Raw genomic sequence first — 55,264 nt, 5'->3', positions numbered from 1 at the left:
CCGACAGCAGCAGCGCGGCGAAGGACAGCGTGTAGGCGTTGATGAACCATTGCAGGTCCGACAGTGACGCTCCCAGTTCGGTTTTGATCACCGGGAGGGCGTTCGTCACGACGAGGTTGTCCAGCGTGACCATGAACATCGGAATGCCGACGGCGGCGATCACCGCGCCGAGCGGCTTGTTCTTCGCCCCGGAGTTCGGTGGCGTCACGGCGACTCGCGCGCCGCCGGATTCGAGTGTCTGCGTCATGCCAAACCCTTAGTTGTTATTGACTGATAACTTCCTCGCTTATCGTTATGCATCGACTGATAACATGTCAAGAGGCATTCGAACGAGGAGGCAGTGACGCCCATGACGAGAACCCGGATGACCGCGTCCGAGCGCAGCGCCCAGGTGCTCGAAGCCGCGATCCATGCCTTTGCCGAAACCGGCTATGCCGCAACGAAAACCGATGAGATCGCCCGACTGGCGGGAGTGTCGCAGCCCTATGTGATCCGCCTGTTCGGAACCAAGCAGCAGCTGTTCATCGCCTGCCTGCTGGAGGTGTGTACGCGCATCGAGCAGGTGTTCCGTGACGCCGAGATCGCCCCCGGCGCCGACACCTCGGAGGCATTGCGCACCCTCGGCCACGGCTTCGATGTCTTCCTGGCCGAACGCGAACTCCCCCTCGTACTGCTGCACGGCGCCGCCGCGAGCGCGGATCCGGCGATCGGCGACCACATGCGGGAGCGATTCGGGCGCATCTATCGCCTGATCGGCGAACTCACCGGCGCCGACACACTGGAATCGCGCCGCTTCGTCGCCACCGGCATGCTGCTCACCATCATGACCGCGATGCAGGTCGCGGGCAGCGATGCGATCACGCTCCCCTGGGCCACCGAAATCCTCACCGACCTGCGCAGTGCCACCACCCCCTCGTGCTGAGGCCGGTCAGCGCGCGAGCAGCGCGGACCAGTTCTGCGCATCGGCCCAGTCCGTGAACGAATGCCAGGCGACGTCGGGGTACGCACGACGCAGGCCGCTGACATCGACGTCGAGGCCGACGGTGGCGAAGTAGTCGAACATGGCGGCCAGATCCTCGGAATGGCCGCGAACGTAGTCGAGCGGAACTTCGTGGTGCGCGATCGGACGGCCGAGGGCGACAGCCAGGGCGGCGGCGAGCCGGTCCGGGGTGAGTTCGTCGGCGGCGATGTCGATGCGGCGGCCCGCGAACTCGGCGCGGCGATCGAGGGCGAGCGCGGCGAAGGCGCCGATGTCCTCGGCACAGATCAGCGTGAGCGGGCGATCGGCGGGCATCGGCCAGGCGAAGGTGCCGTCACGGAGGCCGTCGAGGGTCCAGCCGGTGGCGTAGTTGTCCATGAAGGCGGCGGGCGCGATGACGGTCCACGGGACGCCGCTCGCCCGCAGATGCTCTTCGATCGCGAATTTGCTGTCGTAGTGCGGGATTCCGGTGGCGCGGTCGGCATGCGCGGCGGAGGTGAAGACGATGTGGCCGACATGTGCGGCACCGGCGGCATCGATGAGGGTGACGCCGTGGCGGGTTTCGGCGGCGGTGTCGGTGCCGAACGGCGTGGTTACGGCGAAAAGGGAGTCGACACCGGCCAGGGCGACGCCGAGGGAGCCACGGTCGTCGAAGTCGGCGTAGTGGATCTCGGCGCCGAGATCGCGCAACGCCACCGCGGCGGGGCTGTCGGGAAATCGGGTGAGCGCGCGGACGCGGTGACCCAGGGTGAGCAGGGCGCGAGCGGTGGCGCCGCCCTGTGCGCCGGTGGCACCGGCCACGGCGATGGTGAGCATGATGTTTCCTCCGGTATGATTTGCTGTGTGGCACATTAACTGTGTCATGCAGCAATCTATCCGTTTTAACTGCGTCGCGCAGCTGATAAGGAGTGTGATCCGGATTACAGAGCAGAGTCGACGTGCCCGCTACGCGGAGTTGTCGCGCGTCTCACGGCAATACATGGCCTCGTATGTCCTGTTCAATCAGGCAGTCGCCGACCATCTGGGCCTCCACCCCACCGATCTGCAATGCCTGAGCCTGCTCACCGCAGAGCCGCAGCCACTCACCGTCAAACAGATCGCCGATCTGACCGGACTCACCACCGGCTCCGCCACCCGATTGGTCGATCGACTCGAACGCGACGGCTATGTGATGCGCGAACCCGATGCCGAGGATCGCCGCCGGGTGCTGGTCTCCCCCGTGCCCGAGCGCGTCGCCCGCGTCACCGCCGTCTGGGACGACCTCGGCGAGGGCTGGGAGGCGCTACTCGACACCCATACCGAGGACGAGCTTGCGGTGATCACCGATCACATGCGCAAGGCCGAGCAGCTCAGCCACACCCAGATCGACTATCTCCGGGCCCGCACCGCACCGGCGTGAGAACTACCTCGCGTGCTGGACGCGGGCGCTCGCGTAGAGGCAGATAGCCGCTGCCGCGGCCAGATTCAGGCTTTCGGCACGGCCGTGGATGGGGATGCGGATGCGGTGATCGGCGCGGGCGGCGACGGCGGGGTCGAGGCCGTGGGCCTCGTTGCCGAAGAGCCAGGCGACCGGTCCGCGCAGGATCTCGTCGGCGGCGTCGAGGTCGACTTCGCCGTTGGCGGCGGTCGCGAGGATCGTCACGCCCGCGGCGGAGATCGCGTCGAGAGTCGCGGTGATGTCGCGGCTGCGGGCCACAGGGACGTGGAAGAGGCTGCCCGCGCTGGCGCGCACGCATTTGCCGTTGTGCGGGTCGACGGTCTCGCCCGCCAGCACCACCCCGTCGGCGCCGACCGCATCGGCGACCCGGATCAGGGTCCCCGCGTTGCCGGGTTCGGCGATCTCCACCGGGACGGCGAGCATCCGTGGGCGACCATCGAGAATCTCACCGAGCGGCACGTCGATGAGTTCGCACACCGCGACCAGGCCGGGCGCCGTGACGGTTTCACCGAGATGTTCGGCGGCGCGATCGCTGACCAAGGTGGTACGGACGCCGTCGGCGGTGGCACCGGCGATCAGCGCGTTCTCACGACCGGCGGCCGCGAGCGAATAGAAGATCTCCCGGACGCGGCCGGTCTCCAGAGCGGCGGACACCGCGTTGGCCCCCTCGGCGAGGAACAGGCCGGACTTGCGGCGCTGGGCCGCGCGCTGGAGCTTGACAGCGGAAACGACCCGCGGATTGCGCTCGGAGAGCGCGTCCACGGGCCGTTCCGACAGATCGCTGTGTGTTGTCAAGCTCAGGCAGCGGTGGCCGGGGCGTTGACGTCGGCCGGCAGCGCGGCCTTGGCGACAGCCACCAGGCCGGCGAAGGCCTCGGCGTCCGAGACCGCGAGCTCGGCGAGGATCTTGCGGTCCACCTCGACACCAGCGGCCTTGAGGCCCTGGATGAAGCGGTTGTAGGTGATGTCGTTCAGACGCGCGGCGGCGTTGATACGAGCAATCCACAGCTTGCGGAAGTCACCCTTGCGCGCCTTGCGGTCACGGTAGGCGTAGGTCAGCGAGTGGAGCTGCTGTTCCTTGGCCTTGCGGTACAGGCGCGAACGCTGGCCCCGGTAGCCCTTGGAGGCCTCGAGGATGGAACGGCGCTTCTTCTGAGCGTTGACGGCCCTTTTGACGCGTGCCACTGTGATAGTCCTTGATCATCTGGGGGCGCGGCGGCGCCCGAATTCGGTAGTTGTCGGCGTCCGGTTATCCCGGCCGCGGAATCGTCGGGTTGCGACGGTCGAGCTGACCGGAAAGGTCAGGCGAGACCGAGCAGCCGCTTCACGCGGGGGACGTCGACGGAAGCGACGGACTCCGTGCCTTCCAGACGACGAGTCCGGCGAGAGGACTTGTGCTCCAGGAGGTGGCGACGGTTCGCCTGCTCGCGAAGCAGCTTGCCCCGGCCGGTCACCTTGAATCGCTTCTTGGCGCCGCTGTGGGTCTTGTTCTTCGGCATGGATTCCTCTATCTAGTCGTTGAAATCGTTTTACTGCGGGTCGGCCGGCGCAGCCTGCTCGGCAGGCGCGGCCTGCTCGACCGGTGCGGCCGGTTCGACCGGCGCGGCCGGGTCTGCACTCGCGGGACCGGTCGGCAGCGGCTGACGTGTCGCCGCCGGCGCCGAAGAGTCCTGCTGGGCCTTCACCCGCGTCTTCGCACCCTTGTGGGGAGCGAGGACCATGGTCATGTTGCGGCCGTCCTGCTTGGCCGAGGTCTCGACGAACCCGAGATCGGCCACATCGGAGCCCAGACGCTGGAGCAACCGGAAGCCGAGTTCGGGACGCGACTGCTCACGACCGCGGAACATGATCGTGACCTTGACCTTGGACCCGGCTTCGAGGAAGCGAACCACGTTGCGCTTCTTGGTCTCGTAGTCGTGGTCGTCGATCTTCGGACGGAGCTTCTGCTCCTTGATCACGGTCTGGACCTGGTTCTTACGGGACTCGCGCGCCTTCTGCGCGGTCTCGTACTTGAACTTGCCGTAGTCCATGATCTTGCAGACCGGCGGACGGGCATCGGGTGCTACCTCGACGAGGTCGAGGTCGGCTTCGAGCGCGACGCGTAGTGCATCTTCAACACGCACGATCCCAACCTGTTCGCCGCCGGGTCCGATGAGACGAACCTCGGGAACACGGATGCGATCGTTGATGCGGGTCTCAGTGCTGATGGGGCCTCCTAGGTCAAGCGGTGTCGTCTTAACGACCGCACGCAATAACTGCAACCCCTGATTCAACACGAAAGCCCCGCTGCGGTATTTCTCCGCGACGGGGCCCGATGTCGACCGATCGCCCACAGCCGATGCCCTGACGAGCTCGGTTGTCGACCCCCGCGCGCCAGGCACACAGGAAACCCACCACAATGAGCGGGTGACCGGGACCGTTTATCCGAACGATGGATCGCCGGTAACGGTGGGAGTCGGGCTCCACTTATCTGCCCCACGGATGCATGACACATCCAGGGGCGGTCGTCAGCGGAAAGTCTAGCATGGCGTTGGGCTATCACCGAATCGGCCGGGCGCGAGCAACCGCGATCGGGCTCGCTATAGCCTGATCAGCATGACTGACGAGCTCGATCCTCCTGTGCGCGACCTGGCCGACATCCCCGCTGTCGAGGTGATCAGCCGGGCCGCCGTGATGCTGATGAGTTCGGCCGCGGAGAAGCTGGGCCTGGCAGGCGAGAACCCGGATTCGGGCGCGGGCGTCGACCTCGACGAGGCGCGCCGGGTGATCACCGCACTGGCCGGACTGGTCACGGCCTCGGTGGAGTACCTCGGCCCGCACGCCGGCCCGATCCGCGAGGGTTTGCAAGCGCTTCAGCGCGCGTTCCGCGAGGCATCCTCGGTACCGGACGCGCCGGGGACGGGACCGGGCGAGAAGTACACCGGCCCGGTGCACTGAGTTCTGCGCAACGAAAAGATCCGCCGGCGCAGTGCGTCGGCGGATCTTTTTCTGTGCTGCGAGCGAACGTCGCGACTCAGACCACGGGGGTCGGAGTGGGACCGCCGGGGGTGACCGAGACGGCCGAGCCGGAGGAGATCATGTTGGCGAGTGCGGTGAGCAGCGCCGCGCTTCCGGTATCCATTACAGGCGTTCCTTTCGAATCCAGGTCAGACGGTCGGCTTGGTGGGCTCGTAAGCCAACGATGACCCGCCGGCGAGGAAACCGAGAATCTGGGCGATGAGCGCCGTGGTGGCTTCATCCATGAGGACGTTCCTTTCGAACTACACGACGATCGAGCCGTCGACAAACCGCTACTACCCGGCATTCCGGGGACGGTGAGGCGAATGTTACCCACGGCTGTTTCACTTCGTGGCGCTTTCGGAAAGTCCCTGCCGGAACGTCTCGAAAAGGACGGTAGCCCGGCTCAGCGCAGCGCGGCCGCCTTTCGCGCCAACCGCTTGGCCGCGGTCGTCTCCGCCGGTGCCTTCTTCGCCGGGGCGGCTTTCTTCGCCGCCTTCTTCGCAGCGGGCTTCTTCGGCGCCGGCGCTGCCAGCACTTCCTTCAGGAACTGACCGGTGTAGCTGTCCGACACCCCGGCGATATCCTCCGGCGTGCCGGTGGCGACCACCGTACCGCCGCCGGAACCGCCCTCGGGGCCCATGTCGATGACCCAGTCGGCGGTCTTGATGACGTCGAGGTTGTGTTCGATGACGATCACCGTGTTGCCCTTGTCGACCAGTCCGTTGATCACCTTGAGCAGTTTGCGGATGTCCTCGAAGTGCAGGCCGGTGGTCGGCTCGTCGAGGATGTAGACCGTCCGGCCCATGGACCGTTTCTGCAGCTCGGCGGCCAGCTTCACGCGCTGCGCCTCACCGCCGGACAGGGTCGGCGCGCTCTGGCCCAGCCGCACGTAACCCAGGCCGACCTCGACGAGGGTCTTGAGATAGCGGTGGATCGAGGTGATCGCCTCGAAGAAGTCGGCCGCCTCGTCGATCGGCATGTCGAGGACTTCGGCGATGGTCTTGCCCTTGTAGTGCACCTCGAGGGTTTCCCGGTTGTACCGAGCGCCGTGGCAGACCTCGCACGGGACGTACACATCGGGCAGGAAGTTCATCTCGATCTTGAGCGTGCCGTCGCCCGAGCAGGCTTCGCAGCGCCCGCCCTTGACATTGAACGAGAACCGCCCGGGCTGGTAGCCGCGCACCTTGGCCTCGGTGGTGGAGGCGAACAAGGTGCGGATCTTGTCGAAGACGCCGGTGTAGGTGGCCGGGTTCGAGCGCGGGGTGCGCCCGATCGGCGACTGATCGACCTGCACCAGCTTGTCGAGGTTGTCGAGGCCGTTGATCCTGGTGTGCCGGCCCGGCACCTGGCGGGCACCGTTGAGCTTGTTCGCGAGAACGGTGGCCAGGATGTCGTTGACCAGGGTCGACTTGCCCGAACCGGAGACACCGGTGACCGCGGTGAGTACACCCAGCGGGAACGCCACGTCGACATTGCGCAAATTGTGTTCGGTGGCGCCCACGACGGTGAGCTTGCGCTTCTTGTCGATCGCGCGCCGCACCAGCGGCAGCTCGATCTGCTCGCGGCCGGAAAGATAAGCGCCGGTGAGCGATTCGGGCTCGGTCAGCAGCTCCTCATAGGGACCGCTGTGCACCACGCGACCACCGTGCTCGCCCGCGAGGGGGCCGATGTCGACCACCCAGTCCGAGGCGCGGATGGTGTCCTCGTCGTGCTCGACGACGATCAGCGTGTTGCCCAGCTTCTTCAACCGCAGCAGCGTCTCGATGAGCCTGCGGTTGTCGCGCTGGTGCAGACCGATCGAGGGCTCGTCGAGAACATAGAGGACACCGACCAGACCGGAACCGATCTGGGTGGCCAGCCGGATGCGCTGGGCCTCACCGCCGGACAGGGTCGCGGCCGCCCGCGACAGCGTCAGGTACTCCAGGCCGACGTCGAGCAGGAAGCCGAGCCTGGCCTGGATCTCCTTGAGCACCTGTCCGGCGATCGCGGTCTCGCGCTCCCCCAGCGTGAGCGCGTTCAGGAAGTGCGCGCAGTCGCCGATGGACAGTTCACTGACCTCGGCGATCGACTTGTCGGTGCCGTCCGAGGCCAGGGTGACGGCCAGGATCTCCGGGCGCAGCCGGGAACCGTTGCAGACCGGGCACGCCACATCGCGCATGTACCCGTCGTAGTGCTCTTTCATCTGCTCGGACTCGGTGTTCTCCATGCGCCGCTGCAGGAACGGCATCACGCCTTCGAAATCGGCGTAATAGGAACGCTTGCGCCCGTAGCGGTTGGTGTAGGACACGTGCACCTGGTCGGAGCTGCCTTCCAGCACCGCCTTGCGTGCCTTCGCGGGCAGATCGCGCCACGGAGTGTCCATCGAGAAGCCGACCGCCTCGGCCAGCCCGGAGAGCAACCGGTTGAAGTACTCGGCGGTCTGCCCGCGCGACCACGGGGCGATCGCGCCGTCGGCCAGGCTCAGGTCGGGGTCGGGCACCACCAGTTCCGGATCGACTTCCTTGCGGATGCCGAGGCCGGTGCAGTCGGGGCAGGCGCCGTAGGGCGAGTTGAAGGAGAACGAACGGGGCTCGAGGTCCTCGATGTCGAGGGGGTGGCCGTTGGGGCAGGCCAGACGTTCGGAGAAGCGGCGCTCCCGGTCGTGGGCGTGCTCGTCGCGGTCGACGAAATCGAGCACCACGATGCCGTCGGCCAGGCGCAGCGCGGTCTCGATCGAGTCGGTGAGGCGCTGCTTGGAGGCGGCCTTGACCGAGAGGCGGTCGACGACCACCTCGACGTCGTGCTTCTCCTGCTTCTTCAGCTTCGGCGGATCGGTGAGCGGGTACACCACGCCGTCGACCCGCACGCGCGAGTAACCCTGGGTCTTGAGCTGGTCGAACAGGTCGACGAACTCGCCCTTGCGGGTGCGCACCACAGGCGCCAGCACCTGGAACTTGAGGCCGTCGTCCATCGCGAGCACCTGGTCGACGATCTGCTGCGGGCTCTGCTTTTCGATCAGCTCGTGGCAGACCGGGCAGTGCGGCGTGCCCGCGCGGGCGTAGAGCAGGCGCAGGTAGTCGTAGACCTCGGTGATGGTGCCGACCGTGGACCGCGGGTTGCGGTTGGTCGACTTCTGGTCGATCGACACCGCGGGCGAGAGCCCCTCGATGAAGTCGACATCCGGCTTGTCCATCTGCCCGAGGAACTGACGCGCGTAGGCCGACAGCGATTCGACGTAGCGACGCTGTCCCTCGGCGAAGATCGTGTCGAACGCCAGGCTCGACTTCCCGGAACCGGACAGACCGGTGAACACGATCAGGCTGTCGCGCGGCAAATCCAGGTCTACACCTTTCAGGTTGTGTTCCCGAGCTCCGCGCACAGTGAGGCGTTCCGCCACCTGGTGAATCCCTTCTCCATCGTCATCCGCCGACCGGACATATTCCCCCGTCGCCAATGCTAGGCCGGGGGTCCGACAGATTTGGCTGGAGCGCTGGTGCGCTCGCGTTCGCGGCCCCGCGGTCCCGTCGATCAGGCGCCGTCGCTTGCTCCTACGTCGCCTACGCAACGGCACCTGATCGACGGGACGGCCGCGAACCGCCGCTGCGCGGCGGGACCCTCCTCGAGGTCGGGTCGTTGTCGTCGAGTTTCGGCTCTACACCCACGATTTCAGCAATGCGGATTATGTTTGACGACAGGGGGATCGCTCGACATGATGAAGGAGCCGGCGTGCTCGAGGTGTTCCTGGTCGACGACCACGAGATCGTGCGGCGAGGGTTGATCGACCTGCTGGAAGGTGATCCAGAACTCACTGTGATCGGTCAGGCGGGCGGTGTCGCCGAGGCGATGGTGCGCATCCGCGAGGCCCGCCCCGATGTCGCGGTCCTCGACGTGCGGTTACCCGACGGCAACGGCATCGAGCTGTGCCGCAACCTGCTGGCCGAATTCGACGACCTGCACTGCCTGATCCTGACCTCGTTCTCCGACGAGCACGCCATGCTCGACGCCATCCTGGCCGGCGCCAGCGGGTATGTGGTGAAGAACATCGACGGGATGAAACTGGCCGACGCGATCAAGCAGGTGGGCGCGGGCCACTCGCTGCTCGATACCCGCGCCGCCGACGCCCTGCGCGCCCGGCTGCGCCGCAGCGCCGAACCCTCCGGGCCGCTGGCCGGGCTCACCGACCAGGAACGCCGGCTACTCGAACTGCTCGGTGAGGGTCTGACCAACCGGCAGATCGCCGCGCGCATGTTCCTCGCGGAGAAGACGGTCAAGAACTACGTCTCGCGACTGCTGGCGAAACTGGGTGTCGAACGCCGCACCCAGGCGGCCGTCCTGGCGACGAAACTCCGCGAGCCGTGACGGTTCAGGACGGGACGACGATGGTGAGGTTCCCGTCGTAGCGGCGGTAGAGCAGGTTGCCGCGGCCGGTGTGGCTGTCGGTGAAGAACAGGTAGGGCAGCCCGGCGGCGCACAGCGCGTCGGAGGCCTCGTCCTCGGCGAAGACGGGAGCCGCGTCCTGCACCACCCGGACCGGCATCGCGCTAGCGGTCAACGGCAGCTCGGCCGAGGAGTCCGCCGCGGCGGTGAGCCGCTGCCTGGCCAGCGCGACGCCGTGCGGGTCGGCCCACGTGACGATGGCGTCCTCACCGGTATCGGCGTCGGTGAACAGGTAGGCGTCGTAGTCCATCGCGTCCAGCACGGTGCTGGCTTCCAGCGGCGTTCCGGTCATCAGGGCACAGTCCTTGCGACGGATGATCGGCCGCGTCTCGGTGATCTGGGCCAGCGGCCGACGGGCCGGGTCGGGCCACGCGCCGCGCGCTTCCTTGCCCGCGCGGCGGGCGAGCTGACGGTCGAGCCGTTCGGCGGCGAAGGTGACCGCGAAACCGCCGGGGCCGGTGACCTGGACACGGGTGAAGGTGTCGTTGGTACGGATATTGGCCTGCACCAGGGTCGGCTCGTCGTACCCCTGCGGCGCGGTGACGCGCACCCTGGCCGGACTGTCGAGATGATGCCTGCGCATCACGCGGGTGATGGCCCGAACAGCACGGGTGACGTCCTGGGCCGGCACTTCGCCACGCGTGGTCACGGCGAGCTCCGGGTCCGCGGCGGTCGTCCAGTGCTGGGTGCTCGACAACGAATTCATCATGTGCCCCACTTCTCGATCCCAATTCCCGGTGCCCAATGCCACCACTACCGCCGGTGCGAGTGAAGGGCCGAAAGTCCCCTCATTGCGGACTAGACTTTGCTTCGACTCACTCGAGGAGCTGCGAAGACGGGGTACTGCGATGGCGAACGACGGTCGGGGCGGCCGCTATTCGGCTGACCAGACGGTGTCGCGGCAGATGTTGCGCAGCCTGCTCGGCGAGGTCGCCGATCGGGTCGAAGTGATGATCGGTTCACGCGATCGGATGGACGGCCTCGTCGAGGCCATGCTCACCGTCACCGCGGGTCTGGACCTGGACGAAACCCTGCGCACCATCGTGCGGACCGCGATGAGCCTGGTCGACGCCCGCTACGGCGCGCTGGCGGTCCGCGGCCACGATCAGCAGGTCGCGCAGTTCATCGACGAGGGCATGCCGGATCAGATCCGCGACCGGATCGCGCGATTACCCGCGGGCCACGGCGTACTCGGCGCGGTGTTCGCGCACAAGGCGCCGCTGCGGCTGGCCGATCTCACCCAGCACGAATCCTCGATCGGGTTTCCGGCGGGACATCCGCCGATGCACACGTTCCTCGGTGTGCCCGTACGCATTCGGGACGAGGTGTTCGGCAGTCTCTATCTGACCGAGAAGTCCGATGGTCAGCCGTTCACCGAGGAAGACGAAGTCCTGGTACTGGCGCTGGCGGCCGCCGCGGGCATCGCGGTCGACAACGCGCGACTCTACGAGCAGGCACGCACCAGGCAGGCGTGGATCGAGGCGACGCGCGATATCGCGACGGAATTCCTGGCCGGTACCGAATCCGATCGGGTGCTCGGTCATGTGGTCGATCACGCGCGCGGGCTCACCGGATCGCATCAGGCGTTTCTCGCCTCGGTGCCGGTGCCCGACGAATTGCCCGGCGAGATCAGCGAATTGGTGGTCACCCAGTGGACCGGCCCCGATGCGGGCCAGGACTGGCAGACCATCCCGATCGCGGGGACGGTGGTGGGCGACGCCTTCAGCAGACGCACACCGCTGCGCTTCGACGACGTGTCGCAGGTGACACTGGGCGTCGAGTTCCCCGTGGCCGAATTGCCCGGCGCCGGACCGGCTCTCGTGCTGCCGCTGTGCACCCCCGATGCCACCCTCGGCGTCCTGGTGACGTTCCGGCCGCCGGGTTTCGCGCCGTATTCCGACGAGATGCTCGAGCTGACGGCGGCCTTCTGCGATCAGGCCGCGCTGGCGGTGCGGCTGGCCGACGCGCAGCAGCGGATGCGCGAACTCGACCTCGTCGCCGACCGCGACCGGATCGCGCGCGACCTGCACGACCATGTGATCCAGCGCCTGTTCGCGATCGGCCTCACCGTGCAGGCGACCCTGCCCAAGGCAGTGGTTCCCGAAGTGCGGCAACGGCTTTCGACGGTGATCATGGATCTGCAAGAGGTGGTGCAGGAGATCCGCACCTCCATCTTCGATCTGCACGCCAGCGGCTCCGGTCACAGCGAAGGGCTGCAGCAGCGCCTCGAGGTGGCGATCCGGCGCCAGACCTCCGATATCGCCCTGCGCGCGACGATCCAGGTGTCGGGCCCGCTGTCGGTCCTCGATCCGCAGCTGGCCGACCACGCCGAGGCAGTGGTGCGCGAGGCGGTGAGCAACGCGGTGCGCCATTCCGGCGCCGACACCGTCGCCATCGTGATCGAGGTGGCCGACGATCTGGTGATCACGGTGTCCGACAACGGCTGGGGTATCCCGAACCACGTCATCCGCAGCGGGCTGCGCAATCTCGAGCAGCGCGCGCAGGAGGCGGGCGGGTACTTCGAGGTCGGTCCGGCGAAACGCCCCGACGCCGACGGCAACCACCCCGAGATGCCGGGTACACAGCTGCGCTGGGCGGTGCCCCTGCCCCAGGACGCGCCGACGACCGGCGGATTCGCCCTCGCCGCCGGACCCGAGACGGGCGAGGATTGAGTCAGGCCGCGGCCAAGACCACGGCGGCGTTGTTGCCGCCCATTCCCATCGACAGTTTCAGCGTCGCGCCGTCGAGCAGCGGGGTCGGGCCGTTGAGCAGTCGCGGGTGCGCGGGCGCCACAGCCGGCGCCGACGCGACGATGCCGCGCTCGTAGGACAGAGAGATCGCGGCGACTTCGACCGCCGCGCAGGCGCCTTGACAGTGCCCGGTGAGCGGTTTGAGCGCGGCGATGGCGGGCCGGTCGTCGAAGACGGTGCGCAGCACGTCGCGTTCGGCGGCATCGCACTGCCTGGTCCCGGTGCCGTGCGCGTTGTAGTACGCCACGTCGCCGGCGTCGATCCCCGCGTCGGCCAGAGCGCGCCGGACGCAGGCGATGATCTGGGCGTGGCTGGGATCGACCGAGACGACATGGAAGGCGTCGTTGGTCATCGCGCCGCCGAGCAGCCGCGCATAGGGCCGCTCGACCGCGTCGGTGAGCAGCAGTGCCACCGACGCCTCGGCCATCGTGAAACCGAGGGTGCCCTCCTGAAAGGGCCTGCAGGCGGTGAACGGGTCGGCATCGGCGATCGCGGCACCCAGACCGACGAAATGTTCGAGCATGTCCGGGGTGGCCGACAGGTCGGTGGTGATGCACAACACATCGTCGACCAGACCCGCGTCACGCCACATCTTCGCCGTCAGCAGCGCGACAGTGCCCGAACTGCACGCCGCCGACACGTTCATCGCGGGCCCGTGGAAACCGAACTCCTGCATCACCACCGAAATGGGTGTCGACGGCAGCATCCGCAGATAGTCGCGTGAGCGCCGGTGGCCCTCGTCACGACGGTAGAAATCGCGCCAATCGGCGACATCGCCCAGGGTGAACGCGTGCACGAGGCCGACGGTGCGCCCCTCCCGGCGCCACCCGCGTTCCTGCGCGTCGGCGATCGCCTCGGCGGCCGCGGCGAACACGGCACGCCCGAACAGACCGGTTCCGTAGGCTGCGTCACCACCGTCGGGAATCAGCCCGACCCAGGCATGCTGATCACGTCCGGGCCCGTAACCGGGGTACAAACGGGCTGCCGGTTTGCACCCCAACAATCCCTGCCACAGCGATTCCCGACCCCACCCGTAACCGGAGACAACACCCATGCCGGCGATCGACATAGAATCGAGGCGGTGGGTCATGCCGCCCGTGAGCACATCCAGTGTCACATCGCTCCTCGCGGATCTTCATGAAGGATCACCAGACTAGTCCGGTATGCCGTTCGCAGACCAGGCCGAGATCGGGGGTTTCGCAGTGGGAGAAGGAAGGACCGACGCGGCGAGCGCCGAGCAGCTCGCGCAGCGCTACCGGTCGCTGGTCGAACACACTCCCGATGCCATCTGTGTGCACGAGTCGGGGACGATCGTCTACGTCAATCCGGCGATGGTTCGCCTGCTCGGCGCCCGTTCGGTGGACGACCTGCTCGGCTTGTCGATCACCGACTTCGTCCATCCCGATTCCGTCGCGGCCATGCTCGAACGGATCGATCAGCTCACCGCCGAGGGATCGGCCTCGCCGCCCACCGACATGGATCTCGTCCGGGTGGACGGGCGCACGGTGCCGGTGCAGACCGTGTCGGTGCTCACGGTGTGGCAGGAGAAGCTCGCGTTCCAGGTGGTCGTGCACGATCTCACCGCCCAACGCGCGGCGGAGGCGTCGGCGCGGCAGGCGGAGGCGTATTTCACCACCGTGGTGTCGCAGCTGGAAGAAGGCGTGCTCGTCGTCGATCGGCGCGGTCGCCTCGAATCGATCAACCCCGCAGGCAAACGCATACTCGGCATCGCCGCGGAGGCCGAGCCGGTACTCGGACTGCACATCGACGAACTGCCCATGAAAATGCTCGACCGCGACGGCCGACCACTCGCGCCCGACCAGCATCCGATGGCGCGCACCCTCGCGACGGGAGAGGCGGTGACCCAGTTCATTTTCGGAGTCGAGCGCACCGACGGGCAGCTGGTATGGCTGTCGTGCAACTGCCGATTACTCAATCCGGACAGCCCGGAGTCGGCGGGGGTGTCCTCGTTCGCCGACATCACCGCATTCCGGGCCAGCAAGCGCCAGCTCGAGTACCAGGCCACCCATGACGCGCTGACCGGGCTCGCGAATCGTTCCCTGATCCTGTCGCAGCTGTCCACGGCGCTGGCCGACGACGGCGGCACGCTGATCACCACGGTGCTGTTCATCGACCTCGACGGCTTCAAAGCGATCAACGACACCCTCGGGCACGCCATCGGCGACACGGTGTTGCAGATCGTCGCCCAGCGGTTGCAACAGGCGCTGCGCACCGAAGACCTGGTCGGGCGGCTGGGGGGCGACGAATTCCTGGTGTTGCTGGCCGGTCATCCGCAGCGCGCCGACCTGCCCGCACTGGTGGAGCGCCTGCGCGTGAAGATGGCGGAACCGATCATCGCCAGCGGTCACCGTCTCGAGGTGAGCGCCTCGGTCGGCATCACCGAACTCGGCCCGCACGAACGGCGCACGCCCGAAGCCGTGCTGCACGACGCCGACCTGGCGATGTACCGCGACAAGCCGGCGGCCCATCGTGAGCTCGGTCTCGGTCAGAATCGACGCTCGAACAACACCCACGCCTCCTGACAGACTGGTCGGCGTGATCGTCGAACACGCGCTGTTACCCGTTCGCCCCGGCGCCGCCGCCGCTTTCGAAGCGGCCTTCGCGCAGGCGTATCCGATCATCGCGGGAATGCCCGGTTTCGGTGGGTTGTCGTTGTCGCGCTGTGTCGAGCGGCCCGACTGCTTCCTGTTGCTGGTGCGCTGGGAGCAGCTGGCCGACCACACAGTGGGATTCCGTGAGTCACCGGAATATCAGCGCTGGCGTGCGCTGTTGCACCACTTCTACGAGCCTTTCCCGGTGGTCGAACACTTCACGCCGATCCTCGGCGACGAAGTGTTCCCGGTCGCGGCGGCCCTGCCCGCGGACACGTAGACTCGACAACTCTGTTCTCAACGCGGTGACAAAGGAGTCCTGTTTTGCCCGACCGCCTCGCCGACGCCTCCCCGGCCGCGCACAACCGCGAGATCGAACAGGAGCAGCAGTACCTCTCGGTGCTCTACGACCGGCTCGACGGCATGCGCGACTACGCGCAGAACCGGCTCAAGACTGTGCTCCTCGAATCCGGTGGCACACCGCAGGCGCGCAGTGAGCGCGAGTCCTTCACCCAGCTCTACAACGAGGACCTGTCCAAATACGACGCCGCCGAGCACGGTCTGTGCTTCGGCCGGATCGATCTGGAAGGCACCGAGGACGCGGCGCGCTACATCGGCAGGCTCGGCATCCTCGACGAGGACAACGACTACGAGCCGCTGCTGCTCGACTGGCGCGCTCCGCTGGCCCGACCGTTCTACCTGGCCACCACCGCCAATCCCGAGAACGTCACCCGGCGCAGGCACATTCGCTCGCGCAACCGCGCGGTGACCGCGATCAACGACGAGTACCTCGATCTCGATGCCGCCGAGCGCGACGGTGTGGTCGGCACCGACGACGGCGTCGGTGGTGAGAGCGCGCTGCTGTCGGCGCTCAACGCCGCCCGCACCGGGCACATGAACGACATCGTCGAGACGATCCAGAGCGAGCAGGACGCGATCATCCGCTCCGAGCACAAGAGCGTGCTCGTGGTGCAGGGTGGGCCGGGCACCGGCAAGACCGCCGTCGCGCTGCATCGCGCGGCCTTCCTGCTCTACACCTATCGGCAGCAGCTGGCCAAGAGCGGCGTGCTGATCATCGGCCCGAACGCCACCTTCCTCGACTACATCGGCCAGGTGCTGCCCTCGCTCGGCGAGACCGGCGTGCTGCTGTCGACCATCGGCGACCTGTACCCGGGGGTGAAGGCGGTGCGCGAGGATTCGCTGCGCGCCGGGGAGATCAAGGGTTCCCTCGACATGCTCGAGGTGCTCAAGCAGGCGGTGCGCGACCGTCAGGAAGTGCCGTCGGAGCCGGTGCGCCTGGCGTTCGACGGCTACCCGGTGACGCTGGACCGCAAGATCGCGACCAGGGCGCGTGGGCGGGCCCGCTCCTCGCGACGCCCGCACAACCTGGCCAGGCCGATCTTCGCGTCGTCGGTGATCGACGCGCTCACCGATCAGCTCGCCGCCACGATGGGCGCCGACCTGTCCGGCGGCACGAGCCTGCTCAGCTCCGCCGACCTCAGCGAGATCGGCGACGAGATGCGCGCCGACCCGCACGTGCAGGCCGCGATCAGCGCGCTGTGGCCGGTGCTCTCGCCCCAGGAAGTGCTCGCCGACCTGCTCGCCGACCCGGCGCGTCTCGACCGCGCCGCCAAGACGTTGAGCCCCGAGGACCGCGCCGAGCTGGTGCGCTCCGACGACGGCACCTTCGGCGCGGCCGACGCCCCGCTGCTCGACGAGCTGGCCGAGCTGCTCGGGGTCGACGACACCGAGGAACGCGAACGCTCGCGTCGCCGGTGGCGAGCCCAGATCGAGGAGGCCCAGGACGCCCTCGACATCCTCACCGGTTCCGCCCCGCAGGACATCGAGGACGAACTCGATCCCGAGATCCTGATGGCCTACGACCTGATCGACGCCTCCCAGCTGGCCCAGCGCCAGGAATTCGGCAACCGCCAGACCACCGCCGAACGCGCCGCGGGCGACCGGACCTGGACCTACGGGCACGTGATCGTCGACGAGGCACAGGAGCTTTCGGAAATGGCGTGGCGCATGGTGATGCGGCGCATCCCGAATCGCTGGATCACCGTCGTCGGCGACGTGGCCCAGACCGGTGATCCGGCCGGCGCGTCGTCCTGGCAGCGGGTGCTGGAACCGTATGTGGCACAGCGCTGGAAGCTCACCGAGCTCACGGTGAACTACCGCACTCCCGCCGAGATCATGGCGGTCGCGGCCGATGTGCTCGCCGAGATCGACCCGGGTACCAAGGTGCCGCGTTCGGTGCGCGAGACCGGCAATCCCCCACGCGCCTACCGGGTGTTGCCCGCCGACATCGCGGGCGAGGTGGCGCGGTTGCTCGAGGTCGAGCACGGTCCGGGTACCTCCGCGGTCCTCGCTCCCGCGGCCCTGGTACCCGAATTATCCTCGCTGGCAGGTGAATCCGTTCAGGTCCTCACCGTGCACGACGCGAAGGGCCTCGAGTTCGACCGGGTGTACCTGGTGGAGCCACAGGCCATCCTGGACGAGTCCCCCCGCGGACTCAACGACCTGTACGTCGCGCTGACCCGCGCGACCCAGCGACTGGCCGTGGTGCACACCGAAGACCTCCCCGAGGTGCTGTCCGCGCTCGAACCGGCCTGAGACACAACGAAGGCCCCTGACCGCAGTCGGTCAGGGGCCTTCCTCGTCGAACTAGCGGACGGTGTGCACGATCAGCACGTCCGAACGGGACTTGCGGGCCACGTCCGAGGGGACGGAGCCGAGCAGGCGACCGGTGAGGGTGTTGAGGCCTCGGTTGCCGACGACGAGCAGGTCGGCGTCCACTTCGTTGACGAGGTCGAGCAGCGAATCGACCGGCTCGCCGACGATCGCGCGGTCGACGATGTTCTTCGCACCGGCGGCCAGCGCCTTCTCCCGGGCGACATGCAGGATCTCGTTGGTCGGGGCCGAGCCACGGACCTGGTAGGCCTCGTCCTTGAGCACATCGGCGGCAGCGGCGACGTCGCGGTCGTCGGTCGGGAAGTAGGCGCAGGCCAGCACGAGAGTTGCCTCAGCGTCCCCGGCGAGCGCCGCGGCCTTCTCCACCGCCACGTACGACGAATCCGAGCCATCAGTACCGACGACAATGGTCCGGTAGGCGGTCATCTCTCCTCCAACTTGGTCGGTGCCAGCACCGAACCACTCGGGAATCGAGCGTCAGCGCGGCAATTGGCTCGACCCTAACGCCAAATCAGGCCGATTTATCAGAAATCGCAACAGATCACACCGGGAGTGTTGGCGCCCCTGCCCGATGTCACGGTGGCCTTCGCAACAATCGAGAAGATTCACCTGCGGCAACAAGACCGCAGTTCGAAGAAATTGTGGCCTATCACAACACGATCAACGACGTAGTGCGGCTGGGACTTTGATCACATCAACCGGAGAAACTGGGGAACCCGCAGGCCGCGCTTCCGGTGCCGGTATTCGCCGCCACGGTCACCGTGGCGGGGGTGATCCACCAGCTGTTGAGATAGCTGTCGACTTTCGCCGTCAACTGGTGCGAGCCGGCGGCGGCGGGACGCCACGAGGTCTTGGTCTCGCCGATCGCCGGGATCGCGACCGTGTCGATCACATCACCGTTGTCGTAGAAGGTCACCGGTGCGCCGGCGTGGCCCGAGCTGTAGCCGACGACGTTGACCGCGACCACCGTGTAGGAACAGCCGACCTTCGGATCGGCACTCGATACGCTGACCCGCTGGCCATCCGAGATATCCGCGTGCGCGCCCGGCGCGAGCAGAGCCGTGGCGGCCAGCGCGGTCGCGAGGGCGGCGCCGAGACGGGCGGTCCGATCGAATGATGTTGTCACTGTTGATGTCCTGACTTCTCCACGCAGCAACGGCCGCTGCGAATGCGGTGACACTATCGACGAACACCGCTGTTCCAAGGTGGAACGCCAATATTTCAGACCCCCTACTTCTCGGGTCTGGACGCACCCGGTCAGCGCGCCGTGGGGACAGCGCTCACCGCCTGTGCGCTGCGCGCGTATTCCGTCGGCGACATCCCGATCTCGGCGGTGAATTCACGGCTGAAATGCGCCTGGTCGAAATAGCCGAGCTGGGCCGCGAGTACCGCGAGATCAGGGCGGCCGTGCGCGAGCAGATCGGCGGCGTCCTGCAATCTGAACCGGCACAGCACCCACTTCGGGCCTGCCCCGACATAGCGGCGGAACAGGCGTTGCAGGGTGCGGATCGGAACGGCGAAACGATCGGTGACCTGGTCGACCCTGGTCAGCTCCGGATCGTTCGCCATGGCGGTGACGATGCGGGTCACCAGCGCGTAGTGCGGATCGTCGGTGCGACCACGGCCCGCGAAGAACTCCTCGACGATGTCGCGGCGGCGCTCGTCGGACTGTTCGGCCAGCACTCGGTCGGCCAGGCCCGCGGCCTCGGGCAACACCGCGCACAGCGGGGCCGAATCATCGCGCAGCGCGCCGACATCCATGCCGGTGAAGGCACCGAATCCGCCGGGGGCGAACCGGATGCCGAAGGTCTCGCCTTCCCCGGCGAGCTCGCGCACGTACTTCGTCGTGCACACCCCGGTGACGAAGCCGCCGGTGCGGATGGTGCTGCGTTCGAAGGTGACGTTCACACACGGGAACGACAGCACCTGCGCCGAATAGCTGGGCCGGCCGCGCAGATCCCACCGCACCACCCAGTACCGGTCCGCGAACTCGGCCAGCGCGGGCCCGACCCCCAGCCGGTTCAGCGACCGGTGTCTCGCCTGCTCCTCCGGGTGCAGGATTCCTTTCACATCACCGGGATCCGGCGCCGCCGTCATCATCGGCCGATCTGTCGCGTTCTTACAAGACGGGCCGTCGGCCGCGGAGCAGGATCGTAGTCATGACCAATCCCGTTGCGCCCATTCCGGAGGGCTACCACTCCATCACCTGTTTCCTGGCCGTGCCGGACGGAAACGCGGCCATCGACTTCTACACCGCGGTCTTCGAGGCGAAGGTGCTCAGCCGCGCCGATCTGCCCGACGGCCAGCCCGCGCACGCCGAACTGCTCATCGGGGATTCCACCCTGCAGCTCGGAATGCCCATCCCCGACAACAATGTTCGCGCCCCCGAGGACTGGGTGCACACCTCGGTGGTGCACTACTGCCCCGACGTGGACGCGGTGATCGCCCGCGCGCTCTCCCACGGTGCCCGCAGCGCCGAGGAACCGCAGACCTTCGTCACCGGAGATCGCTTCGGCGTGGTGATCGACCCCTTCGGCCACCGCTGGGCGGTGATCACCCGCGTCGAGGACGTCTCGAAGGAGGAGGCCGACCGCCGCGTCGCCGCGTGGATGGCCGAGCAGGCGTAGCGCCTCGCCGGGCCGGGTCCGCAGCGGCCTCGCCTCCGAGCAGCACCCGCGCGATCGGTCGCGCGACTCGGGGGCGGGGTCGCCCGGGGACCGTGGCGCCGGCATGGTCAAGAAATCCCCGCGGCGTCCATCCCGCGCAGCTCCTTCTTCAGGTCGGCGATCTCGTCACGCAACCGGCCCGCCAGCTCGAACTGCAATTCGCGGGCCGCGTTCATCATCTGCGCGGTGAGTTCGGTGACCAGGGCGGCCAATTCGGCACGTGGCATCGACTTCACATCGCGTTCGGCGTAGATACCCGAGCTGGCCCGGCCCGGTTCGCCCTGGGCGCGCCTGCCGCGGCTGACATTGCGGCCCGATCCGCCGACGGCCACCTCGTCCTCGGCCTCGGTGTACACCTGATCCAGGATGTCGGCGATCTTCTTGCGCAGCGGCTGCGGGTCGAGGCCGTTCTCGGTGTTGTAGGCGATCTGCTTGGCACGGCGACGGTCGGTCTCCTCGATGGCGTGCTGCATCGAGTCGGTGATCTTGTCCGCGTACATGTGCACTTCGCCGGACACGTTGCGCGCCGCGCGGCCGATGGTCTGGATGAGGCTGGTGCTCGACCGCAGAAAGCCTTCCTTGTCGGCGTCGAGGATCGCGACCAGCGACACCTCGGGCAGGTCGAGGCCCTCACGCAGCAGGTTGATGCCGACGAGCACGTCGTATTCGCCCAGGCGTAGCTGCCGGAGCAGTTCGACGCGCCGCAGCGTGTCGATCTCGGAGTGCAGGTAGCGGACCTTCACACCGAGGCCGAGCAGGTAGTCGGTGAGGTCTTCGGACATCTTCTTGGTGAGTGTGGTGACCAGAACCCGCTCGTTGCGCTCCGAACGCTCACGGATCTCGTGCACCAGGTCGTCGATCTGCCCCTTGGTGGGCTTGACCACGACCTTCGGATCGACCAGGCCGGTCGGGCGGATGACCTGCTCGACCACCTCACCGCCGACCTGACCCAGCTCGTAGTTGCCCGGTGTCGCCGACAGATACACCGCCTGGCCGATTCGACCGGCGAACTCCTCCCAGGTCAGCGGCCGGTTGTCGACCGCCGACGGCAACCGGAAACCGAAATCGACGAGGTTGCGCTTACGCGACATGTCACCTTCGAACATGCCGCCGATCTGCGGCACCGTGACGTGCGATTCGTCGATCACGAGCAGGAAGTCGTCGGGGAAGTAGTCGAGCAGCGTCGCAGGCGCCGAACCCGCCGGGCGCCCGTCGATGTGGCGCGAGTAGTTCTCGATGCCCGAGCAGAAGCCGACCTGACGGATCATCTCCAGGTCGTATTCGGTGCGCATCCGCAACCGCTGAGCCTCGAGCAATTTGCCCTGACGTTCCAATTCCTCGAGCCGCGCGGCCAATTCGGCCTCGATGTCGCCGACCGCGCGCTCCATCCGCTCCGGACCGGCCACGTAGTGGGTGGCCGGGAAGATGCGCGCCGAATCGACCTGGCGCACCACGTCACCGGTGAGCGGGTGCAGGTAGTAGAGCGCCTCGATCTCGTCACCGAAGAACTCGATGCGGATCGCCAGCTCCTCATAGGACGGGATGATCTCCACGGTGTCGCCGCGCACCCGGAAGGAACCCCGGGTGAACGACATGTCGTTGCGGGTGTATTGCACGTCGACGAGCAGCCGCAGCAACGCGTCGCGGTCGATCTCGCCGCCGACCTCGAGCTGCACCGACCGGTCCAGATACGACTGCGGGGTGCCCAGACCGTAGATGCACGACACCGAGGCGACCACCACGACATCGCGACGCGAGAGCAGACTCGAGGTCGCCGAGTGCCGCAGCCGCTCGACGTCGTCGTTGATCGAGCTGTCCTTCTCGATGTAGGTATCGGTCTGGGCGATGTACGCCTCGGGTTGGTAGTAGTCGTAGTACGAGACGAAGTACTCGACCGCGTTGTTGGGCAGCATCTCGCGCAGCTCGTTGGCCAGCTGCGCGGCCAGGGTCTTGTTCGGTGCCATCACCAGCGTGGGGCGCTGCAACTTCTCGATCAGCCAGGCGGTGGTCGCCGATTTACCGGTACCGGTGGCGCCGAGCAGGACGACGTCCTTCTCCCCCGCGTTCACCCGGCGCTCGAGCTCGGCGATGGCCGCGGGCTGGTCGCCGGCGGGCGAGTACTCGCTGACCACCTCGAATCGAGCGCCCGAGCGCTCGATCGTGCCGACGGGGCGGTGTTCGGAATGGGCGATCGGGTGACCCCGCTCTTCGTACCCTTCCGTCGGGATCTCGGTTGCGAATGCCATGGATCCAGCTTAGGCGCGACCACTGACACGTTTGCGCTCCAAGCGAGCCGCCGCCCGTCCGCCACACCCCGCGCCGCGCCGAGTGCTGCCGGTCGGGTCGTGGTCGTTCTGGTGAACTTCTGCTCATCGATGCCGTCGCGGCACTGCGCGACTGTGACGACAGCCACCGGCAAGCAAACCGTCGGCGACCCCCATTTCGCCTGGTCGGGGCGACCGCCCACGAATGCGGCGAATGACCGGCACTTCGCGTGATGTCCGAAAAGTCCCTTGCGCCAAGGATATTCGACGATCGAGGCGCCGAATCGACCACGCCACAACTCCCGATGCGGGCGTACCCTGAGTTGATCATCGGACGTGGTGAAGGACAAGGCCATGAGCGTTCTACTTCCCCTGCTCGTCGCGGCTCCCGCGGTAACCGGATTCGCCGGCTATTTCGCCAGAGAGATACGCGGCCCGCTAACACCGACCACCGTCTCCACGACCGTCGCCCCCTCTGCCAGACCCCGGGTCGAATACTTCGACCTGGCCGAGCTGACCAGCACCGACGCCAAGGGCTACATCCGCCCGGTCGACCGGTACGAAGTGCAGCCGTGGGGCATCTACCTGGCCCGCATCCTCGACCGGCCGCACGGTCGCTACGAGGAGTCGTGGATGCTGCCCGGCCAGGCCATTCGCGCCACCATCAGCCACGACCGGCCCGGCCATCACCGCAGCCACGACTATGTGCTCGACATCATCGAGTGCGTCCAGGTCGGGCCGAAACGGTGGCGGGCCACCGACTACTTCCTCGACATCGCGGTGCGGCGCGGCCGGTCCTCGACGCTGTCCGGGTCCAGCGAACTGCTCGCCGCGCACGCCGCGGGCCATGTCGGCACCGAGCACGCCGACCGGGCGTTCGAGCGTGCCGCGCACGCGCTCGACGGGCTGGCGGCCAACGACCACGATGTCGAGCAATGGTTGCGGTCGCAGGAGATCACCCTGACCTGGATGTGACCGGCGACCGGGCGCGGGTCGGCACGCGCCGGTAGATTCTGCGCTCATGACGCAGGCATCCACCGTGCACGTGCATCCACCCAAGGTCGAGTACTTCGACGTCGCGGCCGGAACGAACACCGATCCCAAAGGTTTCGTCCGGCCGGTGGAGATCTATCGGGTGGAACCGTGGGGCCTGTACATGGGTCGCCACTCCGATCACGCGCACTTCCACTACCTGGAATCGTGGGTGCTGCCGGAGCTGTCGCTGCGGGCGTCGAAGCTGCACTACAACCCCGGCGTCGAGCAGTGGCAGGACATCTATGTCGATGTGGGCGCGTTCACCAGGGAGTCGCCGACGCTGTGGCGCTCGGTCGACCACTACCTCGACGTACTGGTCCGCACTCGGCGTGATGTCCGGCTCGTCGACGTCGACGAGCTGCTGGCCGCGCACACCGACGGCCTGCTGGACGCCGCGCAGTGTCAGGCGGCGATCGAACACGCCACCGCGGCGATCGACGGGATCGCCGCGCACGGCTATTCACTCGAGGAGTGGCTGAGCACCTTCGGGATGACGCTGACCTGGCGCCGAAACGACGAACCGCCCGGACCTCGGTAGGCGGGTCCGGGCGGTGCGGGGAGTCGGTATCAGCCGGCCGACAGGCTCGGGAACAGATCCGCGAGGCCACCGCCGCACGACGCGCTTCCGGTGCTGCCCGCCGCACCCACGGTGACGGTGATCGAGTCGCTGATCAGCAGCTGACGCGCTTCGAGCTTGTGCTGGCCCGCCGTGGTCGGCTTCCAGGTGATGCTCACGGTGCCCGAGAGCAGCGACGGCGACACCGGGCTGCCCGGAATATCCACGCCGTTGTCGGTGAACTTCACCGAGGTCAGCCGGTCGACCTCGACGCTGGCGGTCAACTTGTAGCTGCAACCGACCTTGTGGTCGGTTCCGGCCACGCCGAGATTGCCGACCCAGGCCGAGGCCTGCGGAGCGGCCAGCACGAGGCTGGCGGCGACGGCGCCGAGTGCGGTGATGCCGAAGCCCGCACGGCCGAACTGACGGTGATGTGTTGTCATACGCGCTACAACTTCCCTGTGAATCGAGTCACCCTGTAGTGACTTCGCACAATTTACACAGCGCGCGACAGCGTGCGGACAGTTTCCGAAACATTGACGTTTAACAGATTGGTACGCGGTTCACGCGCGAGCGGTGGCCCACTCGGTGACCACCGGATAGACCGCGTCGAACCACGGTTCCTTCACCACGTAGTAGGCGTCACCCGCCGCGTCGCCGGTCAGATCCGCCGCCGCGAGCTCGGCTCCGCGCTTGACCGCCAGGTACTCCGACCGCGCGCTCTCGTTCGCGCGCAACCAGTCACGCAGATCGAGCGCGAACCGCTGGCCGAGCGAATCCCGCACGCGCAGATGGATATTGGCCGGCCTTCCCGGATCGGCGTTGCCGTGCAGACGCTTTCCCCACCGGGCGAGGTCGGTCCCCTCGGGATCGCCATGACTCGGTTTCGGATTGTCGTGCGTCACCTGGGGAGCGAGCGGGAACCCGGCGGACGTCAAGGCATCCGTCAGCGATTCGGCTGTGGCCATGTCGGCCACCGTCACCTGGATGTCGATGATGTCCTTGGCGGGGAGTCCGTGCACCGCGGTGGATCCGACGTGATCGATGCGCACCGCCGACGCACCGCAGGCCAGGTGCAGCCGGGCGATGATCCTGCGCGCCTGCATATCCCATTCCGGGTCGGTGACGAGAACATAGCCGGCTCGCGCCCGGGCGCCCTCGCGCTGATTGCGCTCGAACGGCACCAGCCGCCGCGTCCACAGGTCACGGACCTGCGCCTCGACCACCTCCGGCGCACCGTTGTTGTCGAGCCACACATCGGCGACCGCGCGGCGCTGGTCGTCGGTGGCCTGGGCCGCGATCCTGACCCGAGCGTCGGCTTCGGCCACGCCGCGATGTTCGACCAGCCTGCGCAGCCTGGTCTCCTCCTCGGCCCCCACCACCACGACGAGCTGCATCAGCGGCGCGAGCCCGTTCTCGACCAGGAGCGGAATATCCTGCACCACAACGGCATCGGTGGCCGCCTCGCCGATCAGATCCGCGGTGCGGGCGCCGACCAGCGGATGGGTGATGGCGTTGAGCTTGCCCCGCGACACATCGTCGGCGAAGGCGACCGCGGCCAGCGCGGGCCGGTCCAGGCTGCCGTCGGGGCTCAGAATGCCCTCACCGAACTCCTCGACCAACGCGGCCAGACCCGGCGTCCCGGGGGCGACGACCTCGCGGGCGATCGCATCGGAGTCGATGAGCACCGCCCCGAGTTCGACCAGCGTCCGCGCCACTGTGGATTTACCCGCTCCCATGCCTCCGGTGAGGCCGATCCGCAACATGGGCCCAGTCTCGCATCCCCGCCGCCGCGCCGTGGCACCTGCTCCGACACGCCCATGCCCGGAGCGGCGGAAGATCCCGGGCCGGGCGCGTCGCGTGGATTAATCTTCCGCGCAGGCGAGAAGGCCGCACGACTACCGGAGGATGATCATGAGTACCAGGAACCACCGGGCGGCTCGCCACCGCCTCGGTATGCCGGGCGGTGTGCACTGCATCGAATTCCCGGCTGTCGCAGCGACTCTCGCCGAGTACCGGCGCTCCTGGTTCAGTACCCTGCTCTCCCCCGCCAGACACAGCTTCGCCGCGATGCGCAAACGCCCGAGCATGGCCACCGGATACTGGTCGCCCGCCGCCGCGAGCTGACAGTGGGCCCGGCGCGATGCCGAGCCCACCCCCAGCTCAGACGCCGACGAGACCGCTCGGCGCGCGCCGCGCCCCCGGCTGCTGCGCCGGCATCGCATTCGGCGGCACCGGGTACGGCACACCCTGTCCGAGAGTGCCCGCCGCGATATTCGGACCGCACTGCGCGATCGCCGCGTCGGCCTTGGGGCGGGGGTCGGGCAGCACCGGTTTCGCGGCATCAGGCGCCGCGGCAAAGTCGAACGTGGACGTCATATCGCCGGTGACGCTGCGTCGCCACGCGGTCAGATTCGGCACATCGACACCGAATCTGGTTTCCAGCAACCGCAATTGAGACGTGTGGTCGAAGGTCTGCGAGGCGACCAACCCACCGCGGCTGTACGGCGAGATCACCATGCACGGCACCCGGTAACCCAGTCCGATCGGGCCGGTGATCCCGCCCGCGGCGGGCACCCGATCCAGTGGCACCGTCAGGAATTCGCCCGCGGTGCCGGGCGGCGGGGTCGGCGGCGTGACGTGGTCGAAGAAGCCGCCGTTCTCGTCGTAGCTGATGATCAGCGCCGTCTTCTCCCACACCGCCGGATTCGAGGTGAGGATATCGAGGAGCTGCACTATGCCGAGCGCACCGAAAGCCGCGGGCAGCGCGGGGTGTTCGCAGTGCAGCAGCGACGGCACCACCCAGGACACCGCGGGCAACGTGTTGTTGGCGACGTCGGCCTGGAAGTCGTTCGGGTAGGTCGGTGCGATACCGCGTCGTGCCAGTTCGGAATTCGGGTCGGCGGCCTGGGTGAAGCAGCCCATCATGCCGTCCAGGATCATCGACGAGGCCGGGCCGACATCGCGATTGCTGTAGATCTTCCACGGCACCCCGCCCTCGGACAGGTTCTCCGGGTAGGTACGCCAGCTGTAGACGTTCTTCGGAAGCAGGGTCGGCGTCTCCACCAGCGGACCGCCCGCCAGACCGTCGGGGTCGATGCTCGCGCTCATCCAGTACAGCCGATTGGGGTCGGTGGGGCCGAGCACCGAGCAGTGGTAGTTGTCGCACAGCGTGAACGCCTGCGCGAGCTCGGTGTGGATCGGAATGTCTTCCGGCAGGTAGTAACCCATCGCCGCGGGCGCGTTCGCCGGCCCGACCGAGGCCACCGACATCGGCATCCAGCCGTCGTTGCGGCCGTTGTTGAATGCCTTGTGCATGCCCGGCCAGGTGTGGTCGGGGTCGTTGATGCACTCCCCGTCCAGTGTGGCGCCGCGGGTGGTGTCGAGCCGGAACGGTTCGACGAAACCGTCTGCGGTGGGCCCGATTCCGGGCGACCACCCGTACTGACGCCACGACGCGGAGGATTCACCGAACCCACGCACCCCCGACAGGGTGCCGAAATAGTGGTCGAAGGACCGGTTTTCCTGCATGAGCAAGACGAAGTGCTCGATATCGCCGAGCCCGCCCATCCCCACCGGATCGGCGGCGAAAGCTCGGTCGATAATCGGATTCGCCCAGGTGGCAAGCGTTCCCACCGCACCGGCGGCCATCGCTTTCGCGAGGAACTGTCGCCGGTTGAGGCCGGCGAAGGGACCAGAACTCATCGGAGTGGAGCACCTTTCCCGTAGGGGATGGAGCAATCGCGCACACGCTACACCCACCGGAAAAGGCCGAAGGCCCCGGTCCGTATGGACCGGGGCCTTCGGTAGTGCAAGGAGTGATTCAGCCGTTACCGGTGAATCAGGCGTTGCCGCTGAGCTTCTCCCGCAGAGCCGCGAGCTGGGCATCGCTGGCCAGCGAGCCGCCCGTGGACTCGGCCGGACCGGAGGTGGACGCAGCCGCGCTGCCACCGGTCTCGGAGGAGTAGTTGCCCGCGACGGGACCACCAGCGGCGGCCTCGGCGGCAGCGTCGGCTGCCATCTTCTCCATCTGGGCAGTGTGCATCTTGTGGCGACGCTCGGCCTCGGCGTAGCGGCCTTCCCACTCTTCACGCTGCTTGTCGAACCCGTCGAGCCACTCGTTGGTGTCGGGGTCGAAGCCTTCGGGGAAGATGTAGTTGCCCGCATCGTCGTAGCTGTCGGCCATGCCGTACTTCGACGGGTCGAACTCGGCGTTGTAGTCCTCGTTCGCCTGCTTCAGCGACAGCGAGATACGACGACGCTCGAGGTCGATGTCGATGACCTTGACCATGGCGTCGTCGCCGACGGCCACAACCTGGTCCGGGACCTCGACGTGGCGCTCGGCCAGCTCGGAGATGTGGACCAGGCCCTCGATGCCCTCTTCGACGCGCACGAAGGCACCGAAGGGAACCAGCTTGGTGACCTTGCCGGGCACGATCTGGCCGATGGCGTGGGTCCGGGCGAACTGACGCCACGGGTCTTCCTGAGTCGCCTTGAGCGACAGGGAGACGCGCTCGCGGTCCAGGTCGACGTCGAGAACCTCGACGGTGACCTCGTTGCCGACCTCGACAACCTCGGACGGGTGGTCGATGTGCTTCCAGGACAGCTCGGAGACGTGCACCAGGCCGTCGACGCCACCCAGGTCCACGAAGGCACCGAAGTTGACGATGGAGGACACGACGCCCTTGCGGACCTGGCCCTTCTGGAGCTGGTGCAGGAATTCGCTGCGGACCTCGGACTGGGTCTGCTCGAGCCAGGCGCGACGCGACAGAACCACGTTGTTGCGGTTCTTGTCGAGCTCGATGATCTTGGCCTCGATCTCCTTGCCGACGTACGGCTGGAGGTCGCGGACACGACGCATCTCGACGAGCGAGGCGGGCAGGAAGCCGCGGAGACCGATGTCGAGGATCAGGCCGCCCTTGACGACCTCGATGACGGTGCCCTTGACGGCCTCGTCCTTCTCCTTGAGCTCCTCGATCGTGCCCCACGCGCGCTCGTACTGCGCCCGCTTCTTCGACAGGATCAGGCGGCCTTCCTTGTCCTCCTTCGTGAGGACCAGGGCCTCGACCGCGTCGCCCACGGAAACGACCTCGTTCGGGTCGACGTCGTGCTTGATGGAGAGCTCGCGGGAGGGGATGACGCCTTCGGTCTTGTAACCGATGTCCAGCAGGACCTCGTCACGATCGACCTTGACGATGGTGCCTTCGACGATGTCACCATCGTTGAAGTACTTGATCGTTGCGTCGATGGCGGCCAGGAAATCCTCGGCGGAGCCAATGTCGTTAATGGCTACCTGCGGCGAGGTGACGGTGGTGGGCATATGTGGGTTTGCTCCGGACGGATTGTGGTCGGTTGCGGACATTGGATCTTTCGGTACGCTGCGAGATCACCGCGACGACGCGACGAAGGGATACCGGTAAAGTATCGCACGGACCGTCGCACTTGCCGCTGATCAAATTCAGCGTCCCTCTACAGCGTGCATCAGCCTACGCGACCCGCGCCGAGCCGGGCAAACCACCCCCCGCACCACGCCGATACCCTGTTGGCCGTGTCCGACGACGAACGCCACGCGCAGGCCAACGCGCTGCTGGGTACCTCAGCAACCACCCGAACCAAGATCGATTCGCGCGACAGCGAGCGCGCGAATCGCCGCTGGTGGGACGCCGACGCCGAGCAGTACCACCAGACCCACGCCGACTTCCTCGGCGTCGACTCCCCGGGCGGCGAGTTCGTGTGGTGCCCGGAGGGCCTGCACGAGGGCGACATGGGTTTCCTCGGCGACGTGACCGGCAAGACGATCTTGGAGATCGGCTGCGGGTCGGCGCCGTGCTCGCGGTGGCTGGCCGGGCACGGCGCGTTCCCGGTCGGGCTCGATGTGTCGAAGGGGATGCTGGAGCGTGGCGTGGCCGCGATGGATCAGGGCGGACCGCGCGTACCCCTGGTTCAGGCGGGCGCCGAGGCGCTGCCCTTTACCGACGCGTCGTTCGATCTGGCCTGCTCGGCGTTCGGCGGGGTGCCGTTCGTCGCCGATTCGGCGCTGGTGATGCGCGAGGTGGCTCGGGTGTTGCGCCCGGGCGGGCGCTGGGTGTTCTCGGTGAACCATCCGATGCGCTGGATCTTCCCCGACGATCCGGGCGAAGCGGGTCTGACCGCCACGATCCCGTATTTCGACCGCACTCCTTATGTAGAGGTGGACGGCGACGGTGTGCCGACCTATGTCGAGCACCACCGCACGATCGGTGACCGGGTCCGCGAGATCGTCGGCGCCGGTCTGCACCTGGTGGACATCGTGGAACCGGATTGGCCGGAATGGCTCGACCGCGAATGGGGTCAGTGGTCGCCGCTGCGCGGGCAGATCTTCCCCGGGACCGCCATCTTCATCGCCGAGAAGCCCTAGAACTCGGGCAGCGCGGCGAACGAGGGGTCCACGCGCACGTTCGGCACGGTGTCGGCGACCCAGCGGCGCGCCCTGGTGAGCGCGTGATCGGGGAATTCGACATCGAAGCGGACGTCATCGGACAGCAGATAGGGCAACCGGCCGCGCAGACCGGGCGCGTACGGGTGGGGCGGGCACATCTCGTCGCGCCGAACCTGCCGGCCGATCAAGGTCTCGCGCGCACCGGGCACCCCGGTCTCGGGGCAGATCACCTGGAACACCGCCGAGCACCGGTCCTTGGGCACCACGATCGACGCCGCGAAAACCAGCTCACCGTGCGGGCCCGGCAGTTGGGTCTTCTCCACCCGCAGCAGGGCGGGCAACTGGTCCACCCACACCACGAAGGCCTCGATCAGGCAGCCGGTCCGGGCGTGGTGCTCGGCCAGCCGCCTGCGCAGCCGTTTCAGGTCGTGCAGGCGGGCGGGCAGGTCGGGCGTGCCGTCGACATAGGTCAACGCGACGACGTCACGAGTGGCCGGATTCCCCCAGGTCGTGTCGTCCAACTGTTGCATTCCAGGAATGTCGAACGAGATGGGCACCGGATCAATTTACCGGCGGATTCGAGTTCGGTTGTCCCCGTGGGGCGCCCGGCGCGTCGATCAGGCCGAAATCCGCTCGTCGACCACGTCGACGAGCCAGGCTTCGTGACTGATCACCATCGCGCGGCTGCGCGGGGTGGCGAGCACGGTCGCCAACGCGGCGCGGAACGCCTCGGCGGCCGCCCGATCGTCGAAATCGAGGTCGATGAGGACGCGGGGTGGTGTGCCCTCGACGCGGCCGACGCGGTAGGCGCGAACGCCGTTGTCGGCGCGGAAACGCTCGAACTGATCGAACGCGGCCTTCCAGTCGTCGTAGTCGCGAACGGTGTTGTCGATGTGCAGGGTGACGGTCATGGTGACCTCCGTGGTCGTGCTGGATGGGTAGCTCAATGGTCGGCCCGTTCCGGGCACCGGAACATCCCTGATCCTGGGGGTTTTCCGCCGTAGACTGGGTGCGTGCCGAGCACCTTGGCAGACCGGATCGGCCGTCTGTGCCGCGCCGGGCACTCCGCCAAACGATTGCGTGAACTCGTCCTGGTCGAGATCCGCGCGAGGATCCCGTTCACCGGCCATGTCTTCGCGCTCACCGATCCCGTCACCGCGGTCGCGACGGCGCCGCTCGCCGACGTCCCCGGCCTCGATCTCGCGCTGTTGCCCGACTTGATCCGCGCCCGGTATCTCACTGCGCTCAATCGCTGGGACACCGTGCGCGGCACCGGCGCCCACTCTTTGCTGGGCGCCACCGACGGCGACCCGGAACGCTCCCTGCTCTGGCGCACCGCCCAGCACGATCTCGGCGTCACCGACTCCGCCACCGTCACCTTCGCCGACCGCTACGGCTGCTGGGGCTTCCTCGAACTGCTCCGCTACAGCGAACCCCCGTTCACCACAGCAGAACTCGGTGAGCTGAGCACGCTGACAGCACCGGTCACCGCAGGCCTGCGCCGTACCGTCGGCGCCACCTTCGTCGAATCCGACGCCCAGCTCGCTTCACTGGGCCCCGCGGTCGTCCTGCTCGACGACACCCTGCGGGTGCGTTCCCAAACGGCAGCCGCCGCGGATTCCCTCCTGCGCCTGCTCCCCCCGGACGAACCGATTCCCCCCGTCCCCGCCTCGGTCTACAACGCGGCCGCCGCCCTGCTCGCCACCGAGGCCGCCGTCCCGCTCGGCCCCGCCGTCTCCCGCATCCACCTGGGTGGCAACCGCTGGCTCACCGTCAAAGCCGACCGCATCGGCCCCGACATCGCCGTGGCCCTGGAACCGAGCACCGCCACCGAACGCCTCGACCTGTTCGCCCGAGCCCACGCCCTCTCCACCCGCGAATCCCAGGTCCTGACGCTGCTGGCCACCGGCCTGGACTCCCACGAACTGGCCGCGGAACTGTTCCTCTCCGAACACACCGTCAACGACCACGTCAAAGCCGTCCTCGCCAAATCCGACACCCGAACCCGCCAACGCCTCCTCACCCGCGTTCTCGGAGTCGGCTGAGCCAGTCGGGCAGAGCTCAAGTCCGACGTTGGTGGGCATGCGGATCGTGCTCGGCCGACTCCCGCAGTCGCCACATCGGCACGCGGACGGCATCCCACCGCTGCGACGGAACCTTGCGCAGGTCTGTGTGTTGCAGCATCAGTCGCAAATGCCGATCCGCCGCGTTGGCGCCCGCACCACGATCGACCACCACGCCCCACACCGAGCCGTCCGGACGCCGATCGATCGCGTCGGTGTGGTGGCCGGCCATCGGAGATCCGAAGGCGAGGTCCGTCGCCCCCCGGCGAATCATGTAGCGGTGCAGTCGATTCAGCACAGGGTCAGCCTCGCCGACCGCCGCCGCCGGTTCGGCAGCAGCGGCGAGCGCGCTACCGATGCGGCGCGACTGCCAGACGCGGCTGTCACCCACGACGAACAGGTGCGCACGGGCGCGGGTTATCGCCACGTTCCACAGGTTCGGTTGCCGGTCGAGCCATTCGATCGATCGGCGGGGCATTTCCGGCGAGGCCACAAGGGAGAAGATGATGATGTCGCACTCACCGCCTTGGAAGGTGTGCACTGTGCCGACAACGACCCCATCGGAACCGTCGAGCCGGCGTTTGATCTCGTCGGACTGCGCCTTGAACGGCGTGACCACACCGATCGTCGTTCCACACGGCAATCGTCCCGGCTGCTGGAGTTGCGCGATCAGGCTGAGCACAACATCGATCTCTTCGCGGTTGTACCAAGAACTCTGAGCTCCGCGCTGCGCGATTCCGGCGACATCGCGCCATACGACCGGCGCCTGGTCGGTGCCATTCTGCTTGCGCACATCGGTCAGCACCGTCAGTTGACCGCGGTAGAACAGGTCGTTGGCGACCCCAGCGATGTCGGGATGGCACCGAAAGTGTTCGTCCAACAGCAGGCTCTCGCCGAACGACTGTTCCGCCGCCTCGAACGCGGAATGTCGCAGATACGACATCCGCCGCCGTTCGAGCCACGCGGCTGAAATCTGTGCGGTCGCCGCCGCGGCGATCTCGCCTCTGCCGTCCAGGGTGGTGATATGTGTCAGCTGCATCGGGTCACCGATGATCAACGCCCGCTTCGCCCGGAACAGCAACGGCAGGACCGCAGCGATGGAGCACTGCGACGCCTCGTCGATCACGACCAGATCGAACAACGCGGCGTCGAGCGGAAAGGCACGCGCCGATTGTGCCGTCACCGCCCATGCTGCAGCTCCGGCCAGCGCCGCACGTTTTGCCGGCCAATCGGGACCGGACTGGTGCCGCAACAGCGCGTCAATCTGTCGCCGCCCGCGCACGGCGTTGGACCGCACCACGGCATCGAGCAGTTCCGTCGAGGCTGTCTGCAGTGTGCCCGTCGAGTGGGTGAACCGTGCGAAGAGTTCGGCATCGCTGGGCCGGGCGGACTCCGAAGCATGGAGTCGGCGCCAGGTGAGCTCGGCTGCGGCCAGTTCGCTCAGCAGCTCGCACTGACGCTCAACTGTTTCCGGACTTTCGGCCAGCCCGAGCCGACGGACCAGTCGTCGACACCTCCAACCTGCGATCAGGGAGAACCGCCGTACCGCGACAGCTTTGCGGATGAGCGCGGCAGGATCGATGCGCTCGAACAGCAGGGCAATCTGTTCGATACGCAGGCCGAGTTTCGCGGCAACCGCTTCCCGGACGTCCGCGACGTCGAGCAATGTCACCTCGTCTCCCGCAAGGTCGGCGAGCTCGCGGCGCTGACGGTCGAGCTCGGCGGTGGCGGCATCGACCATGACCGTCAGTGTCGACATCGACTGGACGGCGGGTCGGAGACCGGCGAGGTGGTCGAGACCCGCCTGTTGGTTCGCCTGATAGGCCTGACTGCCCGTTCGGATCACCGTGCCAGGAATCAGCTTCTCGCAACGACTCCACACTTCGTCGACCGCTTTGTTGTTGGTGGATGCCACAAGTACCGTTTCGCCCGCGCACACCGCGGTGGCCACCAGGTCGACCACCAGCTGACTCTTGCCGGTGCCCGGCGGGCCGGTCGCAACCGTCAGCGGACGAGCCATCGCCGAGCGGATGATCTCGGCCTGGGCCTCGTTGCACGGCAGCGGCGTCACCAATCGCCGAGTCGACACCGGTACGGGGGCGGGTACGGCATCCGCGGGGCCGAGACAGGCCAGCGCGGTACGCGGGATCTGCGAGACCCGCTCCGCGAGCGCGGCGAGATCGGCGAGGAGTTTCTTGTTCGGACCGCCATCGGCTGCCGACATGCGGAACAACACTGCGACGTTGCGCGCACCGACCGCGCCGGTAGCGGCGGTCAGCGAGTCATCGAGAAATTCCGGCTCGGGTTCATCGACGGTGACGACGCCGAGCTCGTTGCGCAGAATCTGGCGTACCTCGGCGGCTAACGCTGTGTATTCGCCCGCGTGCCAGGTGGGTTCGTAGCCCTCGTTGAACGCCGACGCGGCCTCGGATTCCAGATATTCTTGCAGCAGAATCGGATTCACGATGGGCGGCCCGACCGGGACGAGCCGGTCGGCGGCCCCGCCGAGCTCGAGGCGCCGGATCAACAGCGGAGCGAATTTGCGAGTCGCGGTCGCACGCGCCGAACGACCACCCGGCCGCACGACTACCGCCGGATACCCGGTCCAGAGCTGTTCGTTCGCGTCGGCGACCTGAGCGACGAACTTTTCGAGTTCCGTCGGCACCTCGATGGCGTGATCGTCGTCGAGATCGCCCACCAGCAGCCGTTCGCGCCCCGGGATGCAGGCGTACGTGTCGTGGTCGTCCAGTGACAACCAGGCGAGTTGCTCGGCACGCAGACACGTCTCGTAATAGGTCAGCAGTCGCTTCCAGTCCGGAGTAAGTGACTTCGACGGCGATGCGCCGATCTCAGCGCCCGATCTGGGGCTGGCCGCGACGTCGAGCTGGATGGGCGACAACGGTGATGCCGCCAGAATGATGCGGCCGTCCACTCCCGATGCCGAGATCACCGGCGTCTGCCCGGCATCCTGACGACGAAGTCGGTCGTTGACAAATTCGAACAGCGCCGCCACCGAAAGCTCCGACTTGCCACCCGCCGCCGCACCGGTTCGCATCGCCTCGACGAACACCCCGGTGAACACCGACGGCTGTGTCGCGTCGCGACCGACGAACGATGCCTCACCGGCCCGCGAGGACGACACCACGTAGACACCTCGGCTCGCCAGGGCGGCAGGGTGACCGTCCACCGCGCCCTTAGGGACGGCATCGGAGGTGCGTAGGCCAACCGAGAACCCGCCACTACGGCAGCTGTCGATGATCACCACCTTCTGCGGTGCCACACACTGTTCGAGCAACTGGTTGACGAATCCGGCGCGCATGCTGGTCTCGCCCAACCGATCCGGGTCGGAGTCGGTGCCGATGAAATGGAATTCGCCGTCGGACCGAACGCTTCGCGCCCCGTGTCCCGAGAAGTAGAAGACCATCAACTCGTCTTCTCTGCTGTCGGCGACGAATTCGTCTACTGCCGTTCGCATCTGGTCGGTGGTCAAGTCGATCAACGACTCGACATCGGAGAAGCCTCCAACGCGGCGGTCGCGCAGCACCTCTTCCACCATGGTCAGGTCGGTGCGCACCGACGGCAACGGCGCGAAGCCCGGGTGGGTGTAGCTCTCGTTACCGATCAACAACGCGCGACGACGGGCCAGCCGACTCACGATGACACCGCCTGGTCCTCGCCCGAGCCGGAATCAGCTGCGGCCTGGTGGACCGGCACCGCCGTTTCGACGAACTTCTCGATGATCGCGAGCTGATCGTCCGGGTTGCCGTCGATCACGAGCACCCGGTCCGGCAACCGCATTTCGACCCGCCGGTGACGGTCTCGTCGGCACCATTCCTTGACGATCGTCGTGACCGCCGTGGCTGTTCCTGCTGAGGAGGCGACGCCCACAACCAGCACCAGCGCGTCCCCAACCGCACCTTTGTGTTGCGCAAGCGGCTCAATCGCTTCGGTGAAACGAACCTCGACCTCGTGTCCTGCCAGATGTCGGGCGAGATCGCGAGTGAGCCGCTCTGTCAGCAAACTCCCCGAGCCGGTCAATACCTCGACATAGACGAGCTCTTTCGACATCCAACCCCCGTAGTTCAGTCGAGCACCGCTGTAAACGATCCTCGAATTTCCCTCTGAATGCTGGATTCGATTGTGTCACAAGGCTTAACGCGAGGTTGCTCAACGCGGCTTTCGGCCTGCTCGGTCGAGGGCAAGGCGGAGGGCGTATTCGATTTGGGAGTTGATGCTGCGCAGGTCGTCGGCCGCCCACTTGGCTATTGCCTCGTGGACGGCCGGGTCGAGCCGTAGCAGGATCTTTTTGGGGTCCTTCTTCGGCTGGGTCATCGGGCGGCTCAGGAGTAGAGGGATCCGGTGTTGACCACCGGCTGGGTGGCCCGGTCGCCGCACAGGACGACGAGCAGGTTGGAGACCATGTTGGCCTTGCGTTCCTCGTCGAGTTCGACGGTGCCCTGTTCGGCGAGGCGGTCGAGGGCGAGAGCGACCATGCCGACGGCGCCTTCGACGATCTGGGTACGGGCGGCGACGACCTGGGCGGCCTGTTGGCGGACCAGCATGGCCTGGGCGATCTCGGGGGCGTAGGCGAGGTGGGTGATACGGGCCTCGATCACCTCGATGCCGGCGGTGAGGGTGCGTTCGCGCAATTCGACGGTGAGTTCCTCGGCGACTTCGGCCCCGTCGCGAAGGCTGGTGCGGGAGTCGTCGTGGGCGTCGTAGGGGTGGGTGGTGGCGAGGTGGCGCACCGCCGCCTCGGACTGGGTCTCGACGTACTCCTCGTAGTCGTCGACGGCGAAGGCGGCCTTGAAGCTGTCGACCACCTTGTAGACGACCACCGCCGCGATCTCGACGGGGTTACCGTCGGCGTCGTTGACCTTGAGCTTCTGGGTCTCGAAGTTACGCACGCGCAGCGAGATGGACTTGCGGTCGGTGAGCGGGACCACGGAAAAGAACCCGGGCTCGCTCACCGAGCCGATGTAGCGACCGAAGAACGTGACGACCTTGGCCTCGTTGGGGTTGACGATGATCAGCCCGGTGGCGAGCAACCAGACGACCAGGATCACGACGACGGCGGCCACCGCGCCGATCCAGGCCAGTGCACCACCGTTGTGCTGGGTGGCGGCGATGAACGCGAGAACGGCGGCGGCCCCGAACAACAGGGTGAACACCAGCCACCCCAGCACGACGACGAATCCATTGACGCGGAATGCGGACCGCAGCTCCATGACATCCTCCCGATATCTGAGTGATATCACTAAGATAGTAGATATCGAGAGGCCGAGCAAGCGGCGCTAGGAACCGGGGGCGATATTGCGGTTGGCGCGGAACATGTTTCGCGGGTCGTACTTCGCTTTCGCCGCCGCCAGCCAGCGGTAGGTATCCGGGGAGTAGCCTGCCGCGGTCTGGGCCTCGTCCGCCGCGCCGCCCGCACCGTAGAGGAACGCGAGACTGTGCCCGATCGTCCACGGCGCCAATGCTTCTCGCACCTTCGCGAGCCCTTCGGGTGCGGAGTCACCCTCGCCGGGACCGGTGATCACCCGCACGATGTACTCCGCATCGCGATGATCGATCGAGGCCGGGCCACCGTGGCGCAGGGCCGCACCGAGATGGCGGATGTCGATGACCGCGTCGACCGATCCTCCCGGGGCCGTCAACGCGCGCAGCGCGGACAGACCCTGCGGGGTCAGCTCCGAGAGCAGCGCGTTGGTCGCGGCGTAGGCGTGCGGAAAAGGCGGGTCACTGTGGATGGTGTGCGATTCGGCGTAGGGCATCGTGCGCAGGTCCTCGTGCAGTCGAGGTCCGATCCGCCGCAACGGCGCGACCCACCGCTGCCCCTCCTCGTCCGGCCCGTCGAAGGCGATTCGGATCGAAGCGACGTGGCGGCCTCGCAAGGATTCCGGCACGGGCGGGATGTCGGGATAGGTCACCAGCGCGATCGTGGAGGTGAGCGCGCTCGGTACGGTCTCGGTCCAGGTGCGCCATGCCTCCAGCGCCGCGTCGACCAGGGGCGCGTCGAAAACCAGCTGACCACCATAGATTTCGGCGACGGGCACGAGATCGAGTTCGAGACCGGTCACCACGCCGAAGTTCCCGCCGGAGCCCAGTACCGCCCCGAACAACTCGTCGTCCGGGCCGAGCGAGCGCATCCTGCCGTCGGCGGTCACCAGTTCGACGCGGCGCACATGATCTGCGGCATAACCGAATTCACGGGCCAGCAATCCGAGCCCGCCGCCGAGCACATACCCGACGACGCCCACCGACGGCGACGACCCGTTCAACGGCGCCAGCCCGTACCGCGCGGCCGCCTCGACCAACGCGCCCGCCCGCACCCCGGCCCCGATGTGAGCGGTACGAGCCTGCGGGTCGACGGTGATGGCGTCCATGCGTCCGGTCGTGATGAGCACCCCGCCGTCGGTGGCTACCGACAGACCGTGTCCGGTCGCCTGCACGGCCACCGACAGCCCGCGCCGTGCGGCGAATTCCACGGCGGCGCGCACGTCCTGGCCGTGCTGGGCGCCGACCACGAACGCCGGACGGTGGGTGTAGGCGGTTTGGAAGCCGGCGATCTCCTCGGCGTACCCGGGGTCGTCCGGAGTGAAGACAGGACCAGTGAACTTCGTTGCGATATCGGTCATGTCTTCGACTCTGCTCGCCGAAGATGAATAAGTACAAGAGATAGATCTTCTATTACCTATAATCAATAGTTATGGAACTGCGTCAGCTGCGCTACTTCGTGACGGTCGTCGACGAGGGCGGGTTCACCAAGGCCGCCGAACGGCTGCACTTGTCCCAGCCCGGCCTCAGCACCCAGATCCGCCAACTCGAACGCGAACTCGGGCAGCGTCTGCTCGACCGCGGTGCGCGCACGGTGACACTGACCGACGTCGGCGCCGCGGTGCTCACACACGCACGCGCCGCCCTGGCCGCCGCCGAACGGATCGGCGACACGGTCGGGGAATTCACCGGATTGCTGCGGGGTCAGGTCCGGCTCGGCATGATCTCCGGGGCAGCGTCGGAGGTCTTCGATGTCGCGGGCGTCCTCGCCGATTTCCACCACGATCATCCGCAGGTCGGGATCAGCCTCACCGAGGACACCGCGGAGAGGATGCTCGCCGCCGTCGAACACGGTGAACTCGACATCGCGTTGACCGGATTGACCGGCGCACCAATAGATTCCGGCATCGGACTCGAGGTGATCATGGAGACCGCGCTCGTCGCCGCCGTCGCCCACGATGCGCCCATCGACCCCGCCGAATCGGCGGGCTCCATCACCTTGGGAGCCCTCGCCGATCGCCGCCTCATCTGTCTCACCCGGGGCACCGGCCTTCGCGGGGTATTCGAACGCTCCTGCGCCGCAGCCGGTTTCACCCCGGACATCGCCTTCGAAGCCGCCGCTCCCCCGCTGCTCCTCGACCTTGCCGCACGCGGGCTGGGAACCGCCATCGTCCCAGCCCTCACCACCGCCGAAGCTGACGCCTTCGGCGTCCGATCCCTCGACATCGTCGACCCCACCATCCACGGCCGGCTGGCCCTGGCCTGGCGCACCGATCCCCCGCCCGGCCCGGCGGCGAAGGTGCTGCTCGGGCAACTGCGTATCGCCTTCGGCGGCCACACCTCCGCCGTCGATCGGTAGGCGCGGGCGGTCAGGGGGAAGACTTCAGGCGGGCGATTTCGGCCTCGAGCTCGGCGTTGCGGTGTTGTAGACGCTCGATTTCGGCTTCGAGAGGAGCGCGGCCCGCGCGCAGGTAGTCCTGGATCCACTCGGTGCGGTAGCGCGGGGTGATGTTCTTGGTGCAGTTCCGGTCGAACGCCTCGACCCGCACCACGAACGCCCGGTCCGAGCGTGCGTCGATCGGGCCCGCCGACGTGGTCAGGAGACGGTCGAGCAGGCCGGGATCGTCGGCGCGTTCGACGACCTCGACCCGGCCGAAGATCTTGACCCTGGTACGCGTCGGGTAATCGATGAAGAACAGGGACACCCGATCGTCGATGTCGAGATTGCCCACAGTGACGAACTGGTTGTTACCCGCGTACTCGGCCCACGCGATCGTCGACGAGTCGAGTACGTGCACGAAACCTTGTGGGCCGCCGCGATGTTGGATGTAGGGCCAGCCGGATCCGGTGACGGTAGCGAGGTAGAACGAGTCGGCCTGCCGGATCAGGCCCGCCACGTGGGGCTCCAGTTCTTCGGGCTCGCCGATGTCGGCGCCGTCGGCCATCCGCCTGCCGTGGACGGTGAAACCACCACCGCTGCGCTGGCGACGCTCGGTGGCCGAGGAGAAAGCGATCGCTCCGTATCGGGTCGGCTTGTTCACCCCACCCACGGTACGACGCGTGATTCGTCAATGATCGGTCCGCCGTGCCGCTGATATCGGCGCGGACGTCAGCGCTACGCTTTGGCTAACCGATGAAGGAGAGCTCGACCAGGACGAGGAAGGGCGTGCGTGGTGGAGTCGACTACTGCTGCGAAACTGCAAGAGCTGCGGGACAATCTGAGGGCGGCGCGGGAACCCGCGGGGGATGCGGGGATAGCCAAGCGTGCGGCGAAAGGAATCCCCGGTCCACGCGAACGCATCGAAATACTTCTCGACCAGGGCAGTTTCACCGAAATCGGGGCGCTGGTGAAGCAACCAGGCGCGGCCGACGGACTCTACGGCGACGGTGTGGTCACCGGGCACGGCAGGATCGACGGGCGCCCGGTGGTGGTGATCGCCCACGACCAGACCGTGTTCGGTGGATCGGTGGGTGAGATGTTCGGACGCAAGGTCGCGATGGCGATGGATCTCGCGGCCGATATCGCCTGCCCGTTCGTGGCGATCAACGACTCCGGCGGCGCCCGGGTACAGGACGCGGTCACCTCGCTGGCCTGGTACGCGGAGATGAGCAGGCGCCAGACCCGGCTGTCCGGGGTGGTGCCGCAGGTGTCGGTGATGCTGGGCAAATGTGCTGCGGGCGCGGTGTATTCGCCGATCAACACCGATGTGCTGATCGCGACCGAGTCGGCGTACATGTTCGTGACCGGTCCCGAGATCATCCGCGAGACCACCGGCGAGGAAGTGACCCTCGACGAGCTCGGTGGCGCGTTCAACCAGGCGCACAACGGCAACATCCATCACGTGGCGGCGGACGAGAAGGCCGCTTTCGAGTGGGCACGAACGTATCTGAGCTTCATGCCGTCGAACTGCTACGAGCGTGCTCCCCTGATCAATCCCGGTCTGGAGCCGGAGATCACGGACTCCGACCGCGAACTCGATTCGCTGATACCGGATTCCGATCGCCGGGGCTACGACATGTACGAGATCCTGCTCCGGATATTCGACGACGGGGAGTTCCACGAGATCGGCGACGGCGCCGCCCGCAATCTGATCACCGGATTCGCCCGGGTCGACGGGCGCAGCGTCGGTGTAGTCGCCAATCAGCCGCTGGTGGCCAGCGGCGCGATCGACGCGCGCGGGTCGGACAAAGCCGCGCACTTCATCCGCCTGTGCGACGCGTTCGACATTCCGCTGGTGTTCGTCGTCGACACCCCGGGCGTGCTGCCGGGCGTGGAGGAGGAGAAGATCGGCGTCATCAAACGCGGCGGACGATTCTTCTACGCGGTCGTCGAGGCCACCGTTCCGATCGTCACCGTCGTGGTCCGCAAGGCCTACGGCGGCGGCTACGCGGTGATGGGGTGCAAGCAGCTCGGCGGCGACATCAACCTGGCGTGGCCGACGGCCCGGATCGCCGTGATGGGCGCCGAAGCCGCCGTGGGCCTGACCCAGCGCAAACAGCTGGCCGCCGTCCCCGAGGCAGACCGACTGGCCGTACGTCAGCAGATGGTCGACTTCTACAACGCCGCCGTCGCCACCCCGTGGATCGCCGCCGAACGCGGCTATATCGACGCGGTCATCGAACCGTCCACTACCCGGCTGGAAATCCGCAAAGCGCTGCGCCTGCTCGGCGACAAACACATCGAGCAGGCACCGCGCAAACACCGCCTGATGCCGTTGTAGATCCGCGTCACCGCGCGGTGGCCAGCACGCACGCTTCTACATAGCCGGCGACGAGTGGACGGTTGTCGTCACGTCGCCAGGCCAGGGCGAGTTCGCAGGGACTCACGCCGGTGACCGGCCTGGTCACCACGCCGTCGTGGGCGACCAGCGCGGCGTTGCCGGTGGCGAGCAGGACGATGCCGTCGAGGTTCACGAGTGCCTCGTAGGTCTCTTCGGTGCTCGACACCTCGGCGCCGATGATCGCCGGTCGCCCGGCGCGTTCGTCGACGGCGAGCCAATAGTCGCGCAGGGGGCCCGCCGAGCGGGGCAACGCGAGGAAGGGCTCGTCGAGCAGGTCGGCGAACTCGATCCGGTCGCGCGCGGCGAGGTGGTGCGACTGCGGAAGGGCCACCAGCCGGGGTTCGGTCGCGACCACCAGCCAGCGATAGCGGTCGCTGTCGGGCAGCGGCAGCCAGACGAAGGCCACGTCGCTGGCGCCGTCGGCCAGGCCGGCGGTCGGGTCGTCCCAACCGACCAGGCGCAGCACCGGTTTCGCGTGTGGAAACGCGGTGCTGAATCGGGAGCGCACGGCCGGCAGGATGCCTCGACCGGGACTGGTGCTGATGCCGATGGCCAGCGCGGCCTCCTCGGTGGCTTTCGCCGACTCCACCGCGGCCTCGGCGGTTTCCCAGGTCGAGAGGAGGCGCAGCGCGTGCGGCAGCAGCGCCGCGCCGACCGGGGTGAGGGTGACCGAGCGGGAATCACGCACGAACAGTGCCGCACCGAGGTGACTTTCGAGTCTGCGGATCTGTTTGCTGAGCGCGGGCTGCGAGATGTACAGCACCTCCGCGGCGGCGGTGAAGCTCAGGCGGTCGGCCACCGCGACGAAGTACCGCAGGTCGCGTCCGTGGACATCCATAACTCCTGGTTATCACAAAGGATCTTGGACTTCCATCTCGTCCGGGCGGAAGTATTGCTCACGAAACATCAACGGACACAGGAGAACCTGATGAGCATTCCGAAGATCTGGCTGGTCACCGGCGCGAGCAGCGGGTTCGGCCGCGCCATCGCACAGGACGCCGTCGACGCGGGCGATATCGTGATCGCCGTCGCTCGCCGCACCGCCGCCCTCGACGATCTGGTCGCCGCGCATCCCGATCAGCTCGAGACGATCGCGCTCGACGTCACCGATACCGCTCGCATCGACGAGGTCGTCGCCGATGTCGTCGCCCGCCACGGCCGCATCGATGTGCTGGTCAACAATGCCGGTCGCACCCATGTCGGCGCGGTCGAGGAAACCACCGAGGCCGAATTGCGCGGACTGTTCGACCTGCACCTGTTCGGCCCCGCCGCCCTCACCCGTGCGGTGCTGCCCCACATGCGCGCCCAGCGCGGCGGTGCGATCGTGCAGATGAGCAGTGTCGGCGGGCAGCTGTCCTTCGCAGGGTTCTCCGCGTACAGCGCCACGAAGTTCGCGCTGGAAGGGTTGTCGGAGGCACTCGCCGAAGAGGTGGCGCCGTTCGGCATCAAAGTACTGATCGTCGAACCCGGCGCCTTCCGTACGGGACTGTTCGGCCCCGGAGCCGCGGCGTTCAGTCCCGAGTCCGACGTTTACGCCGACACCGCGGGCGCCACCCGTCGCATGGTCGAGGGCGGCGACGGCACCCAGCCCGGCGACCCGGCCAAGGCCGCCGCCGCCATCCGCGTCGCCCTGTCCGCCGAGAAGTCGCCGCTGCGGCTGCCCCTGGGCGGCGATTCTGTCGACGCGGTCCTGGGCCACCTCGATGCCGTCCGCGATGACGTCCTCGCGTGGGAAAAGGTCTCCCGCGCGACCACTTTCGACGAAAGCTGAGGGCACACGCGCACCACACCGTTACGCACCGATGCCGCGGCGGCGCTGCTCGAGCTGGAGTCTCCGAACCGGACGGTCATGGAGGTCTACTTCACCCGGGCCGGCGAACCGGAGCGCCTCGCCGGCCGGGTAGTGCTCACCCGCCGCACGTGAACCACGTCTGCCGGACTCCTCGGAGTCCGGCAGACGGCACTACGCTCTGACCGCGCTCGCCCGCGGCACCGGCGAACTATCGCGTCGGGCGACCGCACGGACCAGCAGGTAGATCGGAAAGGCGATGGGCGACAACAGAATCGTGCCGACCAGCAGCGGGCCCATCAGCAACGGGTGGACGTTGCGCTCGCGACTGTCGAGGTAGATCCAGCGGCCGAGGAACAGGTCCCACGCGATGATCTGCGCCCACAGCGCGGTGAGCACGGCGGGGTCGGCGGCGGCCTCGGTGATGGCGGCCAGGGACGGCGATGTCACCAGCGACCACATCGCACCCAGCACCGGCATCGCGACGATCGCCCACACCACCAAGGGCACCAGCACAATCCACGGTGCGGAGATGATCGTGCGGGTCCAGCGCCACGTCGGGGCGAAGATCATCAGCGCCCAGAACGGCACCGTGACCCAGAACGACAGGTCGAACAGCGTGCTCATGCAGTAACCACCTTTCGGGTACCGGCCGCGCTCGCGACCGAGATCATTGCTCCGACAACTACTCCGGTGACGATCGCGGCCGCGGCAGTCAGCGTGGCCTGATCGGGGTGGATGAGCGGCTGCCCCCGCAACGCCTGCCAGGTGACCAGCGCGAGCACCGCCGCGTACCCGGCAGACGCGGTGATGATCAGGCCGAGCCGAACGCGCACCGACCGCAGCAACGGGATCCGTGGCGCCAGCACCACCAGCAGTGCCGCGAGCAACGGCAGTGCCTGGAGCGCGTGCATGCCGAAGAAGTGTGGAATGCGCAGGTCACCATCGGTGGTGCTCCACCCCGTGAGCGGCATGCCGGGCGTGCCGTCGGGAGCTCCGACCGTGTGTGCGCCCGCGATGCCCTCGACGCCGGATTCCCGCTGGGGCATCAGATTTCCCAGCGCCAGCCCGACCAAGGTGATCGCGATGCCGCAACGAATCGACCAGGTGATCGAGGCGTCACCGAGGCGTGCGCGCATCAAGCCGATCCCGATCACCAGGGTTGCCAGGAACAGGATGACGATGGTGGACCCCATGATCACCCAGAGGGTGCCGTCCAGGGCGGTGGTCATGTTGTAGTGGCTGCGGGTCCCGCGGATCACCTGCCCGAAGATGATCGCCTGTTCGATCACCCCGGCGACCACGATCACGGTGGCCATTCGCGATGCGAGCCGAGAAGGGTTGGGCCGCAACGACATCAACCATGCCAGCGCCACGCCGTAGAACACGAACGAGATGGCGAACTTGGTCGGCTTGAACCAGGCCGCCGACCCGGCGATCACCCGGTCGTCGACCAGCATCCCGATCAGGCCGACCACGACGAGCGCGGCATTGACGGCGGAGAAATACATCAGCGGGCGGTGCAGGGGGGCGTTGGGGCGGGGCAGCGAGGGGACGGTCAGGACTGACATTCGAATCTCCCAGAGATAGATAGCTATACTATCCGTTATGGATAGCTAGACTATCCGCTATGGGTGACGTAGGCAAGGGGTAGGAACAACACGGAGGTAAGAGTGCGAATCTCGGAGTTGAGTGATCGCAGTGGCATCGCGGTGGCGACCATCAAGTACTACCTGCGCGAGGGACTGCTGCCGCCGGGTGAACGCACCAGCCCCAACCAGGCCAGCTACGGCGAAGACCACCTGCGCCGACTCCGCCTGATCCGCGCGTTGATCGAGGTGGGCGGAATACCGGTCGCCACCGTCTCCGATGTGCTCGCCGCGATCGACTCCCCCGACATGCCGCTGTTTCATGTGCTCGGCGTGGCGCAGGACAGCCTGTCCACCCCGGTCCCCGCCGCCCATGACGCCGAATGGGATCGCGCCTACGAGGCCGTGCGCGCGGAGATGGACCGACGCGGCTGGGACATGAAACCCAGCCCGCAGGCCGTCGACACGCTCACCGGAGTGATCGTCCGACTCGCGCAACTCGGCTACCGGGACTGGGCCACCACCACCCTGCCCACCTATTTCGACAGCTCGCGGGCAGTCGCGGAAACCGACGTAGCGGCCGCCCTGTCCGCGGGCGGGCGCGACGACATCATCGACGCGGTCGTCGTACTGACCGTCCTGGGCGACACCGCACTGGCCGCCATCCGCCGCATCGCCCAGGCCCAGGTCTCCCTGGAACGCCTGAAGAACCCAGAAACCCCGTAACGCACAGCGGCCCCGCGAGAATCCGCGGGGCCGCTGTGTCGTCTCTCAGAGCAGACGTGACAGGAAAGCCTGTGTCCGCTCGTGTTGCGGGTTGGCCAGCAGCTCACGCGGCGGGCCCGATTCCACGACCACACCGGCATCCATGAACACCAGTTCGTCGGCGACCTCGCGGGCGAAGCCCATCTCGTGGGTCACCACCAGCATCGTCATGCCCGAATCGGCCAGCTCCCGCATCACCGCGAGCACCTCACCGACCAGCTCGGGGTCCAGCGCCGAGGTCGGCTCGTCGAACAGCATCAGCTTGGGATCCATCGCCAGCGCTCGCGCGATGGCGACGCGCTGCTGCTGACCACCGGACAGCTGCGCCGGGTAGGCGTTGCGCTTGGCCGAGAGCCCGACCCGCTCGAGCAGCTCCTCGGCCCTGGCGACGGCCTCGGACTTACGGATCCCGCGCACCTGGATGGGCGCCTCGATCACGTTCTCCAGCGCCGTGCGGTGCGGGAACAGGTTGAAATGCTGGAACACCATGCCGATATCGCGACGCTGGATCGCGGCATCGCGCTCGTGCATCTCGTAGAGCTTGCCGTTCTTCTCCCGGTAGCCGACGAGATCGCCGTCGACGTAGAGCCTGCCCGCGTTCACCTGCTCGAGGTGATTGATACAGCGCAGGAACGTCGACTTGCCCGAGCCCGACGGGCCGACCAGGGTCAGTACCTTCCCACGCTGGACCTCGAGCGAGATGCCCTTGAGCACCTGCAGCGCGCCGAAGCTCTTACACACCCGGTCAGCCAGCACCATCGGCGGGACTGCCACAACTGGTTCTGTCATTTCGCCTTCACCGCCGCCTGCGCTGTGGCCAGTTCCTGAAGCTGCTTGGCCGTCAGCTGCCGGGTGGCGCCCCGCGAGTAATAGCGTTCCAAGTAGTACTGGCCGACCATGAGCACGCTGGTGATCGCCAGGTACCAGGTGGCACAGACGAGCAGCAGCGGGATCGGCTGGAAGTTCACGCCGTAGATGTCACGGGCGCGGCCGAACAGGTCGGTACTCAACGGAATCGCGGTGACCAGCGAGGTCGTCTTGAGCATGCCGATCAGCTCGTTGCCGGTGGGCGGGATGATCACCCGCATGGCCTGCGGCAGCACCGTGCGGCGCATTGTCTGCGTCCACGACATGCCCAGCGCCACCGAGGCCTCGCGCTGCCCCTCGCCGACGGAGTTGATACCCGCGCGCACGATCTCGGCCATGTACGCGGCCTCGTTGAGACCGAGGCCGATCACCGCGAACAGGAACGCCGCCTGCAGGTGCTGCACATCGAAGTGGAAGAACTGCGGACCGAACGGCACACCGAGATCGATCTGCTTGTACAGCGAGGGAACCAGGCCCCAGAACACCAACTGCACGAACACCGGGGTGCCACGGAAGATCCACAGGTAGATCCACGCGGCGGTGCGCAGCACCGGGTTCGGCGACAGACGCATCACCGCGAGGACCGTGCCGAGGGCCACCGCGATCGCCATCGCGAGCACGGTGAGCTCCAGGGTGACGATCGCGCCGGCGGTGATCCGGCTGTCGAACAGGTACTTGCCGTAGGTATCCCACCGGTAGGCGGGATTCGTGGCGGCGCCGTAGACGAACAATCCCACCAGGATCAGGATGATTGCCGCCGCGATCCAGCGGCCCGGCCTGCGCAGCGGGACCGCCTTGATCGGTTCGGGTTCGGTGCCCGGTCCGGGCACCTCCACCGTGTCTTTCGCGTCGGTCACGTCAGCTCACTGCACCGTTGATCACCGAGGTCTTGATCTGACCGTCCTGCACACCCCAGTTGGTGGTGATCTCGCCGTACTTGCCGTTGTCGATCAGGTGCTGCAGCGCCTTCTGCAGCGCCGCCGCCAGCGGGGAGGTCTTCTGCACGGCCCAGCCGTAGGGCGCGGAATCGAACAGCGGGCCCGCGGCCTCGATCTTGCCTTCGCTCTGCTTGATCGCGTACGCGGTCACCGGGGAATCGGCCGACATCGCGTCGACCTGGCCGAGCACCAACGCGTTGGTCGCGGCGCTCTGCTCGTCGAATGCCTTCATTTCGATGGCGGGCTTACCTTCGGCGACGCACTTGGCGCTCTTGGCGGGAATCTCGTCGGTGTGCTCGACCGTAGTGGACTGTACGGCGACCTTCTTGCCGCACGCATTGTTCGGATCGATCGCTTTACCGGTTTGCTGGGCCCACTGGATACCCGCGGAGAAATAGGTCGTGAAATCGACCTGCTGTTCGCGTTCGCGCGAATCGGTGATCGAGGACATACCCACGTCGTAGGTCCCTGCCTGAATGGCGGGAATGATCTTCTCGAACGAGGATTCGACATAGTCGACCTTCAGTCCGAGGGTGCTCGCGACGGCGTCGAGGAGGTCCACATCGAAGCCGACGATCTTGCCGCTCGCGTCCTTGTACTCGTTCGGCTGGTACGGCACGTTCACGCCGACGACCAACTTGCCTGCCTGCTTCACCTTGTCGGGGACCGCCGCGGCGAGCGCGTCGACCTTCTCCGCCGACACCTTGTTCACCGAGGCGCCGTCGCCCTCGGTGTTCTCGGCGCAGCCGGTCAACAACAACGCACCGCCGGCGACGGTACACAGCAGCCGCACGGCGCCACGGCCGAGGACAGTTCGAACAGACAAAGGAGCCTCCACATTTCACGTCGACGCCGGCCACGTGTCAGCGCCTGTTTGGCAATGTATGCGAACCGGACACAGCGTGGTGCGACAGTAACCGAAGATTAATCAGCCGATGTGAAAGGGGTCCCTTCACCTCCGGTGCACGCGGGCCCGCACCTGCTCGGTGAATTCGCTGGTGGAAGCCAGACCGCCGAGATCCGCCGTCGCGATTCCGGCGGCCAGCGTCGCCGCCACCGCACGGGTAATTCGGTCGGCGGCATCATGGAGCGGACTATTGTCGTCACGAACTGCCAACCAGCGCAACAGCATTGCCGCCGACAATTGCAACGCGGCGGGATTGGCCCGATTGTGCCCCGCCAGACCGGGCGCCGCGCCGTGCACAGCCTGTGCCATCGCGCGCGTGTCGGAGCAGTTGAGCGAGGCAGCCATGCCGAGTGAGCCACTGAGTTCACCGGCCAGATCCGAGAGGATGTCACCGAACAGGTTCTCGGTGACGATCACGTCGAACTCGGCGGATGAGCGAACCAGGTGCGCCGCCATCGCGTCGACGTGTTCGTCGTCGACCGTCACGTCCGGATACTGCTCGGCCACTGCGTAACAGACGTCACGGAACAGGCCGGTCGTCATCGGCAGCACATTGGCCTTGTGCACCACGGTGACCCGCTTGCGCCTGCCCTGCGCGAGCCGCAGGGCCTGATGGGCGATCCGCTCGCACGCCGTGCGGGTGATCACCGCGACCGCCATCGCCACGTCCTCGGTGGGACGGAACTCCCCCGACCCGGCGAACATATTGCGGTCCGCGTAGAAGCCCTCGCTGTTCTCCCGGACGATCACCAGATCGATGTCGGGCGCCATCGCGCGCACGCCGGCGAAGGCGGCGGCAGGGCGGATGTTCGCGTAGAGCTCGAGCCGTTTGCGGATGATGCCGCCCGGTGCCACGCGCATGTCCGACGGGTAGGAGGCGTTGTCGTGCGGACCGAGAATCCAGGCGTCGAGATCCTCGAGAGCGGTCAGGGTCTGTTCCGGCAGCGGGTGGCCGTAGGCGGCGATCGCCTCGTGCCCGATCAGCAGCGGCACCCACTCCACCGGCGCGAGCCCGGCCGCGCCGATCGCTTCGTCGACGACCGCCCGGGTCGCGGCCACCACCTCGGGGCCGATTCCGTCGCCGTCGATCACACCGAGTCGCAGGTTCGCCTTCACACCGTTCACTCCCCCATCCTCGCGCGTGTCCGGACCGGATCGAGCGAGTGGGCGGTGCGGACACGCCGCAGCGACTAGTTTCTGCAGATCATGGTGCAGTCGGTGGAGTTGCTCCTCGACGAGGGCGGCGAGACAGAGATCCGCAGGCAATGGGCGGTTCTTGCCGAAGCAGGCCTGGGCAATCGCCACCCCGGGACCGCTCGGCCGCACATCACCGTCGCGGTGGCGCGCGAGATCTGGCCGCGCATCGACCACGCGCTCGAGCGGCTCGCGTTCGAGCCGCTGCCGATCCGTTTGGGCGGGCTGCTCGTCTTCGGGGCGCGCCGGCCGATCCTGGTCAGGGCGGTCGTCGTCACCGCGGACCTGCTCGCCCTGCATCGCCGGGTCAGCGAGGTGGTCTCACCCTGCCCCGGCGTACCGGCGACCATGGCTCCCGGCGCGTGGACACCGCACGTGACCCTGGCGCGGCGCGTGCCCTCCGAACGGCTCGGCGACGCGGTGCGGACGGTCGCGGCCGACACCGATTTCCGGTCGCTGATCGTGGGGATTCGCCGCTGGGACGGGGAGGCGCGGCAGGAGCGAATCGTAATCGGGGGAAGATAGTAGGACGCCCCGGCGTTACAGCCGAGGACACCGACAAGGAGAGGACGTCATGGCCACCCAGACGCTGACCCAGCAGAACTTCGACGAAGTCATCACCGGAAACGACGTGGTCCTCGTCGATTTCTGGGCTTCCTGGTGCGGTCCGTGCCGCAGTTTCGCACCGACCTACGAGACCTCGTCGGAAAAGCACACCGACGTCGTCTACGGCAAGGTCGACACCGAGGCCGAGCAGGGACTCGCCGCGGCCGCCAACATCCAGTCGATTCCGACCATCATGGCCTTCCGCGAGGGCGTACTCGTCTTCGCGCAGCCGGGCGCGCTGCCGCCCGCCGCGCTCGAGGACCTGGTGACCCAGATCAAGGATCTGGACATGGACGAGGTGCGCAAGCAGATCGCCGAGCAGCAGGAATCCTCTCCCGCCGAATAGTCCGGCGCCGAGAACACACAGGGCCCGTTCACCTTTCGAGTGAACGGGCCCTTGTGCGTGTTCGGGTGGTGTCAGCCCGCGAGCAGGTTGACGCCGGCGATCATGGCGCGCACGGTCGATTCCGCGCTGCCGGCGGCGGTGGCCACCGCCCAGCCGCGCCTGCCGTTGAACTCGCACTGCATGAAGGTGGCGGTGCCGTCGGCGGTCGGGCGCTGATGGAAGTGCAGGATCTCGAGGGGGTAGCCCTCGTCGTAGAGCGCGGAGGTCATCGCGGCAACGGGGCTGCCGGTGGCGATGACGGTGCGCAGGTGGTCGGCGAATTCCAGGGTGGCGGTGAAATCCGTTCCGGAACAAGACCATTCGCGCAAGGCGATGGATCCGTCGGCGCGGGTGTACCGGTCGAGGAAGGCGGCGGGGTCGAGGTCGGTGAGCTCGGCGCGCAGGCCCTTGGGGGCAGCGGCGAACAGGGCATGGTCCAGTGTCAGCGTCATTGCAGGTGAGGTCTTCCCGAAGATGTCTTCGTTGGCAGGTGGGACCAGCAGAACGATGAAAAGCAGCCCGCAGCGTAGGGGCTGGTCCGAATCAGACCCCGCTACGGCGGGTTACTACGAGAAGAATTCGCCGTGAGGCTGCCTGCGCGGTCTGCGCAGCAGCGACCGCGAGGTCGCGGTCAGCGACTAGCAGCGCGGCACAGCGGGCGGGATTCGGCACGCAGTCGAGAATAGGGCGATCGTCGCGAAACCGCAACCTGGTTCACTGCCCGGAGTGTCTACCGGTGAGTACCATCACCGCAGCTCAGGATCGGTAACGTCGGCCCCCGCGACGGCGATGGGTACCGTATCGGGCATGGGGCTGCTCATGGCGATGACGATTCCCGGGCTCGCGTGCTTGCTGATCCTGTTGGCGTTCGAGTTCGAACAGCGGCAGAGCACGCTGATGCACCGGGAGGACCCTTCGGAGGGTGCCCCGCCGCGGGATCGGGTGGATCTGGCGGGCGGGTCGGCGCGGCTCGTCGCCCGCGAGCGCTGAATCCGGTCAGCGCCGCGACGCTGCACCGGTCAGGGGTTCCACCGAGGCGAGGGCGCGGGCCGAACCGTCGACGTCGACCTGGACCCGCAGGCGCTCGGGTTGCGAACTCGTCCGCAACACCACTTTGTCGCCCATCATCACCGGGCCGACGTGTTCGACGATCGCGCGGTACGGCAACCGATGACGGTCCGGGTGCGCGGCGAGCGCTTCCTCCATGGCCTCCCAGTACACCGCGTTGTTGACATGGCCGAGCCGGTCGACGTCGGTGACGCGCAGCGGGAACGGCACCTCCTCCACCTTCGCGACGTCGAGTTCGGTGAGCGCGGCTTTCCAGCGCAGGCGATGTTCGGTGGTGCCGGCCAGCATCGGCGCCATGAACGCGTCGCTCATCCGCGCGGGACGGCCGGCGACGGGGTCGATGTGGATCAGGAACGCCGCGGCCTCGATGTGCCCGCCCTTCTCCCCGCGCAACCGAATGCGCATGTCGCACCAACGATTCGAGAGCGCGTCGGCCCAGCGGCGGAGCTGGACGCGGTCGCCGAACATGATCGGCTCGTACACGTCGATCACCGTGCGCCGCACGATCCACGCCTGATGGGTGTCGCCGTCCTCCACCGCGTCGAGATGATCGAACCCGATGTCCTGCAGGTAGCGCGCCACCGCGTCGAGCCGCAGCCGGTCGTCGCCATCGGTGTCGCCGAGTCGTACCGGCCACGACATCGCGAAGGCCCGCTCGATATCGGGGCAGTCGGGCAGCGGGGTCGCGATGACGGGCTCGGTCATAGGGCCGATGCTGCCACACCGGTGTCGCCAGTGACACGCGCCTCAGTACGGATCCGCCGAAGGCATTGAATCACTACGATTTTCGGCCGTAGGGTCGGTTCGACGCCGGACGACAGGATGGATGCGATGCTGATCGATTTCACGCCGGACAAGGCGCTGTACCCCTTCGAATCCCGCTGGTTCGAATCGTCGGCGGGCCGGGTGCACTACATCGACGAGGGCTCCGGGATCCCCATCCTTTTCTGTCACGGCAGCCCCACCTGGAGTTTTCTCTACCGCAAGATCATCGGTCAGCTGGGCGACCGGTTCCGGTGCGTAGCAGTCGACTACCCGGGCTTCGGACTGTCCGAACGACCACCCGGGTACGGCTACACGATCGCCGAACATGCCGCCGTGGTCGGCGAGCTCGTCGACCATCTCGGGCTCGACCAGTTCGTCGTCATGGGCCAGGACTGGGGCGGACCGATCGGCGCCGCGGTCGGCGCCGATCGGTCCGATCGGGTGCGCGGGCTGGTGCTCGGCAACACCCTGTTGTGGCCGACGGACACCTGGCCGCAGAAGGCGTTCAGCCGGGTCATGAGCAGCTCGCCGATGCAGCGGCGGATTCTGCGCGACAACCTTCTCGTCGAGCGTTTCCTGCTCGGTGAGCTGCGGAACACGATCAGCGAGGCCGAGGCCGATCACTACCGCGAAGTGCAACCTTCACCCGAAGCCCGGCGCGGGATCGCCGCGATGCCCGGGCAGATCCTGGCCGCTCGCCCCTTCCTCGAACAGCTGGCGATCGACGTGCCCGCCCGGCTCGGCGCCACACCGACGCTGCTGATCTGGGGCATGAAGGATATGGCGTTCCGTCCCGCCGCGTTCCTGCCACGAATGCGCGACACGTTCACCGACCACCGGGTCCTCGAACTGCCCGACGCCAGACACTTCATCCCCGAACACGAGCCCGGCAAGATCGCCGAAGCTATCGTCCAGCGTTTTCGCTGACGCCGCCCCGACCGCTTCCTCGCGAGGCAGCGGGCACTCCGTCGGCAGTGGGCGGTGCGCCGGTTTCCGCGATCGACCGTGAGCGAATCGCTGGCTAATAAAATGTGACCAGATTGTGAATCTCCCGCGAGTCGCCGCCGAGAACGGCCGATCGCACGGTAGCGTCGCGGCCGCTAGGCCAATTGTTACTGCGTGAAAGGAATTGTTCGACATGGCATTCGAAGTCACTGGGGCTATCGGCGATCACTACAACGAAGCCGGTGGCGCGTCCAGCCCGCTGGGTGAGCCGACCTCGGCAGAGCAGGACGCCGCCAACGGTGGCAAGTTCCAGGAATTCACCGGCGGAGTCATCTACTTCAAGCTCCCGACCGGGGCCAAGACCGTGTACGGCGCCATCCGTCAGGCATGGGAAGCCGAAGGCGGCGCGGGCGGCCGGTTCGGCTACCCGACCTCCGACGAGCAGGACATCGAAGGCGGCAAGATCAGCCACTTCGAGAACGGCTCGATCAGCTACTC

57 protein-coding genes (1 of these 57 cut by a window edge) are annotated in these 55,264 nt (G+C 67.3%); 23 read left to right on the top strand and 34 right to left on the bottom strand.

The window, feature by feature from the left end:
- Positions 1-247: the 5' portion of a DHA2 family efflux MFS transporter permease subunit gene (locus ACWGCN_RS19955; protein ID WP_452460142.1), read on the bottom strand. The gene continues 1,187 nt to the left of window position 1, outside the view; 247 of the gene's 1,434 nt are visible here — the first part of the coding sequence; it begins with the start codon at positions 245-247; the stop codon falls past the left edge of the window.
- 102 nt (positions 248-349) lie between these two features.
- Between ACWGCN_RS19955 and ACWGCN_RS19950 the strand changes: the two genes are divergently transcribed.
- On the top strand, positions 350-922 hold the full coding sequence (locus ACWGCN_RS19950) for a TetR/AcrR family transcriptional regulator (protein WP_378994139.1): 573 nt from the start codon (positions 350-352) through the stop codon (positions 920-922).
- A 6-nt stretch (positions 923-928) separates the two neighbouring features.
- Here the strand turns inward: ACWGCN_RS19950 and ACWGCN_RS19945 are convergent, their stop codons facing one another.
- The gene (locus ACWGCN_RS19945) at positions 929-1,795 is read right to left on the bottom strand and encodes an NmrA/HSCARG family protein (protein WP_452460141.1); all 867 of its coding nucleotides are present in this window, start codon (positions 1,793-1,795) and stop codon (positions 929-931) included.
- Positions 1,796-1,889: 94 nt separating this feature from the next.
- Here ACWGCN_RS19945 and ACWGCN_RS19940 point away from each other — a divergent pair, with 94 nt between their 5' ends.
- Positions 1,890-2,378 (top strand): MarR family winged helix-turn-helix transcriptional regulator, encoded by a 489-nt coding sequence (locus tag ACWGCN_RS19940; protein WP_452453695.1) that lies wholly within the window; start codon positions 1,890-1,892, stop codon positions 2,376-2,378.
- A 3-nt stretch (positions 2,379-2,381) separates the two neighbouring features.
- On the opposite strand, the gene ACWGCN_RS19935 is transcribed toward ACWGCN_RS19940, so the two are convergent.
- From ACWGCN_RS19935 to infC, 4 genes are all read right to left on the bottom strand, one after another.
- Positions 2,382-3,179, bottom strand: coding sequence for a TrmH family RNA methyltransferase (locus ACWGCN_RS19935; RefSeq protein WP_452460140.1), 798 nt, complete (start codon positions 3,177-3,179; stop codon positions 2,382-2,384).
- Positions 3,180-3,214: 35 nt separating this feature from the next.
- Positions 3,215-3,601, bottom strand: coding sequence for a 50S ribosomal protein L20 (gene rplT, locus ACWGCN_RS19930; RefSeq protein ID WP_019046423.1), 387 nt, complete (start codon positions 3,599-3,601; stop codon positions 3,215-3,217).
- Between the two features lie 116 nt (positions 3,602-3,717).
- Positions 3,718-3,915: a 50S ribosomal protein L35 gene (gene rpmI / locus ACWGCN_RS19925; RefSeq protein ID WP_056824456.1), complete on the bottom strand. Its 198-nt coding sequence runs from the start codon at positions 3,913-3,915 to the stop codon at positions 3,718-3,720.
- 30 nt (positions 3,916-3,945) lie between these two features.
- On the bottom strand, positions 3,946-4,677 hold the full coding sequence (gene infC, locus ACWGCN_RS19920; protein ID WP_378637346.1) for a translation initiation factor IF-3: 732 nt from the start codon (positions 4,675-4,677) through the stop codon (positions 3,946-3,948).
- A 334-nt stretch (positions 4,678-5,011) separates the two neighbouring features.
- On the opposite strand from infC, the gene ACWGCN_RS19915 reads away from it, so the two are divergent.
- A complete protein-coding gene (locus ACWGCN_RS19915; RefSeq protein ID WP_378637057.1) occupies positions 5,012-5,353 on the top strand; it encodes a DUF1844 domain-containing protein in 342 nt (113 codons plus the stop codon).
- A gap of 466 nt (positions 5,354-5,819) precedes the next feature.
- Here the strand turns inward: ACWGCN_RS19915 and uvrA are convergent, their stop codons facing one another.
- A complete protein-coding gene (gene uvrA, locus ACWGCN_RS19910) occupies positions 5,820-8,792 on the bottom strand; it encodes an excinuclease ABC subunit UvrA (RefSeq protein ID WP_378994130.1) in 2,973 nt (990 codons plus the stop codon).
- A 329-nt stretch (positions 8,793-9,121) separates the two neighbouring features.
- Between uvrA and ACWGCN_RS19905 the strand changes: the two genes are divergently transcribed.
- Complete coding sequence (locus tag ACWGCN_RS19905) at positions 9,122-9,754, top strand: response regulator transcription factor (protein WP_056824462.1); 633 nt, start codon at positions 9,122-9,124, stop codon at positions 9,752-9,754.
- A gap of 4 nt (positions 9,755-9,758) precedes the next feature.
- On the opposite strand, the gene ACWGCN_RS19900 is transcribed toward ACWGCN_RS19905, so the two are convergent.
- Positions 9,759-10,541, bottom strand: coding sequence for a sigma 54 modulation/S30EA ribosomal C-terminal domain-containing protein (locus ACWGCN_RS19900; RefSeq protein ID WP_378637062.1), 783 nt, complete (start codon positions 10,539-10,541; stop codon positions 9,759-9,761).
- Positions 10,542-10,680: 139 nt separating this feature from the next.
- Between ACWGCN_RS19900 and ACWGCN_RS19895 the strand changes: the two genes are divergently transcribed.
- Positions 10,681-12,504: a sensor histidine kinase gene (locus tag ACWGCN_RS19895; RefSeq protein ID WP_378994126.1), complete on the top strand. Its 1,824-nt coding sequence runs from the start codon at positions 10,681-10,683 to the stop codon at positions 12,502-12,504.
- Position 12,505: 1 nt separating this feature from the next.
- Here the strand turns inward: ACWGCN_RS19895 and ACWGCN_RS19890 are convergent, their stop codons facing one another.
- Entirely contained in the window at positions 12,506-13,651 is a 1,146-nt protein-coding gene (locus tag ACWGCN_RS19890) for a beta-ketoacyl synthase N-terminal-like domain-containing protein (RefSeq protein ID WP_452459968.1), read from the bottom strand.
- A gap of 94 nt (positions 13,652-13,745) precedes the next feature.
- On the opposite strand from ACWGCN_RS19890, the gene ACWGCN_RS19885 reads away from it, so the two are divergent.
- From ACWGCN_RS19885 to ACWGCN_RS19875, 3 genes are read left to right on the top strand one after another with little or no spacing between them, the layout of a single operon-like run.
- Positions 13,746-15,125, top strand: a complete 1,380-nt coding sequence (locus ACWGCN_RS19885) for a diguanylate cyclase domain-containing protein (protein WP_452459964.1) — start codon at positions 13,746-13,748, stop codon at positions 15,123-15,125.
- Between the two features lie 13 nt (positions 15,126-15,138).
- Complete coding sequence (locus tag ACWGCN_RS19880) at positions 15,139-15,474, top strand: antibiotic biosynthesis monooxygenase family protein (protein ID WP_378994121.1); 336 nt, start codon at positions 15,139-15,141, stop codon at positions 15,472-15,474.
- A 44-nt stretch (positions 15,475-15,518) separates the two neighbouring features.
- On the top strand, positions 15,519-17,810 hold the full coding sequence (locus ACWGCN_RS19875) for a HelD family protein (RefSeq protein ID WP_452459965.1): 2,292 nt from the start codon (positions 15,519-15,521) through the stop codon (positions 17,808-17,810).
- Positions 17,811-17,861: 51 nt separating this feature from the next.
- Here ACWGCN_RS19875 and ACWGCN_RS19870 read toward each other — a convergent pair whose 3' ends face one another.
- From ACWGCN_RS19870 to ACWGCN_RS19860, 3 genes are all read right to left on the bottom strand, one after another.
- Positions 17,862-18,314 (bottom strand): universal stress protein, encoded by a 453-nt coding sequence (locus ACWGCN_RS19870; RefSeq protein WP_378661184.1) that lies wholly within the window; start codon positions 18,312-18,314, stop codon positions 17,862-17,864.
- Between the two features lie 268 nt (positions 18,315-18,582).
- Positions 18,583-19,014: a hypothetical protein gene (locus ACWGCN_RS19865; protein ID WP_378994117.1), complete on the bottom strand. Its 432-nt coding sequence runs from the start codon at positions 19,012-19,014 to the stop codon at positions 18,583-18,585.
- Positions 19,015-19,145: 131 nt separating this feature from the next.
- Complete coding sequence (locus ACWGCN_RS19860; protein WP_378994115.1) at positions 19,146-19,988, bottom strand: helix-turn-helix domain-containing protein; 843 nt, start codon at positions 19,986-19,988, stop codon at positions 19,146-19,148.
- 59 nt (positions 19,989-20,047) lie between these two features.
- Here ACWGCN_RS19860 and ACWGCN_RS19855 point away from each other — a divergent pair, with 59 nt between their 5' ends.
- A complete protein-coding gene (locus ACWGCN_RS19855; RefSeq protein ID WP_378637085.1) occupies positions 20,048-20,515 on the top strand; it encodes a VOC family protein in 468 nt (155 codons plus the stop codon).
- A 107-nt stretch (positions 20,516-20,622) separates the two neighbouring features.
- Here the strand turns inward: ACWGCN_RS19855 and uvrB are convergent, their stop codons facing one another.
- A complete protein-coding gene (gene uvrB, locus ACWGCN_RS19850; RefSeq protein ID WP_452459966.1) occupies positions 20,623-22,800 on the bottom strand; it encodes an excinuclease ABC subunit UvrB in 2,178 nt (725 codons plus the stop codon).
- A 372-nt stretch (positions 22,801-23,172) separates the two neighbouring features.
- Between uvrB and ACWGCN_RS19845 the strand changes: the two genes are divergently transcribed.
- Positions 23,173-23,793 (top strand): DUF402 domain-containing protein, encoded by a 621-nt coding sequence (locus ACWGCN_RS19845; RefSeq protein ID WP_378994111.1) that lies wholly within the window; start codon positions 23,173-23,175, stop codon positions 23,791-23,793.
- A gap of 46 nt (positions 23,794-23,839) precedes the next feature.
- Entirely contained in the window at positions 23,840-24,391 is a 552-nt protein-coding gene (locus tag ACWGCN_RS19840; protein ID WP_378994109.1) for a DUF402 domain-containing protein, read from the top strand.
- Between the two features lie 29 nt (positions 24,392-24,420).
- On the opposite strand, the gene ACWGCN_RS19835 is transcribed toward ACWGCN_RS19840, so the two are convergent.
- Both ACWGCN_RS19835 and coaE read right to left on the bottom strand, forming a co-directional pair.
- Positions 24,421-24,852, bottom strand: coding sequence for a hypothetical protein (locus ACWGCN_RS19835; RefSeq protein WP_378661173.1), 432 nt, complete (start codon positions 24,850-24,852; stop codon positions 24,421-24,423).
- A gap of 120 nt (positions 24,853-24,972) precedes the next feature.
- Complete coding sequence (gene coaE / locus ACWGCN_RS19830) at positions 24,973-26,175, bottom strand: dephospho-CoA kinase (RefSeq protein ID WP_452459967.1); 1,203 nt, start codon at positions 26,173-26,175, stop codon at positions 24,973-24,975.
- 148 nt (positions 26,176-26,323) lie between these two features.
- On the opposite strand from coaE, the gene ACWGCN_RS19825 reads away from it, so the two are divergent.
- The gene (locus tag ACWGCN_RS19825) at positions 26,324-26,536 is read left to right on the top strand and encodes a hypothetical protein (protein WP_387448101.1); all 213 of its coding nucleotides are present in this window, start codon (positions 26,324-26,326) and stop codon (positions 26,534-26,536) included.
- A 36-nt stretch (positions 26,537-26,572) separates the two neighbouring features.
- Here ACWGCN_RS19825 and ACWGCN_RS19820 read toward each other — a convergent pair whose 3' ends face one another.
- Both ACWGCN_RS19820 and rpsA read right to left on the bottom strand, forming a co-directional pair.
- Complete coding sequence (locus tag ACWGCN_RS19820; protein WP_378994102.1) at positions 26,573-28,114, bottom strand: phospholipase C; 1,542 nt, start codon at positions 28,112-28,114, stop codon at positions 26,573-26,575.
- A 136-nt stretch (positions 28,115-28,250) separates the two neighbouring features.
- On the bottom strand, positions 28,251-29,729 hold the full coding sequence (rpsA, locus tag ACWGCN_RS19815) for a 30S ribosomal protein S1 (RefSeq protein ID WP_067457490.1): 1,479 nt from the start codon (positions 29,727-29,729) through the stop codon (positions 28,251-28,253).
- A 228-nt stretch (positions 29,730-29,957) separates the two neighbouring features.
- On the opposite strand from rpsA, the gene ACWGCN_RS19810 reads away from it, so the two are divergent.
- Complete coding sequence (locus ACWGCN_RS19810; protein ID WP_378994100.1) at positions 29,958-30,806, top strand: class I SAM-dependent methyltransferase; 849 nt, start codon at positions 29,958-29,960, stop codon at positions 30,804-30,806.
- Here ACWGCN_RS19810 and ACWGCN_RS19805 read toward each other — a convergent pair.
- Both ACWGCN_RS19805 and ACWGCN_RS19800 read right to left on the bottom strand, forming a co-directional pair.
- Complete coding sequence (locus ACWGCN_RS19805) at positions 30,803-31,357, bottom strand: hypothetical protein (protein WP_452459698.1); 555 nt, start codon at positions 31,355-31,357, stop codon at positions 30,803-30,805. The two genes, ACWGCN_RS19810 and ACWGCN_RS19805, sit on opposite strands and share 4 nt — an antisense overlap.
- Positions 31,358-31,444: 87 nt before the next feature.
- The gene (locus ACWGCN_RS19800; RefSeq protein WP_379314892.1) at positions 31,445-31,738 is read right to left on the bottom strand and encodes a hypothetical protein; all 294 of its coding nucleotides are present in this window, start codon (positions 31,736-31,738) and stop codon (positions 31,445-31,447) included.
- Between the two features lie 102 nt (positions 31,739-31,840).
- Between ACWGCN_RS19800 and ACWGCN_RS19795 the strand changes: the two genes are divergently transcribed.
- The gene (locus ACWGCN_RS19795; protein ID WP_378994094.1) at positions 31,841-32,872 is read left to right on the top strand and encodes a helix-turn-helix transcriptional regulator; all 1,032 of its coding nucleotides are present in this window, start codon (positions 31,841-31,843) and stop codon (positions 32,870-32,872) included.
- Between the two features lie 16 nt (positions 32,873-32,888).
- Here ACWGCN_RS19795 and ACWGCN_RS19790 read toward each other — a convergent pair whose 3' ends face one another.
- The 5 genes from ACWGCN_RS19790 to ACWGCN_RS19770 form a co-directional block, all read right to left on the bottom strand.
- A complete protein-coding gene (locus ACWGCN_RS19790) occupies positions 32,889-36,545 on the bottom strand; it encodes a caspase, EACC1-associated type (RefSeq protein WP_452459697.1) in 3,657 nt (1,218 codons plus the stop codon).
- Positions 36,542-36,958, bottom strand: a complete 417-nt coding sequence (locus tag ACWGCN_RS19785; protein WP_452459696.1) for an effector-associated constant component EACC1 — start codon at positions 36,956-36,958, stop codon at positions 36,542-36,544. Before ACWGCN_RS19785 ends, ACWGCN_RS19790 begins: the two co-directional genes overlap by 4 nt.
- A gap of 99 nt (positions 36,959-37,057) precedes the next feature.
- Positions 37,058-37,222: a toxin-antitoxin system HicB family antitoxin gene (locus ACWGCN_RS19780; protein ID WP_378994086.1), complete on the bottom strand. Its 165-nt coding sequence runs from the start codon at positions 37,220-37,222 to the stop codon at positions 37,058-37,060.
- An 8-nt stretch (positions 37,223-37,230) separates the two neighbouring features.
- On the bottom strand, positions 37,231-38,118 hold the full coding sequence (locus ACWGCN_RS19775; RefSeq protein WP_387448091.1) for an SPFH domain-containing protein: 888 nt from the start codon (positions 38,116-38,118) through the stop codon (positions 37,231-37,233).
- Between the two features lie 66 nt (positions 38,119-38,184).
- Positions 38,185-39,528: an FAD-binding oxidoreductase gene (locus tag ACWGCN_RS19770; protein ID WP_449970913.1), complete on the bottom strand. Its 1,344-nt coding sequence runs from the start codon at positions 39,526-39,528 to the stop codon at positions 38,185-38,187.
- 71 nt (positions 39,529-39,599) lie between these two features.
- On the opposite strand from ACWGCN_RS19770, the gene ACWGCN_RS19765 reads away from it, so the two are divergent.
- Positions 39,600-40,526, top strand: a complete 927-nt coding sequence (locus ACWGCN_RS19765) for a LysR family transcriptional regulator (RefSeq protein ID WP_452459695.1) — start codon at positions 39,600-39,602, stop codon at positions 40,524-40,526.
- Positions 40,527-40,536: 10 nt separating this feature from the next.
- Here ACWGCN_RS19765 and ACWGCN_RS19760 read toward each other — a convergent pair whose 3' ends face one another.
- Entirely contained in the window at positions 40,537-41,208 is a 672-nt protein-coding gene (locus ACWGCN_RS19760) for a pyridoxamine 5'-phosphate oxidase family protein (protein WP_452459694.1), read from the bottom strand.
- Between the two features lie 132 nt (positions 41,209-41,340).
- Between ACWGCN_RS19760 and ACWGCN_RS19755 the strand changes: the two genes are divergently transcribed.
- Positions 41,341-42,888 (top strand): acyl-CoA carboxylase subunit beta, encoded by a 1,548-nt coding sequence (locus ACWGCN_RS19755; protein WP_452459699.1) that lies wholly within the window; start codon positions 41,341-41,343, stop codon positions 42,886-42,888.
- Positions 42,889-42,895: 7 nt separating this feature from the next.
- Here the strand turns inward: ACWGCN_RS19755 and ACWGCN_RS19750 are convergent, their stop codons facing one another.
- Positions 42,896-43,786, bottom strand: a complete 891-nt coding sequence (locus ACWGCN_RS19750; protein ID WP_452459693.1) for a LysR substrate-binding domain-containing protein — start codon at positions 43,784-43,786, stop codon at positions 42,896-42,898.
- Between the two features lie 90 nt (positions 43,787-43,876).
- Between ACWGCN_RS19750 and ACWGCN_RS19745 the strand changes: the two genes are divergently transcribed.
- Positions 43,877-44,719, top strand: a complete 843-nt coding sequence (locus ACWGCN_RS19745) for an oxidoreductase (protein WP_378994074.1) — start codon at positions 43,877-43,879, stop codon at positions 44,717-44,719.
- Positions 44,720-44,911: 192 nt separating this feature from the next.
- Here the strand turns inward: ACWGCN_RS19745 and ACWGCN_RS19740 are convergent, their stop codons facing one another.
- Positions 44,912-45,364 (bottom strand): ABA4-like family protein, encoded by a 453-nt coding sequence (locus tag ACWGCN_RS19740; RefSeq protein ID WP_452459692.1) that lies wholly within the window; start codon positions 45,362-45,364, stop codon positions 44,912-44,914.
- A complete protein-coding gene (locus ACWGCN_RS19735; RefSeq protein WP_449970900.1) occupies positions 45,361-46,308 on the bottom strand; it encodes a hypothetical protein in 948 nt (315 codons plus the stop codon). Before ACWGCN_RS19735 ends, ACWGCN_RS19740 begins: the two co-directional genes overlap by 4 nt.
- Positions 46,309-46,425: 117 nt before the next feature.
- Here ACWGCN_RS19735 and ACWGCN_RS19730 point away from each other — a divergent pair, with 117 nt between their 5' ends.
- Positions 46,426-47,052, top strand: a complete 627-nt coding sequence (locus ACWGCN_RS19730; protein ID WP_378994068.1) for a MerR family transcriptional regulator — start codon at positions 46,426-46,428, stop codon at positions 47,050-47,052.
- Between the two features lie 45 nt (positions 47,053-47,097).
- Here ACWGCN_RS19730 and ACWGCN_RS19725 read toward each other — a convergent pair whose 3' ends face one another.
- The 4 genes from ACWGCN_RS19725 to ACWGCN_RS19710 all read right to left on the bottom strand — a co-directional run bounded on the left by ACWGCN_RS19725 (position 47,098) and on the right by ACWGCN_RS19710 (position 50,928).
- Complete coding sequence (locus ACWGCN_RS19725) at positions 47,098-47,850, bottom strand: amino acid ABC transporter ATP-binding protein (protein WP_378994290.1); 753 nt, start codon at positions 47,848-47,850, stop codon at positions 47,098-47,100.
- 26 nt (positions 47,851-47,876) lie between these two features.
- On the bottom strand, positions 47,877-48,815 hold the full coding sequence (locus tag ACWGCN_RS19720) for an amino acid ABC transporter permease (protein WP_378994066.1): 939 nt from the start codon (positions 48,813-48,815) through the stop codon (positions 47,877-47,879).
- Between the two features lies 1 nt (position 48,816).
- Complete coding sequence (locus ACWGCN_RS19715; RefSeq protein WP_378637131.1) at positions 48,817-49,722, bottom strand: ABC transporter substrate-binding protein; 906 nt, start codon at positions 49,720-49,722, stop codon at positions 48,817-48,819.
- 126 nt (positions 49,723-49,848) lie between these two features.
- Positions 49,849-50,928, bottom strand: a complete 1,080-nt coding sequence (locus tag ACWGCN_RS19710; protein ID WP_378994064.1) for an isocitrate/isopropylmalate dehydrogenase family protein — start codon at positions 50,926-50,928, stop codon at positions 49,849-49,851.
- An 81-nt stretch (positions 50,929-51,009) separates the two neighbouring features.
- On the opposite strand from ACWGCN_RS19710, the gene ACWGCN_RS19705 reads away from it, so the two are divergent.
- Together ACWGCN_RS19705 and trxA are read left to right on the top strand one after the other, a co-directional pair.
- Positions 51,010-51,522 carry a 2'-5' RNA ligase family protein gene (locus ACWGCN_RS19705; protein ID WP_452459691.1) on the top strand — a complete coding sequence of 171 codons (513 nt, stop codon included), beginning with the start codon at positions 51,010-51,012 and terminating at the stop codon, positions 51,520-51,522.
- Between the two features lie 49 nt (positions 51,523-51,571).
- Complete coding sequence (gene trxA, locus ACWGCN_RS19700; RefSeq protein WP_056824580.1) at positions 51,572-51,949, top strand: thioredoxin; 378 nt, start codon at positions 51,572-51,574, stop codon at positions 51,947-51,949.
- Positions 51,950-52,020: 71 nt separating this feature from the next.
- Here trxA and ACWGCN_RS19695 read toward each other — a convergent pair whose 3' ends face one another.
- A complete protein-coding gene (locus tag ACWGCN_RS19695; protein ID WP_387448075.1) occupies positions 52,021-52,440 on the bottom strand; it encodes a 2-keto-3-deoxygluconate kinase in 420 nt (139 codons plus the stop codon).
- A 355-nt stretch (positions 52,441-52,795) separates the two neighbouring features.
- Between ACWGCN_RS19695 and ACWGCN_RS19690 the strand changes: the two genes are divergently transcribed.
- Positions 52,796-52,978 carry a DUF6191 domain-containing protein gene (locus tag ACWGCN_RS19690; protein WP_452459690.1) on the top strand — a complete coding sequence of 61 codons (183 nt, stop codon included), beginning with the start codon at positions 52,796-52,798 and terminating at the stop codon, positions 52,976-52,978.
- Positions 52,979-52,984: 6 nt separating this feature from the next.
- Here the strand turns inward: ACWGCN_RS19690 and ACWGCN_RS19685 are convergent, their stop codons facing one another.
- Complete coding sequence (locus tag ACWGCN_RS19685; RefSeq protein WP_452459689.1) at positions 52,985-53,761, bottom strand: acyl-[acyl-carrier-protein] thioesterase; 777 nt, start codon at positions 53,759-53,761, stop codon at positions 52,985-52,987.
- Between the two features lie 126 nt (positions 53,762-53,887).
- Here ACWGCN_RS19685 and ACWGCN_RS19680 point away from each other — a divergent pair, with 126 nt between their 5' ends.
- Together ACWGCN_RS19680 and ACWGCN_RS19675 are read left to right on the top strand one after the other, a co-directional pair.
- The gene (locus ACWGCN_RS19680; RefSeq protein ID WP_452529069.1) at positions 53,888-54,748 is read left to right on the top strand and encodes a haloalkane dehalogenase; all 861 of its coding nucleotides are present in this window, start codon (positions 53,888-53,890) and stop codon (positions 54,746-54,748) included.
- A gap of 211 nt (positions 54,749-54,959) precedes the next feature.
- Positions 54,960-55,264: LGFP repeat-containing protein (locus tag ACWGCN_RS19675; protein ID WP_452529067.1), on the top strand; the 305-nt coding region annotated here is incomplete at its 3' end.

Source organism: Nocardia sp. NPDC055050 (genome assembly GCF_053608345.1).
The sequence above is the reverse complement of the archived record's forward strand: the minus strand, read 5'-3'. Positions and strand labels throughout refer to the sequence as shown.

Excerpts from the sequence above, each read along its gene's own strand:
- ACWGCN_RS19950 (WP_378994139.1), top strand. The coding sequence starts at position 350 with ATGACGAGAACCCGGATGACCGCGTCCGAGCGCAGCGCCCAGGTGCTC.
- ACWGCN_RS19945 (WP_452460141.1), bottom strand. The coding sequence starts at position 1,795 with ATGCTCACCATCGCCGTGGCCGGTGCCACCGGCGCACAGGGCGGCGCC.
- rpmI (WP_056824456.1), bottom strand. The coding sequence starts at position 3,915 with ATGCCGAAGAACAAGACCCACAGCGGCGCCAAGAAGCGATTCAAGGTG.
- ACWGCN_RS19915 (WP_378637057.1), top strand. The coding sequence starts at position 5,012 with ATGACTGACGAGCTCGATCCTCCTGTGCGCGACCTGGCCGACATCCCC.
- ACWGCN_RS19900 (WP_378637062.1), bottom strand. The coding sequence starts at position 10,541 with ATGATGAATTCGTTGTCGAGCACCCAGCACTGGACGACCGCCGCGGAC.
- ACWGCN_RS19895 (WP_378994126.1), top strand. The coding sequence starts at position 10,681 with ATGGCGAACGACGGTCGGGGCGGCCGCTATTCGGCTGACCAGACGGTG.
- ACWGCN_RS19890 (WP_452459968.1), bottom strand. The coding sequence starts at position 13,651 with ATGTCGATCGCCGGCATGGGTGTTGTCTCCGGTTACGGGTGGGGTCGG.
- ACWGCN_RS19885 (WP_452459964.1), top strand. The coding sequence starts at position 13,746 with ATGCCGTTCGCAGACCAGGCCGAGATCGGGGGTTTCGCAGTGGGAGAA.
- ACWGCN_RS19870 (WP_378661184.1), bottom strand. The coding sequence starts at position 18,314 with ATGACCGCCTACCGGACCATTGTCGTCGGTACTGATGGCTCGGATTCG.
- ACWGCN_RS19860 (WP_378994115.1), bottom strand. The coding sequence starts at position 19,988 with ATGATGACGGCGGCGCCGGATCCCGGTGATGTGAAAGGAATCCTGCAC.
- ACWGCN_RS19855 (WP_378637085.1), top strand. The coding sequence starts at position 20,048 with ATGACCAATCCCGTTGCGCCCATTCCGGAGGGCTACCACTCCATCACC.
- uvrB (WP_452459966.1), bottom strand. The coding sequence starts at position 22,800 with ATGGCATTCGCAACCGAGATCCCGACGGAAGGGTACGAAGAGCGGGGT.
- ACWGCN_RS19845 (WP_378994111.1), top strand. The coding sequence starts at position 23,173 with ATGAGCGTTCTACTTCCCCTGCTCGTCGCGGCTCCCGCGGTAACCGGA.
- ACWGCN_RS19840 (WP_378994109.1), top strand. The coding sequence starts at position 23,840 with ATGACGCAGGCATCCACCGTGCACGTGCATCCACCCAAGGTCGAGTAC.
- ACWGCN_RS19835 (WP_378661173.1), bottom strand. The coding sequence starts at position 24,852 with ATGACAACACATCACCGTCAGTTCGGCCGTGCGGGCTTCGGCATCACC.
- coaE (WP_452459967.1), bottom strand. The coding sequence starts at position 26,175 with ATGTTGCGGATCGGCCTCACCGGAGGCATGGGAGCGGGTAAATCCACA.
- ACWGCN_RS19825 (WP_387448101.1), top strand. The coding sequence starts at position 26,324 with ATGAGTACCAGGAACCACCGGGCGGCTCGCCACCGCCTCGGTATGCCG.
- ACWGCN_RS19820 (WP_378994102.1), bottom strand. The coding sequence starts at position 28,114 with ATGAGTTCTGGTCCCTTCGCCGGCCTCAACCGGCGACAGTTCCTCGCG.
- rpsA (WP_067457490.1), bottom strand. The coding sequence starts at position 29,729 with ATGCCCACCACCGTCACCTCGCCGCAGGTAGCCATTAACGACATTGGC.
- ACWGCN_RS19805 (WP_452459698.1), bottom strand. The coding sequence starts at position 31,357 with ATGCAACAGTTGGACGACACGACCTGGGGGAATCCGGCCACTCGTGAC.
- ACWGCN_RS19800 (WP_379314892.1), bottom strand. The coding sequence starts at position 31,738 with ATGACCGTCACCCTGCACATCGACAACACCGTTCGCGACTACGACGAC.
- ACWGCN_RS19785 (WP_452459696.1), bottom strand. The coding sequence starts at position 36,958 with ATGTCGAAAGAGCTCGTCTATGTCGAGGTATTGACCGGCTCGGGGAGT.
- ACWGCN_RS19780 (WP_378994086.1), bottom strand. The coding sequence starts at position 37,222 with ATGACCCAGCCGAAGAAGGACCCCAAAAAGATCCTGCTACGGCTCGAC.
- ACWGCN_RS19775 (WP_387448091.1), bottom strand. The coding sequence starts at position 38,118 with ATGGAGCTGCGGTCCGCATTCCGCGTCAATGGATTCGTCGTCGTGCTG.
- ACWGCN_RS19770 (WP_449970913.1), bottom strand. The coding sequence starts at position 39,528 with ATGACCGATATCGCAACGAAGTTCACTGGTCCTGTCTTCACTCCGGAC.
- ACWGCN_RS19765 (WP_452459695.1), top strand. The coding sequence starts at position 39,600 with ATGGAACTGCGTCAGCTGCGCTACTTCGTGACGGTCGTCGACGAGGGC.
- ACWGCN_RS19750 (WP_452459693.1), bottom strand. The coding sequence starts at position 43,786 with ATGGATGTCCACGGACGCGACCTGCGGTACTTCGTCGCGGTGGCCGAC.
- ACWGCN_RS19745 (WP_378994074.1), top strand. The coding sequence starts at position 43,877 with ATGAGCATTCCGAAGATCTGGCTGGTCACCGGCGCGAGCAGCGGGTTC.
- ACWGCN_RS19740 (WP_452459692.1), bottom strand. The coding sequence starts at position 45,364 with ATGAGCACGCTGTTCGACCTGTCGTTCTGGGTCACGGTGCCGTTCTGG.
- ACWGCN_RS19735 (WP_449970900.1), bottom strand. The coding sequence starts at position 46,308 with ATGTCAGTCCTGACCGTCCCCTCGCTGCCCCGCCCCAACGCCCCCCTG.
- ACWGCN_RS19725 (WP_378994290.1), bottom strand. The coding sequence starts at position 47,850 with ATGGTGCTGGCTGACCGGGTGTGTAAGAGCTTCGGCGCGCTGCAGGTG.
- ACWGCN_RS19705 (WP_452459691.1), top strand. The coding sequence starts at position 51,010 with ATGGTGCAGTCGGTGGAGTTGCTCCTCGACGAGGGCGGCGAGACAGAG.
- trxA (WP_056824580.1), top strand. The coding sequence starts at position 51,572 with ATGGCCACCCAGACGCTGACCCAGCAGAACTTCGACGAAGTCATCACC.
- ACWGCN_RS19695 (WP_387448075.1), bottom strand. The coding sequence starts at position 52,440 with ATGACGCTGACACTGGACCATGCCCTGTTCGCCGCTGCCCCCAAGGGC.
- ACWGCN_RS19690 (WP_452459690.1), top strand. The coding sequence starts at position 52,796 with ATGGGGCTGCTCATGGCGATGACGATTCCCGGGCTCGCGTGCTTGCTG.
- ACWGCN_RS19685 (WP_452459689.1), bottom strand. The coding sequence starts at position 53,761 with ATGACCGAGCCCGTCATCGCGACCCCGCTGCCCGACTGCCCCGATATC.
- ACWGCN_RS19680 (WP_452529069.1), top strand. The coding sequence starts at position 53,888 with ATGCTGATCGATTTCACGCCGGACAAGGCGCTGTACCCCTTCGAATCC.